At 41.9% G+C, this 46,153-nt stretch carries 42 protein-coding genes and 3 pseudogenes; 25 read left to right on the forward strand and 20 right to left on the reverse strand.

The window, feature by feature from the left end; all coding sequences use genetic code 11:
* Positions 1–325 precede the first annotated feature (325 nt).
* From V7K45_RS29700 to V7K45_RS29710, 3 genes are all read right to left on the reverse strand, one after another.
* Positions 326–1,783, reverse strand: coding sequence for a protein adenylyltransferase SelO (locus V7K45_RS29700; RefSeq protein ID WP_335009077.1), 1,458 nt, complete (start codon positions 1,781–1,783; stop codon positions 326–328).
* A 292-nt stretch (positions 1,784–2,075) separates the two neighbouring features.
* Positions 2,076–2,489, reverse strand: coding sequence for a hypothetical protein (locus V7K45_RS29705; protein WP_335009079.1), 414 nt, complete (start codon positions 2,487–2,489; stop codon positions 2,076–2,078).
* Positions 2,490–2,872: 383 nt separating this feature from the next.
* Positions 2,873–3,448, reverse strand: coding sequence for a GNAT family N-acetyltransferase (locus tag V7K45_RS29710; RefSeq protein WP_335009081.1), 576 nt, complete (start codon positions 3,446–3,448; stop codon positions 2,873–2,875).
* A 601-nt stretch (positions 3,449–4,049) separates the two neighbouring features.
* Here V7K45_RS29710 and bioB point away from each other — a divergent pair.
* A complete protein-coding gene (gene bioB, locus V7K45_RS29715; protein ID WP_292733636.1) occupies positions 4,050–5,057 on the forward strand; it encodes a biotin synthase BioB in 1,008 nt (335 codons plus the stop codon).
* A 61-nt stretch (positions 5,058–5,118) separates the two neighbouring features.
* On the opposite strand, the gene V7K45_RS29720 is transcribed toward bioB, so the two are convergent.
* On the reverse strand, positions 5,119–6,300 hold the full coding sequence (locus V7K45_RS29720) for a class I SAM-dependent methyltransferase (RefSeq protein WP_335009084.1): 1,182 nt from the start codon (positions 6,298–6,300) through the stop codon (positions 5,119–5,121).
* A 320-nt stretch (positions 6,301–6,620) separates the two neighbouring features.
* Positions 6,621–6,902, reverse strand: a pseudogene (locus V7K45_RS29725) (IS4 family transposase); the annotation flags it as partial.
* A gap of 260 nt (positions 6,903–7,162) precedes the next feature.
* Here V7K45_RS29725 and V7K45_RS29730 point away from each other — a divergent pair.
* The 3 genes from V7K45_RS29730 to V7K45_RS29740 all read left to right on the forward strand — a co-directional run bounded on the left by V7K45_RS29730 (position 7,163) and on the right by V7K45_RS29740 (position 10,772).
* A complete protein-coding gene (locus V7K45_RS29730) occupies positions 7,163–8,218 on the forward strand; it encodes an LLM class flavin-dependent oxidoreductase (protein ID WP_335009086.1) in 1,056 nt (351 codons plus the stop codon).
* 510 nt (positions 8,219–8,728) lie between these two features.
* Complete coding sequence (locus V7K45_RS29735) at positions 8,729–10,417, forward strand: FAD-binding protein (RefSeq protein ID WP_335009088.1); 1,689 nt, start codon at positions 8,729–8,731, stop codon at positions 10,415–10,417.
* A 13-nt stretch (positions 10,418–10,430) separates the two neighbouring features.
* Entirely contained in the window at positions 10,431–10,772 is a 342-nt protein-coding gene (locus tag V7K45_RS29740; RefSeq protein WP_335009090.1) for a 4Fe-4S binding protein, read from the forward strand.
* Between the two features lie 35 nt (positions 10,773–10,807).
* On the opposite strand, the gene V7K45_RS29745 is transcribed toward V7K45_RS29740, so the two are convergent.
* A complete protein-coding gene (locus V7K45_RS29745) occupies positions 10,808–11,002 on the reverse strand; it encodes a hypothetical protein (protein WP_335009092.1) in 195 nt (64 codons plus the stop codon).
* Between the two features lie 180 nt (positions 11,003–11,182).
* On the opposite strand from V7K45_RS29745, the gene V7K45_RS29750 reads away from it, so the two are divergent.
* The 8 genes from V7K45_RS29750 to V7K45_RS29785 all read left to right on the forward strand — a co-directional run bounded on the left by V7K45_RS29750 (position 11,183) and on the right by V7K45_RS29785 (position 18,944).
* Positions 11,183–12,241 (forward strand): sulfonate ABC transporter substrate-binding protein, encoded by a 1,059-nt coding sequence (locus V7K45_RS29750; protein ID WP_335009094.1) that lies wholly within the window; start codon positions 11,183–11,185, stop codon positions 12,239–12,241.
* Between the two features lie 25 nt (positions 12,242–12,266).
* Complete coding sequence (locus V7K45_RS29755) at positions 12,267–13,976, forward strand: fumarate reductase/succinate dehydrogenase flavoprotein subunit (protein ID WP_335009096.1); 1,710 nt, start codon at positions 12,267–12,269, stop codon at positions 13,974–13,976.
* A gap of 209 nt (positions 13,977–14,185) precedes the next feature.
* A complete protein-coding gene (locus tag V7K45_RS29760) occupies positions 14,186–14,887 on the forward strand; it encodes a class I SAM-dependent methyltransferase (RefSeq protein WP_335009098.1) in 702 nt (233 codons plus the stop codon).
* Positions 14,888–14,987: 100 nt separating this feature from the next.
* A complete protein-coding gene (locus V7K45_RS29765; protein ID WP_335009100.1) occupies positions 14,988–15,449 on the forward strand; it encodes a GNAT family N-acetyltransferase in 462 nt (153 codons plus the stop codon).
* 174 nt (positions 15,450–15,623) lie between these two features.
* Entirely contained in the window at positions 15,624–15,851 is a 228-nt protein-coding gene (locus tag V7K45_RS29770) for a 4Fe-4S dicluster domain-containing protein (RefSeq protein ID WP_012408944.1), read from the forward strand.
* A 17-nt stretch (positions 15,852–15,868) separates the two neighbouring features.
* The gene (locus V7K45_RS29775) at positions 15,869–16,828 is read left to right on the forward strand and encodes a HEAT repeat domain-containing protein (protein ID WP_335009102.1); all 960 of its coding nucleotides are present in this window, start codon (positions 15,869–15,871) and stop codon (positions 16,826–16,828) included.
* A gap of 98 nt (positions 16,829–16,926) precedes the next feature.
* The gene (locus tag V7K45_RS29780; protein ID WP_335009103.1) at positions 16,927–17,628 is read left to right on the forward strand and encodes an HAD family hydrolase; all 702 of its coding nucleotides are present in this window, start codon (positions 16,927–16,929) and stop codon (positions 17,626–17,628) included.
* A gap of 272 nt (positions 17,629–17,900) precedes the next feature.
* Entirely contained in the window at positions 17,901–18,944 is a 1,044-nt protein-coding gene (locus V7K45_RS29785; RefSeq protein WP_335009105.1) for an Mrp/NBP35 family ATP-binding protein, read from the forward strand.
* Here the strand turns inward: V7K45_RS29785 and V7K45_RS29790 are convergent.
* The 3 genes from V7K45_RS29790 to V7K45_RS29800 form a co-directional block, all read right to left on the reverse strand.
* A complete protein-coding gene (locus tag V7K45_RS29790; RefSeq protein ID WP_335009107.1) occupies positions 18,922–19,503 on the reverse strand; it encodes a beta-class carbonic anhydrase in 582 nt (193 codons plus the stop codon). The genes V7K45_RS29785 and V7K45_RS29790 overlap by 23 nt on opposite strands.
* A gap of 164 nt (positions 19,504–19,667) precedes the next feature.
* Entirely contained in the window at positions 19,668–20,540 is an 873-nt protein-coding gene (locus V7K45_RS29795; protein ID WP_335009109.1) for a CmcJ/NvfI family oxidoreductase, read from the reverse strand.
* 84 nt (positions 20,541–20,624) lie between these two features.
* Positions 20,625–21,296 (reverse strand): glutathione S-transferase family protein, encoded by a 672-nt coding sequence (locus V7K45_RS29800; RefSeq protein WP_335009111.1) that lies wholly within the window; start codon positions 21,294–21,296, stop codon positions 20,625–20,627.
* 300 nt (positions 21,297–21,596) lie between these two features.
* Between V7K45_RS29800 and V7K45_RS29805 the strand changes: the two genes are divergently transcribed.
* Entirely contained in the window at positions 21,597–21,746 is a 150-nt protein-coding gene (locus V7K45_RS29805) for a hypothetical protein (protein ID WP_335009113.1), read from the forward strand.
* 152 nt (positions 21,747–21,898) lie between these two features.
* Positions 21,899–22,448: pseudogene (locus V7K45_RS33130) on the forward strand (transposase).
* A 712-nt stretch (positions 22,449–23,160) separates the two neighbouring features.
* On the opposite strand, the gene V7K45_RS29815 reads toward V7K45_RS33130, so the two are convergent.
* The 4 genes from V7K45_RS29815 to ldpA form a co-directional block, all read right to left on the reverse strand.
* On the reverse strand, positions 23,161–23,484 hold the full coding sequence (locus V7K45_RS29815) for a hypothetical protein (RefSeq protein ID WP_322693331.1): 324 nt from the start codon (positions 23,482–23,484) through the stop codon (positions 23,161–23,163).
* Positions 23,485–23,793: 309 nt separating this feature from the next.
* Positions 23,794–23,973 (reverse strand): high light inducible protein, encoded by a 180-nt coding sequence (locus V7K45_RS29820; RefSeq protein ID WP_335009118.1) that lies wholly within the window; start codon positions 23,971–23,973, stop codon positions 23,794–23,796.
* A 450-nt stretch (positions 23,974–24,423) separates the two neighbouring features.
* Positions 24,424–26,157 carry a R3H domain-containing nucleic acid-binding protein gene (locus V7K45_RS29825; protein WP_322729406.1) on the reverse strand — a complete coding sequence of 578 codons (1,734 nt, stop codon included), beginning with the start codon at positions 26,155–26,157 and terminating at the stop codon, positions 24,424–24,426.
* Between the two features lie 83 nt (positions 26,158–26,240).
* On the reverse strand, positions 26,241–27,401 hold the full coding sequence (gene ldpA, locus V7K45_RS29830; RefSeq protein WP_335009120.1) for a circadian clock protein LdpA: 1,161 nt from the start codon (positions 27,399–27,401) through the stop codon (positions 26,241–26,243).
* A gap of 232 nt (positions 27,402–27,633) precedes the next feature.
* Here ldpA and V7K45_RS29835 point away from each other — a divergent pair, with 232 nt between their 5' ends.
* The 3 genes from V7K45_RS29835 to V7K45_RS29845 all read left to right on the forward strand — a co-directional run bounded on the left by V7K45_RS29835 (position 27,634) and on the right by V7K45_RS29845 (position 33,883).
* Complete coding sequence (locus V7K45_RS29835) at positions 27,634–31,638, forward strand: PAS domain S-box protein (RefSeq protein ID WP_335009122.1); 4,005 nt, start codon at positions 27,634–27,636, stop codon at positions 31,636–31,638.
* Positions 31,635–33,260, forward strand: a complete 1,626-nt coding sequence (locus V7K45_RS29840) for a hybrid sensor histidine kinase/response regulator (protein ID WP_335009124.1) — start codon at positions 31,635–31,637, stop codon at positions 33,258–33,260. Before V7K45_RS29835 ends, V7K45_RS29840 begins: the two co-directional genes overlap by 4 nt.
* A 263-nt stretch (positions 33,261–33,523) precedes the next feature.
* The gene (locus V7K45_RS29845) at positions 33,524–33,883 is read left to right on the forward strand and encodes a VOC family protein (protein WP_335009126.1); all 360 of its coding nucleotides are present in this window, start codon (positions 33,524–33,526) and stop codon (positions 33,881–33,883) included.
* 86 nt (positions 33,884–33,969) lie between these two features.
* On the opposite strand, the gene V7K45_RS29850 is transcribed toward V7K45_RS29845, so the two are convergent.
* From V7K45_RS29850 to V7K45_RS29860, 3 genes are all read right to left on the reverse strand, one after another.
* Positions 33,970–35,163: a Coenzyme F420 hydrogenase/dehydrogenase, beta subunit C-terminal domain gene (locus tag V7K45_RS29850; RefSeq protein ID WP_292734199.1), complete on the reverse strand. Its 1,194-nt coding sequence runs from the start codon at positions 35,161–35,163 to the stop codon at positions 33,970–33,972.
* Between the two features lie 209 nt (positions 35,164–35,372).
* On the reverse strand, positions 35,373–36,347 hold the full coding sequence (locus V7K45_RS29855; protein ID WP_335009128.1) for a DNA polymerase III subunit delta': 975 nt from the start codon (positions 36,345–36,347) through the stop codon (positions 35,373–35,375).
* A gap of 274 nt (positions 36,348–36,621) precedes the next feature.
* Positions 36,622–36,753, reverse strand: coding sequence for a hypothetical protein (locus V7K45_RS29860; RefSeq protein WP_335009130.1), 132 nt, complete (start codon positions 36,751–36,753; stop codon positions 36,622–36,624).
* 111 nt (positions 36,754–36,864) lie between these two features.
* On the opposite strand from V7K45_RS29860, the gene V7K45_RS29865 reads away from it, so the two are divergent.
* On the forward strand, positions 36,865–38,427 hold the full coding sequence (locus tag V7K45_RS29865) for a phytoene desaturase family protein (protein WP_335009132.1): 1,563 nt from the start codon (positions 36,865–36,867) through the stop codon (positions 38,425–38,427).
* A gap of 65 nt (positions 38,428–38,492) precedes the next feature.
* On the opposite strand, the gene V7K45_RS29870 is transcribed toward V7K45_RS29865, so the two are convergent.
* Complete coding sequence (locus V7K45_RS29870) at positions 38,493–38,906, reverse strand: hypothetical protein (protein WP_335009134.1); 414 nt, start codon at positions 38,904–38,906, stop codon at positions 38,493–38,495.
* A 385-nt stretch (positions 38,907–39,291) separates the two neighbouring features.
* Here V7K45_RS29870 and V7K45_RS29875 point away from each other — a divergent pair, with 385 nt between their 5' ends.
* The 7 genes from V7K45_RS29875 (at position 39,292) to V7K45_RS29905 (ending at position 44,321) form a co-directional block, all read left to right on the forward strand.
* A complete protein-coding gene (locus V7K45_RS29875; protein WP_335009136.1) occupies positions 39,292–39,882 on the forward strand; it encodes a PadR family transcriptional regulator in 591 nt (196 codons plus the stop codon).
* A gap of 62 nt (positions 39,883–39,944) precedes the next feature.
* Positions 39,945–40,802 carry a sugar kinase gene (locus tag V7K45_RS29880; RefSeq protein WP_335009138.1) on the forward strand — a complete coding sequence of 286 codons (858 nt, stop codon included), beginning with the start codon at positions 39,945–39,947 and terminating at the stop codon, positions 40,800–40,802.
* Between the two features lie 88 nt (positions 40,803–40,890).
* Positions 40,891–41,751: a 3'(2'),5'-bisphosphate nucleotidase CysQ family protein gene (locus tag V7K45_RS29885; RefSeq protein ID WP_335009140.1), complete on the forward strand. Its 861-nt coding sequence runs from the start codon at positions 40,891–40,893 to the stop codon at positions 41,749–41,751.
* A 405-nt stretch (positions 41,752–42,156) separates the two neighbouring features.
* On the forward strand, positions 42,157–42,471 hold the full coding sequence (locus V7K45_RS29890; protein WP_194047264.1) for an RNA recognition motif domain-containing protein: 315 nt from the start codon (positions 42,157–42,159) through the stop codon (positions 42,469–42,471).
* Between the two features lie 123 nt (positions 42,472–42,594).
* Positions 42,595–42,789 carry a 30S ribosomal protein S21 gene (gene rpsU, locus V7K45_RS29895; protein ID WP_069073011.1) on the forward strand — a complete coding sequence of 65 codons (195 nt, stop codon included), beginning with the start codon at positions 42,595–42,597 and terminating at the stop codon, positions 42,787–42,789.
* Between the two features lie 545 nt (positions 42,790–43,334).
* Positions 43,335–43,472 (forward strand): hypothetical protein, encoded by a 138-nt coding sequence (locus V7K45_RS29900; protein ID WP_335009142.1) that lies wholly within the window; start codon positions 43,335–43,337, stop codon positions 43,470–43,472.
* Between the two features lie 126 nt (positions 43,473–43,598).
* The gene (locus V7K45_RS29905; protein WP_335009144.1) at positions 43,599–44,321 is read left to right on the forward strand and encodes a hypothetical protein; all 723 of its coding nucleotides are present in this window, start codon (positions 43,599–43,601) and stop codon (positions 44,319–44,321) included.
* A 45-nt stretch (positions 44,322–44,366) separates the two neighbouring features.
* Here V7K45_RS29905 and V7K45_RS29910 read toward each other — a convergent pair whose 3' ends face one another.
* The 3 genes and pseudogenes from V7K45_RS29910 to V7K45_RS29920 form a co-directional block, all read right to left on the reverse strand.
* A complete protein-coding gene (locus tag V7K45_RS29910; protein WP_322685843.1) occupies positions 44,367–45,254 on the reverse strand; it encodes a hypothetical protein in 888 nt (295 codons plus the stop codon).
* Positions 45,255–45,302: 48 nt separating this feature from the next.
* Positions 45,303–45,812: a hypothetical protein gene (locus V7K45_RS29915; RefSeq protein ID WP_335009146.1), complete on the reverse strand. Its 510-nt coding sequence runs from the start codon at positions 45,810–45,812 to the stop codon at positions 45,303–45,305.
* A 247-nt stretch (positions 45,813–46,059) separates the two neighbouring features.
* Positions 46,060–46,153: pseudogene (locus V7K45_RS29920) on the reverse strand (photosystem II protein D1); the annotation flags it as partial.

Raw genomic sequence — 46,153 nt, forward strand, 5'->3', positions numbered from 1 at the left:
TGACTCAAATCAACACCACTGTTTTGAGTTTAACCATTGAATTTTACCCACTTGACAAGACTCTAATTTTCTTAACTTGACACCAATGGCATCTTTCCCGCCCTAATTATGCAAATTAAAGCTGGAACAGCTTACCACTCACCAAGCACAAAAAGTCATAATATAGCGGTTCTCAATTGTATGGAATACAGACCTAACCCCCAGCCCCTTCCCTGCTAGCGTTGGGGAGTAAGTCTCAAAGCCTCTCTCCTAAAAGGAGAGAGGTCAGAGTGTATTGCATACAAATGAGAAGTACTATCTTAAAAAGAAAGTAGCTGGAAATTGACTACCTTCTAGACTGAATTGCCTTGATTAAGTCATAAAAAGGTTGCCAATTATCTTCCTGAGCAATTGCTTCCCAAATCGATTCAATCACAGGTCTTAATAATACAGTTTTGGGGTTATTAACAGCTAGAGTTTGAGCAATTATATCAGTGCGATCGCTATCAAAATCATTCAAGATTTTGTGGTATGCTATGCACCAATCATCAAAAATTGCTGATGCGCCCGGTACTGGTACAATATCTGAACTATTCATTACAAAACCTGGTTCATCTCGCCATTTAGATGAAAAAGTGCGAGCCATCTCATAGAAGAATTGGTGATAACCAACTTGGCTCGCTTTCAAGAATTCAATCGTGAGATTTAAGAGTTCTTTAGCTTGTGGATGTTGCAACTCTACAAAACCCAACTTTTTCAACATCAAAGAACTATATTCAGCTTGATAATATTCATCAAACCTAGCTAAACTAGTCTCCATATCGCCTTTATTAATAATCGCCTTTAAAGGTTCCTGGAGCATTTCTAAATTCAGCTTGCAAATAATTGGTTGATTACTGTAACAGTAGCGTCCAGAATAGTCAAAATATGCAGCTATAAAGTATGGGTCATAAGTAGGGATAAATGCATAAGGCCCATAATCAAAGCTTTCTCCCGTAATCGACATATTGTCAGTATTCAGGACTGCATGACAAAAGCCAGCCGCCATCCACTGCGCTACTAGTTGTGCAACCCGTTTAACTAATTCGGCGTAAAACAAGCCATATTTATCTTGTTCAGTACTTAAGTGTCGATAATACTGCTCAATTACGTGGTCTAATAACTTCTTAGTTAAATCTGGACGCTGGAAATAGTGCAGTCGCTCAAAAGTGCCAAACCGAATATGCGAACTGCTCATCCTAACCATCACAGATGAACGGGTAGGTGAAGGTTCATCGCCCCGCCAGAGTGGTAAACCTGTTTCAATCATGCTCAGACAGCGCGAGGTACGTACACCCAAGTAGTGCAGTGCTTCCGCAGCCAGAACTTCCCGCACCCCACCTTTAAGCGTGAGCATACCATCGCCACCACGGGAGTAGGGCGTTCTCCCAGAACCTTTAGTGCCAAAATCGTATAATTCGCCATCATTGGCGCGTACTTGCCCGTAGAGAAAGCCTCTACCATCACCCAACTGTCCGTTATATTCACCAAATTGGTAGCCGTGGTAACGCAGTGCTAACAACGGTTTGCGTCCCTGAAATTGGCCAAAGGCTGCGATGAAATCTTCGTCTTTGACTACTTGGGGGTCTAGACCGAAACGGGGTAATAGTTCATCGTTACGCCAACGCAGGAGGTGTTGAGGAAATTCTGCCGCTGCAACCTCATCGTAGTAGTCGCCACCTAGAGATTCTAAGGCGGTTTCGTAGTTGAGGGTGAGAAAAGGATTGCTAGAATTCTTGTCGTTTGGAGTTTCAGCCAGAGTCATTACGAGCAAAGCTAATTCATTCTTCCTTTAATACTACCTCTGGCTTCAGCATCATCAGCATAGACGCAAAAAGCGATCCATATCTAAAATCTGGCAGGCGCACAAAATAACCAACTGAATTTTGGTTTCTGACTCCTGACTCCTGACTTCTGTTTTGATAAAGTTTTGCATATAAAAAAATAAGACTGGCTCAACCGAAGTTTGGATAAAATCTGCCAGTCTTCTGAAACTTAAACTTACAGCTATTTTCAGGTAAATAGACCATGTGGTAAGGGCGCAAGGGCTTGCGCCCCTACTTAGATGTTGTTTGTGATACCTGTGAAGCTAGAATTTTTTTCACTTGCAGGTTATAAGCTTGCAAAATTGATTGAACCTGTTTCTGTTGATCTGGATTCAGATCCAAAGATTTTAACACTATTCTGATTCTCTGACGGGATTGCAGTGCTGCTTTAAATTTAGTATCTTGGGACGGGTTTAATAGAGCCTCAATATCCTTGTCTCTTTGCTGGCGAGCCGCTTGGATTTGTAGACGCTGTTGCTGTGTGAGTTTGATAGGCTGGTGTGATGCAGCACTAGTCTGAGTTTTTAAGGCTGGTGTAGTGCTGGGATTTGGGCCTGGTGCTGCTAAAACAACTCCGTTTAAGACGGTAGCAAAAGCGAAGATAGTAGAAAAGACAGATAAGCGCTTTATAGAATTAATGAGCATTTTAAAAAACTCCTCAACTGTTTAAGAAAATTGGACACATCGGCTAAAGCTAACTTTAGTAACTCAGCTAGTTAGCGAACAAATATTACTATTGCATTTGCCTGTGGAGTTGTTGTGTATTTATGATGAATTTACTATGAATTTGTAGAGGTTACAACTGATATATTAAATTCATTCTCATATAGATATGATAGTATTGCGAATAGCTGTAAGAGGGGTATTGCTCAAATATTCCAAATGAGTATTTGAGTGTAATTTAAGAACGACTTATTTGTATAAATTGACTAAGAAGGTTAATAATTATGAATTATAAATAAACTGATTTAAAAGCAGTTTTAATAGATAAGTTAAATAAATAATATTGACAATAATCCTCAGCTTGTTTAAATTTTAGGTTCTTTCCAATAAGGATTTGTAAGACTTGTCAAAATATGATCTTCCCATTGCCCATTAATTAATAAATAGTCTCTAGCGTATCCTTCAACGACAAAACCGAGTCTTTTGAGTACATTACCACTGCGCCGATTGTGAGGCATATAATTAGCCATAATGCGGTGAAAATTTAACTCTTCAAATAGATATTGAGTTGCAGATTTTAAACCCTCTGTCATATATCCTTTACCTTGTTGATTTTCAGCAAGGCTATATCCCACATAGCAAAAATGAGCGGCTCCTCGGACAAAATTACTAAAATTGACCGTTCCAATAACTACAGTAGGATTTCTTTTGGGAAAAATAAATAATTTTAACGATTGCCCATTGATAAATTCTAGAAAACTATTCTCTATTTGATATTGCCAATATTCTTCAGTGAAAAAACCATCAGCCCAAAGAGGGTAAAATGGAGTGAGATAAGTTTTGTTACCAATGAAGTATTTGAGAATTTGGGGTATATCTTCATGGATCGCTGCTCGTAATAATAGGCGATCGCTTGCAATTATTGGCAGTTCTGATATCATAAATTACTCAATCGGCGGGATCTCTTCCCAAAACATTCTCTAAATTTTATAAATTCTCTCATAACCTGTGGTTTAGCAGCTAGGGGGAATATAATTCGCACGCCAGTTACATAAGTCTTGCTAATGTCTAAAACTTCTTTATGAGAGGCTACACTTCTCTACGAGACGCTGCGCGAACGATAAAGCTTTCTTACCACGCCAACAGCAAAGCTCAGTACAAGTTCTTAATGCTCAATGCAATACTTCTCGGTTACGCATTTTTAATTCGGAATCGGGTTTTGGGAAAAGGTTACTGGGTTTGGGTTAAAGGTTTTTTCTTTTCCCTTTCCCCTTTTCCCTTTAGCCGAGAAGTATAAATGCCCAATGCCCTTTACAAAAACAAAAGACAGAGTGAGTATTTTTGCTCTTAATCTGCCATTCAACCAAAATCTTGATAAGCTGATGTCTAATATCTAGAGCGGAACGATTGAGAGCCAATGGGTGATAAAGCACAGTCCAGGGTACAACTTCGATAAAATAGCTTTGCCCAAAGGCTGTACCGCAGCAGATTTAAGCAAAAGACAGCTTAAGATTTAACCCAGTCTACAAGAAGGATAGTGATGTGGTGGGAATACGCTACGATTGGCAGGAATTAGAGATTCGGGCGATATACAACACGCCATTGCTAGAGCTTATTTATCAAGCTGCTAGCGTGCATCGCCAATATCATGACCCAACAAAAATACAAGTTTGTAAGCTTATATCTATCAAAACCGGAGGGTGTCCAGAAGATTGTAGCTACTGCGCCCAATCTTCCCGCTATAAAACAGAGGTAAAGGCGCAAGCACTCCTAGAAAAGGAAACGGTAGTTAACATCGCCCAAAAAGCTAAAGAAACTGGTGTTAGTCGCATTTGTATGGGTGCTGCTTGGCGCGAAGTCCGGGATAACTCACAATTTGAGGAAGTCCTGGAAATGGTCAAGGATGTGACTGCAATGGGTTTAGAAGTGTGCTGCACTCTGGGTATGTTGACGGCAAATCAAGCTAGAAAATTGTCAGAAGCAGGACTTTACGCCTACAACCATAACTTAGATACCTCGCAGGAATATTACAGCACAATTATTACCACGAGAACATATAGCGATCGCTTGAACACAATTGAGAATGTCCGTCAGACAAATGTTACTGTTTGTTCCGGCGGTATCCTGGGCTTAGGCGAAACTGTCGATGACCGGGTTGGGATGTTACAAACTCTGGCAAACTTACATCCCCATCCAGAATCCGTGCCAATTAATATTCTTTCACAAGTACCGGGAACACCCTTAGAAAATCAGCCTGATGTCCCCATTTGGGATATCGTGCGGATGATTGCCACAGCCAGGATTTTAATGCCAGCTTCCGATGTGCGTCTTAGTGCTGGAAGGGCGAGACTTTCTCAAGTTGAGCAAGCTTTCTGCTTTATGGCAGGAGCCAATTCTATCTTTTCTAGCGACGACAACAAGATGTTGACGGTGACAACTCCCTGTCCAGATTACGATACTGACCGAGAAATGCTGAATTTACTTGGTTTGGGAATGCGTCCGCCTTCCCAAAGACAAGAGAAGGTGGCAAGTTCGGCTGTTGTAGGATAAATATCTCATTGTGGGATAGCCGAAAAGCCCATCCCACAATGATATTTTCTACTTTAATTCTTTAAGCAGGTGTCAATAAAATCAACTGCTGTTGCAGGAGCGTTCTTACCCCATCCAATCCCAGTTCTACATTTGTCAATATCTCTGCAACTGTGGAGTTTTGATCGCATCTTTGCATAAACTCAAACTCTGCTACAGACAAATTAACAATTTGGTAATCGTAATTAAAGAAACATTGACTGGGAAATCCCTCAAGACAAGGATTCAGTTCGGGAATCGCTGCCAGTAGGGTCTTATCTTCCGACCAGTCAGCTTTGATTAAGGGAGGACGACCGAGGAAAAACTCGTAATGAGTCACTTCTGGGTCTAATAATTCTATCAGGCGATAAAGCTGGCGATCGCTCAATTCTTTTGCCCGTTCTACTAACTCTGGTGCTTTACCCAAAAGTCTCTCTAAATCCCAGAAACTCGGATTCGAGAAACCAATAAATTCCAATCCCGAAGCATCGATTAATTCAAATAGCGTTTCAATGTTGTAGTCAATTTCTTGAGGATGAACGTACATATCAGCAAAGTATTCATCCTTGTTGTTTTCTAGCGACCAACGTTGTTTATCGTATTTGACAATTCGGTTATTTTCTGGTAGAGAAGCAAATATTTGTCGCCCGACTTGGACACCATCGCGGTAGTCGCCTTTTTTGTCACCTTGAAGAAGTGCGATCGCTTTTTGCATGAGTTGAATTTCCCAACGCCCCAATTCCCCATACACAAAAATGTGCATTAAGCCGCCTGGGGCTAACTTCTTCGCCAAAGCTTGAATACCGCGAATGGGATCGGGAGTATGATGCAAAACGCCAACACAGTTAATTAAATCAAACTCACCCGGTAACTGTTCTACATCAAACAAACTGAGGTGATGAAATTCAACGCGGTTAGCGCCTGAACGCTGACAACGTTCTTTGGCTACAGCTAAAGCGCCAGTACTGAGATCAATTCCCACAACCGAAGCTTGAGGATTGAGGTGAACCAAGTATTCTGTACCCACACCCGTACCGCAACCTGCATCTAAAATCCGAATATCTTGCCTTTGGGGTTTTTGACCTGTGCAGAAGTTATGAGCAGCTAGCCAATTCCAGCGCCAGTTGTAGCCTGGAGGTGGTTCATCCAACAGGGCTTCCGGCGGAAAGGGGTAGGTATTGTAGAGTTTGGCAACAGCAGCACTAACAGTTTGGGAATCGGACATGATGAGGAATAACGCAGCATTTCTGAGTTTAGCGGATAGGGGTGGTTAGAGCAAAGATTACTATTACCTGAGTTCGGGTTAAGCCAGAAGCTAAAAAGCTTATTCTGTCAGGATTGAATAAAACTGGAATTGATCAAAGCAGGGATAAAAGTGGAATCATTTTGTCAATAAGGTTCACAAATGAAACTAATCTCAGCAATATGCCTTATTGACAATAGATGAAAACAGAGCTTTAGACCGGACAACGATAATTCAAGGCTTTTGAGGATTTCTTATCCCGAACTCAGGTTACTATTGCTTATTTCAATACCATTGCCAATTTACGAGGCTTTAAAGCCCGTAGAAACGGCATGAATACGTCCCAAAGAAGTAAGCTTGGCAAAAATCTGATTTAATAAAATAGGCTCAGGCATTTCCGGAAGCATTTTTAAGATTTCATTAACATATCGAAAACCACGGTAGTGAGCCTTAAGGTCAATAATGCCGGAACCGGGATTGTGGTGACGAAAATCAGCGAGAAGATGGTGGGATAAATTAACCATGAAGAATGCTAGATTAGCAGCATTAGTCACAGCAGTTTGTCCCAGGTTCATAAAATCTTCGTGATATTCCTAACATAGTTACTCGGCCGTTCATTGCTAACATAGCCAAGATTATTTGGTTCAACTGCCGCATTGTTGTAGCGTTTATCTGTGGTAGCAGGCATTGTAAGAGTGATAGGATGTCGAACATGGGCAAAATTGTAGTTTTTGAGTTGTCGTTTGGGAAGACAACAACTCTACTACAGAACGCCCTCTCTCTTCATACTCTTGTTTTGGCGAAGGTATTATCTCCTCAGTCCCCATTTAATTTGGAGGCAAAAATGTCAGAACCACGCTATGGTATTTGGGTTCCTGTTGGGGGTAACTTTGGCCCTCTCAATACACCAGATGAACCGATTGATGCTAGTTATGAACGCACGCGATCGCTAGTATTAGAAGCAGAACGTTTAGGATATGTCACCACTTTAGTCGCACAGCACCTTGCCAATCCCCGTAGTCTGGATTTAGAACAGTTGGAAACTTGGACAGCTTGTGCCGCGTTAGCTGAAGCTACGGAAAGTATAGAAATTATTGCCGCGATTAAACCTTTATTATTTCATCCAGCCGTTCTAGCCAAGATGGCCCTGGGAATTGATGCTATAAGTCATGGACGTTTTGCCATAAACCTAATTAGTGCTTGGTTTCGCCCAGAAATGGAGCGTACTAATATCCCCTTCCCTCCCCATGATGAACGTTATCGCTATTCTGGTGAATGGTTGCAGGTTGTTAGAGCTTTGTGGAGCGGTGAGAGGGTGAACTTCGAGGGTGAATATTTCAAAATCCAAGATTTGAGCCTCCGACCCTTCTCTGTTGCTCAACCCTATCCTCGTATCTACCTGGGAGGAGCATCAGATCCAGCACAGATTTTAGCAGCTCAACAAGCTGATGTTTACTTCATCAACGGTCAGCCGATTGAAGATGTCCGTAAAGTAATTAAACAAGTTTTGAGCCGACCACGTTTCTTAGCCCAACCAGTCCGCTTTGGTCTGTCAGCCTTTGTCATTGCCCGGACTACAGACGAAGAAGCGCAAGCAGAACTAGAACGACTCATGGCACTGCAAAAGTTGGAAGAACAATATAAGTTAAGTGTTGCTAAAGGAGTTGATGCAGAAGCCGTCATGTTCCAACTCTTTGCCAAAAACCCTGCTGTTGGCGGCAATGGTGGCACAGCCGCAGGATTGGTTGGCAGCTATGATACAGTTGCAACTCGCGTTGCAGCTTTTGTTGATGCAGGTATCGATCCTTTCATGCTGCAATTTAATCCCTTTGTCCGGGAGATGACACGTTTTGCCCAAGAAGTTATGCCTCGCGTGCAACACTTGCAAAAAGTTGCTTAATTGTTGGCTGAAAGGAGGCAGGGGGCAGAAGGCAGAAGAATTTTAGATTTTAGATTTTAGATTTTGGATTAAACAATCTAAAATCCAAAATCACAAATCCAAAATTGAGGGGGTAGGAGGAAAGAATTTATTTTCCTTGTGTCATTCGGTTTCAAGTACACCAGTTCCAACCGGATAAGAAATTAACTTGCAAGGCTTAATGTTTGAGAAACTAATAATTAGAGTATCATGCTAAGTGTAATTAGCCGTACACACTCTTTGTATATATTGTGCAAACTCTATCTACTGCATAATTTAGTCAGACAAATCAGCGATACCTCCGGTATAGCTACTGCTAACGCAAGTTTATAGACAAAAAAACAGATGAGCAAAACACGCCAGTATATTAGCTCATTGGCGAAGATGGCACCGATGACGAATTACTAGCAAAAAGTGGTGCTTAAAGGTTAGGGAAAATGCAGGCGGGTAGATTTTTGCCTGTAGAAGCCCCTCACACTGGCAAAGAAATATGTGACTGCCAAAAAGGAGGACAAGGAATTGCTAACAGACAATGAACTACACCTATCTGCTGATGTACTGGTAATTGGTGGTGGCCCTGCCGCAGCATGGGCAGCATGGGCAGCCGCATCCCAAGGAGTCAAAGTCATCATTGTTGATAAAGGTTTTCTGGGTACAAGCGGTGCAGCTGCTGCCAGTGGTAACGGTATCATGGCTCCTTCTCCAGAGAATTGGGACAAAGTTTTATCGGAGCGTTATCGCATAGGAAAAAACCTCGCTAACTCACGTTGGATTGAGCGTGTGATCGAAAAAACTTGGCTCAGTTTGCCCTTAGTAGAAGATTGGGGCTATCGTTTCCCCAAGGAAAATGGGGAATCCGTGCGTCAGAGCTATTATGGGCCTGAATATATGCGGGTACTTCGTAAAAACCTCTTGCGTGTTGGTGTGCAAATTTTCGACCAAAGTCCGGCTCTAGAACTTTTATTGGCTGACGATGGCTCAGTCGCTGGGGCAAGAGGTGTGCAGAGGCAACATCATCGTAGCTATACCGTTCGTGCTGGTGCAGTAGTCTTGGCGAATGGCGGTTGTGCATTCTTGAGTAAAGCATTAGGGTGCAATACTAATACCGGTGATGGGCTGCTGATGGCAGTAGAAGCTGGTGGCGAACTCTCTAGTATGGAAGCTTCCAATCACTATGCAATTTCGACCGCTTTTAATGCCACAGTGACGCGGGGTGTTCCCTTTGGCTGGGCTAGTTACACTGATGAAGCAGGTAACGATCTTGGTGGCTATATCAATGGTCGTCGCGATCCATCGTTCCTTCCCAATGCTCTTCTGAAAGGCTCCGTTTATGCTCGTTTGGATCGAGCCACGCCTGAAGTCAAGGCAGTAATTGAAAAGTCTCATTTCATCTCTTTTCTACCGTATAAAAAAGCTGGCATTGATCCCTATACAGAACGAGTGCCTGTAACGCTAATTTTAGAAGGTACAGTCCGTGGTACAGGTGGAATCCGTTTGACGGATGATAGTTGCGGTACAAAAGTTCCTGGTCTCTACGCCGCCGGTGATGCTGCATCACGGGAGTTTCTAGCCGGGTTAGCTTCTGGAGGCGGTGGCCCCAATGCTGCTTGGGCAATCTCTACAGGGCAATGGGCTGGAGTTGGGGCAGCTACCTTTGCGAAAAGTCTGGGCGCTCAAGCAAATGAACGGGTTGCGCGTCCTGCTGGTCAAGTGGGATTGCGATCGCCTATGGCGGGGCGTAGCTCATCGCCTTCACCATCTTCGGAAACATTCGATAGTGAGGCGATCGTGCGCGGCGTACAAGACCAAATGTTCCCGTTAGAGAAGAATTATTTGCGTTCTGAGCAGGGACTTCTGGATTCCCTCGCCAAATTAGAAACCCTGTGGCAGCAAGTACAAGGGAACCCGAAACAAGATACAGTGCGCGATGTGGAATTTTCTCGTCGAGCGGCTGCTCTGACGGCTGTAGCGCGATGGGCATACTTTAGTGCTTTACATCGCACGGAAACACGCAGCGAACATCTTCGTATGGACTATCCCGAAACCGATCCAAATCAGCGTTATTACCAAGCAACTGGTGGCTTAGAAAGACTTTGGGTGAGGCGCGATTGGATTAAGGATGCGATCGCTACACCACCAGCACTAACCACTCAAACCACACCCTCTGTATCAAAGTTGTAATAGGAGCAGAATCATGATCGAGCTTGTCAGCCATAAACTCTGTATCAATTGCAATCTGTGCGTTCAAGTATGCCCTACCAATGTCTTTGACTCCGTACCTAACCAGCCACCTGCGATCGCTCGACAGGAAGACTGTCAAACCTGTTTCATGTGTGAAGCATATTGTCCTGCGGATGCGCTCTATGTTGCACCCGAATCTCATATCAATGTTGCAGTCAATGAGGATGAATTAATTGAAAGTGGCATCATGGGTGAATATCGTCGCATCTTGGGTTGGGGATATGGCAGAAAAAACAATAGTGAATTAGATACTGCTCATAAACTACGCCAACTACCGCGCCCCTATCAAAGTTAATTTCAGTAGGCTTGATTCTTAAGAGAGGGATACAACTAAGGATCAAGCCGAATGGCACTAAGAAAAGCTATAAGCTTTGCTCTAACTGGTTCCCAGCCTGGAGGCTGGGAACCCTTCTCGGAGGCTCCGCCTCCAGTGGCTTGACCAGAGGCAGAGCCTCTTGGAACACATTCCCAGTTTTCAGACTGGGAACGAGATGACACAAGCCTTTCGCCTTTTCTTAGTGTCATTCGGATCAAGCCTTTGCAGTCATGGAGTGCAAGTTTTTGGTCAGGTTAAGTATTTTACCCCTAGACATACTTTTTCGGATCTTGCATTTGCAGCTTATATATGTGAATATTCCATCATAAAATACGGTAAATTGCCTGATTTATCGTAGTATTTATATTGCTTATAGTTTAAATGTACGTATGCTCGCCAAGTATTTACCAAATCGACTGATGAAGATTGTCAGCAGCCTTCTTCAAAATTATGAAATATCTAGAATTGGCATATTTGCCTTATTCTTTACCTGCGGGTTAACTTTGACTCTTGTGATATCTGCGTGTTCTGCCAACAATACAGGTAACTCTGTAGCAACACAGACAGCAAATCAAGGTGTGGTAGTTCGTATCGGCTATCAAAAAGCAGCAACTATTCTCAGCGCTCTCAAAAACCGAGGCAATTTAGCGCAAACTTTAACGACTGCTGGTGCTTCAGTGACATGGGCAGAATTTCCCGCCGGGCCACCCATGCTAGAAGCAATGAACGCAGGTAGTATTGACTTTGGCTATACAGGTGAATCACCACCAATATTTGCCCAAGCCGGAGGTACTCCCTTGCTTTATGTTGCTTACGATCCTTGGAGTCCCAAAGCTGAAGCAATTATTGTACCGAAAGATTCACCAATTAAAACGGTTGCTGACCTGAAAGGGAAAAAATTAGCCTTTGCTAAAGGCTCGAACAGTAACTATCTTGTTGTCAAAGCTGTAGAAGCTGCCGGATTAAAGTATAGTGACATTCAACCAGCACATCTAACACCAGCAGATGCCCGTGCAGCATTTACTGGTGGTAACGTTGATGCTTGGGCAATTTGGGACCCTTACCTAGCAGCAGTTGAACACGACACAAAGGTTAGAAAATTAACAGATGCGACAAATTTAGCACCGAATCGGGGTTACTATCTTGCGCGTCAAGAGTTTGTTAATTCTCATCCAGATTTGTTAAAAACCCTGTTAGATGAAGTCAGCAAAGTAAATGAATGGGCAACAAATAATCCAGAAGAAGTTGCCAAGTTTTTAGAACCAGAGTTAGGGATTCCCGCAGCAGCATTAGAAATTGCCGAAAAACGGCGAAAATATGGCGTTTTACCGCTAACAGATGAAGTAATCACTCAGCAACAAAACATTGCCGATACTTTTTACAAAATCAAGCTAGTTCCCAAGCAAATCCAAGTCAAAGATATTGTTTGGAACGGTAATAAATCTTAGAAGTTTCTCCTACTCGCAAAAGCTTATGGACATCAATACCCAACAAATAAAAACGGATGTACTTGTCATCGGTGGCGGTACGGCCGGAACAATGGCTGGAATTAAAGCCAAACAAGCGAATCCCGATGCAGAGGTGCTGATCTTAGAAAAGGCTAACATCCGACGGAGTGGTGCGATCGCAATGGGTATGGATGGCGTAAATACCGCAGTCATTCCCGGACATTCCACCCCAGAACAATACGTCCGTGAAATCACCCTAGCCAATGATGGGATTGTCAACCAAAAAGCCGTATATCAAACAGGTAAATTAGGTTACGAAGTCATCCAAGAATTAGAAAGTTGGGGTGTGAAATTTCAAAAAGATGCCCAAGGAAACTATGACTTAAAACAAGTGCATCGTGTGGGTAAATATGTCTTACCTATGCCAGAAGGAAAAGACCTCAAAACAATTCTCACTCGCCAAGTTAAACGCCACAAAGTCAAAGTGACAAATCGCGTCATGGCAACCCGCGTCTTAGTCAAAGCAGGACGTGCTATTGGTGCAGTAGGATTTGATGTCAGAAACGGTGATTATATTATCATTCAAGCTAAAGCAGTCATCCTATGTACGGGTGCTTGTGGCAGATTAGGATTACCTGCTTCTGGCTATCTCTACGGCACTTATGAAAATCCTACCAATGCCGGAGATGGCTATTCAATGGCTTATCATGCAGGTGCAGAACTTAGTAATATTGAATGCTTTCAAGTTAATCCTTTAATCAAAGATTACAACGGCCCCGCCTGTGCCTATGTTGCCGGGCCTTTTGGCGCACATACAGCCAACGCCGAGGGAAATCGCTTCATTAGCTGTGACTATTGGAGTGGTCAAATGATGTTGGAAATCTGGAAAGAATTAAATTCTGGAAAAGGGCCAGTCCAATTGAAAATGACCCATCTCGATGAAGATACAATCGCTGAAATTGAATCAATACTGTGGGCGAATGAACGACCGAGTAGAGAACGTTTTCATCAAGGTAGAAATGAAGATTATCGCACTCACGGCGTAGAGATGCACATTTCTGAAATAGGCTTATGTAGCGGTCATAGTGCTTCTGGTGTGTGGGTAAATGAAAATGCTCAAACAACCATTCCAGGTTTATATGCAGCCGGAGATATGGCTAGCGTTCCCCATAATTACATGATTGGGGCATTTGTTTTTGGTCGCATAGCCGGAACTCATGCAATTGAATATATCCAAGATTTGGATTTTATTGAACCAGATACAGATTTTTTAGAAGCTGAAAAAGCCAGAATTTATGCACCTTTAACTCGTCCGAATGGTGTACCTCACACCCAGGTAGAATATAAATTAAGACGCTTAGTTAATGATTATCTGCAACCACCAAAAACAGGTAACAAAATTGATATTGGCTTGAAACATTTTGTGCAATATCAAGAAACATTAGATTTGATGGGCGCTCGTGACCCTCATGAATTGATGCGTAGTCTAGAAGTTCATTTTATTCGCGACTGTGCAGAAATGGCAGCCAGAGCATCATTATATCGTCAAGAAACTCGTTGGGGGCTTTATCATTACCGCTTAGATTATCCAGATAAAAATGATGATGAATGGTTTTGTCATGTCAACTTAAAGAAAGATGAATTAGGGGAAATGGCATTGTTTAAACGTCCTGTAGATCCTTACATTGTAGATGTAAATTTACATCATGAAATTTATGATATAGCAGCGAGATAAAAATGAAATATTTATTTTAGGATTTTGATAATACACAAATGGATTTTTGCTATTACAACAGAAAATATCAAAATTTACCACAAGAAGCAAAACCAAATGTTTATGATAAGTGAACTCTTAAATTTGCTGGAATTGTTTAACTAACATTTTTTTATTTAAAACTAGATTTTAAATAGTTTATTGTAAATTCTTTTGAAGAATTTTCTAATATGTCTATATATAATTCAATTGGTCAACAATACTCAAAAACTCGCGTTCCTGATATCCGTATTGTCAATAAAATAATTGATTTACTGAATTTACCCAAAGGTAGCATTATTGCTGATATTGGTGCTGGTACTGGTGGTTACAGTCTAGCGCTAGCTAATAAAGGATTTTTTGTTAATGCTGTTGAACCTTCTGTAGTTATGCAAAAACAAGCAGTAGAACATCAGCAAATTAAGTGGTTTACTGGCTATGCAGAAAATCTACCTCTACCAGATAAGTCTGTTGATGCTGTTGTAAGTATCCTAGCAATTCATCACTTTTCTCATCTCGAAAAAGCTTTTCAGGAAATGCACAGAATAATTAGAGATGGGGCAATAATTTTGTTAAGTTTTGATATTAGATTAGCTCAAAAGATATGGCTTTATGATTATTTCCCGTTTTTGTGGGAAGATGCGTTACGATTTTTACCACTTAACAAACAGGTTAATTTAATCCAGAGTAATACTAAAAGGCGTGTTGAAGCTATACCCCTTTTGTTACCATACGATTTATCTGATTTATTCGCAGCAGCAGGCTGGAGACGGCCAGAGTTATATCTTCAAGCAGAAGTACGCGCGGGAATATCATCTTTTGCATTAGCTAATCAAGATTTAGTAGAACAAGGAGTAAAGTTACTTGCAGCAGATTTAAGTAGTGGAGAATGAAGCAAAAAATATAGTGATATTCACAATTTGACAGAGATTGATATAGGCTATCGTTTTATCCGTGCAACGCTGGATAACTAGATAATTGTAATTTTAAATTATGAAAAATAAAGTTACTGTAGGTGAGAAAATTAAAATTAGACAAGCTGAGATTAAAGATGTAGAGAGAATTGCTAGTCTTTGCGGACAACTTGAATATTCTGTGACAAATCAACAAATAGAGCAGCGCCTTACTAAAATTAAAAATAACGATGCTCATATTGTGTATGTTGCCACTGTAGAAGATGAATATGTAATTGGTTGGGCGCACGCTCATATTTGTGAATCAATAGTTATTCCAACTCCAGCGATTATTTTGGGATTAGTTGTAGATAAAGATTATCGTCATAGTGGAATTGGACGTTTTTTGATGCAACAAATTGAACAGTGGGCTTCCCTGGCTGGATGTGATAGTGTTCTGTTACGTTCTAATCTTAAACGCAAAGAAGCTCACTTGTTTTATGAGAAAATTGACTATAGCAATATCAAGCAATCATTAACTTTTCAGAAAAAATTCATTTAGTGAAAAATATGTGGTTAGTTAATACATTTGCCATTCACTGTCTGCTTGCTGAACATCTACGATTTAAGCATTTGAATGAACTACATCGTATCCATATAAACAACCTACAATCGTGAGATAATTCATGCAAGCTTACCGTTTAGCAGTTTCAATACAAAATCATGGAGTTATTTTATGGCTTTAATTAATCAGAGAATAGATGTTCCTGTCATCGTTGATGAATCTAAATGTCTAGAAAAATGCACAGCCTGTATTGAAGTTTGTCCCTTAGATGTATTGGCAAAAAATCCAGAAACAGGCAAAGCCTACATGAAATATGATGAGTGTTGGTTTTGTCTACCTTGTGAAAAAGAATGTCCAACCAATGCAATTACTGTGCAAATTCCCTTTCTATTACGTTAACTATCTGGATAAAATTAATGAATGATGACCTCAACCATTGGATAGAAATGTTGCGATCGCCTGACGTAAACGATCGTATAGTAGCTGTCAAAACTTTGCAACATCTCGGCGATGACGAAACAATCGATGCTTTAATTATCGCTTTAAAAGACGAACATATTACTGTTCAAAAAATAGCAATATCTGCCCTTTGGGAAATTGCTAATACTGTTGCCATTCCTGCCTTAATTGAATGCCTCGGTTCAGCAGATACAGATATTCGCACTGAAGCCGCATCAGCATTAAACGAGTTAGTTACACAAGATGAATTGTTACTTTTACTAGATAAACTCCAAAGTAATGATGTAAATATTCAATTAAATATTTTAGTGCTTTTGCGGAAGATACATGATATTCAATCTTTACCCGACATTTTACCATTTTTAGAATCAAAAAATCCTGACTTAAGAGAAGTAGCTATTACGACACTGCGATATATCAATCAACTAGAAAAATGTCCACAAGCTTTAAATTTAATCTTTGATGAGGAAGCAAGTGTACGTCGTGCTGCTGCTTTAACTTTAGAGCATTTACAAGATGCAGAAGTGATTACAATCCTTTGTCAAGCACTTACAAATGATAGTGACTGGCAAGTTCGTCGGAATGCAGCGAAATCTCTGGCTATTCATGCAAATAATCAAGCAATTTCAGCATTAGAAATAGCTTTAAATGATGAACATTGGCAAGTGCGGAAATCAGTAGCACAAGCCTTGCAAAAAATTCCAGATATTCAAGTTATGCCGAGATTAATTCAAGCCTTAACAGATGAATATGCAGATGTCCGCAAAGAAGCTGCGATCGCACTTGGAAATTTAGCTCATCCCGACGTTATTAACCCCCTACAACAAGCCTTAGACGATCCTGATAAGGAGGTGGCTATTCAAGCGCAACGGGCAATTCAAAGGTTACAAAGAGATATTGTTTTTAACGCGGAGTAACGTTAAGTAAGCGCGCAGAGACACAGAGTTTTTTCTGTCCTTATTTTTATAACCTCAGAAAAAACTTTGAATTTAAATTTACCTCTATAGTTCAACATATGATTAAAGCCGTATTTTTTGACCTTGACGATACGCTGATAGATCACAATACAGCAATTAGAAATGCAGCAAGTACATTGTTTAAGAAAATCATTCCCAATAGCGAATATGAGTTAACATTATTTCAAGAGCAATGGATATCTTTAACTCGTAAATGGTACAAACGGTTCTTTGCTAAACAAGTCTCATTTCAAGAATCGGGTAGAAGAAGATTAAAAGAAGCATTCTCGAATTATGGATATCAATTTTCAGATCCTGATGCAGATAATTTATTATCAGAGTATTGGGAAGATTACATCAGTAAATGTCAACTATTTGATGATGTGGTCAAGTGTTTTGCACAATTAGAAAAATACAAGATAGGGGTACTTACAAATGGTCAAGAGGCACAGCAGCTTGAAGTACTTAAACGCTGTGGTATTCTACCTGTTCTGGATGTGGTTGTTACTTCTGAAGCAGCAGGATTTGCCAAGCCTGCACCTCAAATTTTTCAGTATGCTTGTGCCAAACTAGGAGTACAACAAACACAGAGTGTTTATGTAGGGGATAACCTTGAATTAGACGCGATCGCGGCTAGCAATGCTGGTTTAATAGGAATTTGGCTTAACCGCCGCCATAGAAATTTAGGGGCATATCCTCTGATTGTCAAACAAATTAATGGGTTAAATAGACATCTCCGAAAAAGAATTGTTTTGACGTAGCAGTGCTACGTCAAAACAAGGGTTCTGGGTAACGCATATTTAATTTCTGGAGATGTCTTATGATTTATTGAAATTAGGTTTATAGAAGTGGAATCAAGGGAGCCAGGACTTTCCACTCCATATCAGTTAAGTCTAAGTCTGCGCGATAAGGCTTTCGTGCCATAAGTTACTATGTAATTACACCGTATATGAGGTATATTATACTTTCGTTAATTCGTTGCTAATCGCCTCTAGATTTACTTTATAAATAGACTCTGAGAGAGTTGGTAATAATGGTGCAATCAGAAGTTAATTTTTACCAGCAAGAAGTAGTTGAAATGCTTAAACAGGTTATTGAACCAACTTTAAAAAATGACATCGTTAGTTTGGGAATGGTGCGAAATCTCCGCATAGTTGATGACTACGTTTACTTACGTTTATATATTGGTTCTCATCAGCATCAATTACAGCCAGAAATTCAATCTAAATTATCATCTCTATCTTGGTGTAAAAAAACTTATATTCAAGTTTGTACAATTCCCGGTGTTAAAACAACTCTTGCAGTTTCTAGTGGGAAAGGTGGTGTGGGCAAATCTACAACAGCCGTTAATATCGCCGCAGCTTTAAAATTACAAGGTGCAAAAGTAGGATTATTAGATGCTGATGTTTATGGCCCCAATGTCCCTCAAATGTTGGGTTTAGGAAAAGCTGATATTCAAGTGATTAATACTCCTACAGGTGATAAGTTTTTACCTCTAGAAGTTCAGGGAATAAAAATAATATCAGTGGGTTTACTTGCAGAAGCAAATCGTCCGTTGGCATGGCGGGGGCCTGTATTGCATAAAATTATCACGCAATTTTTGCAAGATGTGGAATGGGGAGAATTAGATTATTTATTGATAGATTTACCTCCCGGTACAGGTGATGCTCAAATTACAATTATCCAAGAAAGCCCAATTTGTGGAGTCATTTTAGTGACAACTCCTCAACAAGTAGCTGTTGCAGATGTACGACGTAATATATATATGTTTCGTCAAGTGGGTGTTCCTGTCCTTGGTATCGTTGAAAATATGAGTTATTTAATTTGTGGTGATTGTGGTTCGCGCACACCGATTTTTGGTAGTGGTGGGGGCGAACAATTAGCCGCAGAATTACAAGCCCCTCTGTTGGGACAAATTCCCATCGATCCCCGCATTTGTAGCGGTAGTGATACTGGAAATCCGATTGCGATAAGCGAATATGCTTCACCAGCAAAGGAAGTTTTTACACAAATAGCTACTTCATTAAATACTACTTTTACGTTACACGATAAAACTACACAGCTTGACCAAGCTTAGTAGCTTCAGGAACTTCAATCAATTGCCCTGTTTTAACATCGTAGATATAGCCATAGATCGGAATTTCATTCGGAACTAATGGATGCAAACGAATCCGTTGGACATCTGTATAGACGCTTTTGGCTTGGTCATCAATAGTCAACCAATTGATAAACTTGCCTTCGCCCGATCCCGATCCAGATCCAATATCTGACCAACCTCTTTCATCTAGCTTGGCTGTTTTGAGGCTACTAGAAAGTAAATTACTGATAATTTCATTAGTGAAGGTTTCCATCCCGCAATTAGTGTGATGAATTACAAACCATTCACGCGTACCAAGTAGTTTGTAAGAAATCACTAAAGAGCGAATCGCATCATCGCTAGCACGTCCCCCTGCATTGCGAATTACATGGGCATCTCCTTCAGCTAGTCCAGCAAACTTAGCTGGATTGAGCCGAGCATCCATGCACGTGAGAATTGCAAACCGACGAGATGGGGGTATGGTGAGATTACCTTTATCACCGAATTTATCAGTGTAACTAAGATTAGCTGCCAGAACTTCTTCTACAATTTGGCTCATTTTGAGTTTATGTGGGCGATCGCTTGATTAGCAAACCAAAAGCTAAATTCCTAATTACCCTAGTAGTCTGCCAACCCAAAATTGTTAGGTGAGGACTGGGAAAAGGGGAAAGGTTTTTAATCCCTTCCCCTTTTCCCCTTACCCTTTACCCCATCAAATTCCATCTATGCGGGGTAAAAAACTAATGTTCGGAGTTCGATGCTTTCTCGTGGGGAAGCGTTGGCTGGGCTGGTGGGGTCTTCAAAGGCTGTATGGGCAGCAAAACGGGCGTGTCCGTCTTCTGCGGAGTCGAAACATTTGATAAATACTGCTTCGTCTCTGTGCATTTGCGGGAAGTAGAACCATTTATGTTGGGAGTTATACGTGACTCCGTATGTCTCACCAACCCGATCGCGGTACACAAGATCGCCAGCTACAAGGTCTGTGGGTGCGATACTTTGCGCGTCACACAGTGCTAAGGGTGACTCTTGGATTGGTTGTGCGATCGCTCGCCAAACATTGATGATGGCAAATCGTTGTTTTAAGAACGTATCAATATCATCATCATCTATGCCTCGTGCTGCTAGTTCCAAACGGGCGCGAGTATAGCCAGATTTGGCGGTGAAGTCGTTGTGTACGCGCTTGGCGGGTTCTTTAATATCATTCTCACCTGGCTTTGACTGACCGGCGTTACGCAGGGTGCGATCGAATATTACAACCTTAGTTCCGCCTGTCAACTCTTTTAACAATTGCTCGGCTTCTGGATAGTAGACGCGGCGTACTTCGTCTTCATCGTAAAAGTTGTGGACATTAGTATTATGTCCAGTAAAGGCGAATCCTTCTCGATCTAACGAGATGTTCTCTGAGATAGAGCGAGCATTGTAAATTGGCAGTTTGTACGTCTGATAAGTTGCATTCGTGCGGGGAATCCCGGCTGGCGGTTCGTAAGTATAGTTAACAGGTTTTTCTGCCATTGGAATCAGGTAACTGAGGTTGGCCTCTACGTATGGCAGTTCTTGGGAAATCGGTCTATCTAGAACTTGGTTATTTAAGCTCATAGGTCATCCCATTTTGGATTTTAGTTAATTTTTGGTCAATACTTAACAGTTAACGGTTCACTCCCATTACCATACCTTTGTGTCCTATTTTTGAGATGCACCAACGGGAACAGGTTCACCGAGAACTTTGGCGAATCTTTGCAAATAGAAGTCCACAGGGTTTGCTACTGCTTGGATTGAGGAGCGATCGCTTAACCTGTTCCACCATGTCTGCAAACGAGGTGTTTCTGCTGGTAGTGTGAATTTGCGGAAGTGTTCTAAGAGTGGTAAACGTTCAAACCAAGGATAGAAGCTGATATCTACTAGGCTAAACTGATCTCCTAATAAATAATCACCTTTGCCTAATCCTTCTTGTTCAATATATAGAAGTGCTTCTGTGAACTCTTTTCGTCCTTGTTCCTGTTCTTGGCTATCTTTACCACGCAGAAATTTGTTAAAAGCCGGGACAAGGCGAGTATTAGCGTAGTCTATCCAAATCCGAGCGATCGCTTTACCTGCGGGATCGCGGGGTAACAAAGGTGGTTCTGGAAAAACTTCCTCTAGATATTCATTGATAATGGCGGACTCGTAAATTTCCACATCCCCATGTTTGATAGCCGGAACTTTACCATAGCCTGAAATCTGCGTGTACCCATCTGGTTTATTTTGTAAATCAATTTCTATCGGGGTGAAGTCAATACCTTTTTCCAGTAAGACAACACGAGTCCGTTGAGAGAAGGTAGAGGCTTTGGCAAAGTATAGTTGGATGTTGCTCATGAAATCTTTTCCTTGTAATAATCGTGATATGTAGACTATTCAACCTAAAGCAATAAAACAGAAGCTTTTCATGAGCGATCGCCCACTATGGATGAAAGAAACCATTCTGTTTTCTTAGGAGCTAGATGTGTTGATTGGCAGGTATCTACGTTAGTTTAAATGATATACTACAGTTTATCGGTCGATTTAATGTATTTTAAATAGTATACAGTCTTTATGAAAATATGCATACCTAATTATTAGTGTAACTAAATAAATAGCTTGACATAATCAGGCGTTTGTGGTTCGGGATTCTTTTTGTTGGCTGTGGCGTTTATCGCTTATCGCAATCCTTACTGGACGCATCTGGCAGCTAAACAACTTGGATACGATAAACTTGGGCTTGTTCAATGCGATCGCGCTTGGCTGCGTTCTCAACTGGGTTTAATTGAACGTAAGTTCGACGGTTAGGGAAGCGCAAAAAGCTTGCTATGTTTGGATCTGCTCAAGTAAGTATACAAAAAGGCGATCGCTACAATTGATTGAGAATCGGTGAAAAAGTCACAAAAGAAGGCCGAGACTAAAAATATCTAAGAAAAGTCAAGGTCAGGGCTTAGTCTACCATTGTATCTCGCCTCGACCAGAGTGCAAATTTTCTGCGACGTAGATGATTTCTGTAACCAATGGGAAAATAAGAAGGCAGCAAGTACCACAATTGCCATCGACAATAGGAGAACGGCGCAGCACTTCCCGAATGCATCTATCAGAAGTGATGACAATAGTCATTCCAATGTAGACGACCGAAAACCAGTCCCAGATATGACTAAGGATTAAGAAAGTAAACTGTTTGGTGACAGAGGATAATCTGGTCAAAAGTTATTTGAGGAGTTATATGAGCGAGGCTTGCAATTAGTGACCAAATCGAAAAAGAAAATGAAAAACCGTTTAGTAAAACTGATTGACAAGATTTTATTACGCAAACGGGCAGTCATTGAATCTGTCAAAGACCATCTGAAAAATATATGTCAAATAGAACACTCTCGCCATCGTAGTCCATTTAACTTTTTGGTTAACTTGATGGCTGGTTTAGCTGCTTATACCTATTTGCTTAAAAAACCTTCGATTGATATTTACCCAAAAGATTTGCCTGCACTACCTCCTGCTATTTTTTAGTTCTCTTAAACTCACGCTTTATTAGATATTCTTAGTCTCGGCTTTTTTTGTCATTTTTTTACCGATTTTCTATTAATCGTAGCGATCGCCCTTCTCTTAAAAACTTTTTGGTTTACTGCTAATAGGGATTTTAGTTGATTGCGATGCGAGGCATTGTCTTTGGTGGGCGACCTTCAGCTTTACGTTTCAATCCCTAATAGGGATTTTAGTTGATTGCGATATGTGAATTCGTCTTGTGGCAGTTCAAAAAGCTTCATTTCAATCCCTAATAGGGATTTTAGTTGATTGCGATCTAGATTTGGAAGATAATTTAGGAGATCTCTTGGCAAATTTCAATCCCTAATAGGGATTTTAGTTGATTGCGATCGCAGGCGTCTGAAAGACTTGTGTTATTTGGTTTTCAAGGTTCAATAGTGCGAATGCAAAAATCATAACATAAGGAGTGGAATTGTGCTAAATGTAAATAGCTGAAACTCAGTCTACATAAGGTGCGCGGATGGTTTTAAGATGCTACAGCCCTCAAAACGTTGCATATACGGCAATTCAGCTATTTTTGTATTCCCCCCTTCCCCAACACCTACCCATCCGCGCATTTAGCTAAAAAACTAATCCGATTGGAAAGCTGTTTACTATAGATATCCCACTCAATTAGGTCAACTGGTTTTAAGGTGATGCCTACGCCTACGCAATTCCATTATTCCCAAGACTAAGCTTATTTGGCAACGTCTTCAAAGTCTGTTATCGCACAAGCAAATTCTCTAAAAGCTGTTTTAATCAGAACCTCTTTCGTTCCTCTTTCTAGGGAAGAGTTGCGGATAAGGTCTGTTAATTCTATGAACAACATAGAAAACATAAAACGATCTTGGCGGTCAACTTGTTTCAAGCAAGACGATATAAACTGATAAAGCTCTGTTTTTCTGGGTTTGGTTTGTTCATCCCATATTTGCAAACCAAGCCGAAAAGTTCTCAAGCGGATTTCATTGGTGTTGAAGGACGCGTCTTTGTAGCGGACTGATACGCGTTGGGGTAGTTCCATGAGTTTTAGCTATACATATTCAATGTAAAGTAATTATTCACTTATATTTTGGCTCAACCGGAAAAATCTGATATTTTGCACCAATTGGCAATAGCCGCCAGATATTAGAAACGAATGATTTGCGTGGAATATAGAGAGTTATGTAGGGTAGTAGTTCGCCAAGTTCACTTGGCGGGGTAAAGGGGAAGGGGGAAGGGGGAAAGGGTTTAAATCCCTTACCCTTTTCCCTTTCCCCTTTCCCCAGTCCTCACTTAGTATTTTTGGGTTGGCAGACTAGTAGAGCGGCTGTACTACCCTACGATCGCCAATTTAGAGGATACCCCAGAAATGGAGTAGCCCTTTACCAGAAAAAGCTTCAATCAAAATCGCAGAGACAAAACCAATCATTGCAAGACGACCATTCCAATTTTCACTCTGAGGAGTGAAGCCAAAACGCACAGCATTAGGATCTTCTGAAATAATAGGCGCAGGATTCTTAAAATCCGACATGAGCATAACTCCAAAGTTCAAGTGTTGTAGCAGTTATAACTGTCTGTAAAGTAATGTAACAGATGTTTAAAAAAAAGCAAGATTGAGTGAATTAGGACTTACTCACTCTTTACGAATTCTTTGTCTATAAGACGCTGCGTGATGTTGATGATAACAGCGAATTAGTGCGAGAAAATTGGACTATTAGCTTGAGTATAGATAATGATTTTGGCGATTTTTGATGGTTAAAGCGCTTTTCAAATGCATAAACTTTTCTCGTAAAAGGTTACGCTATACGCATAAGTTATCCCATTACCCAAAAGTTCCCCAAAACCTCACCCTGTCCTATCCTTACTAAGGAGAGGGACAGGTTGAGGTATCTCAGGGGCTATCTATGAGACTAACCGTAAATTACCTTGACAAAGGCTTGTGTGTACATCGTAAGTAAACTCTTTGATAGAGTTATTAAAGTTACGCTGGATAAATCCGTAATCTTCTATTTGGTTCTTCGCCAAAACTATGCGACTTGAGGCGATAATGTTCTACCAACTCATGTTGCATTTTGCGGACTTGGGGAGAACGTGGCAATAACTCGACTGGCTGTCCTTTAGGAATCACAATTTGCTCAACGGCAAGTCTAGCTTCTTCCAAGGCATCCATCTCATCATCGCTACCATTGTGCAAAAACAATTGTAGTTCTCTATCGTCGGCCATCTCTGGGTCGTCGATATTCAGCAACCGCCGCAAACCACGGGTAATTTGGGGAATGGTGCTGGACTTAATCATGTGAATGGGTACATGACGAGCTTTAGCCATTTGGCGTAATTTGGCGTGGTTTTTGACGTGCGATCGCAGTGCTAAAATTGCATCAGCACTATCTATATCTTTTGTCAATACTACGGGCAAAGTTAGCACGCTAATCACCTGTTCCAGTTGGTGACGGCTAACCCCATAAGGGTAAACGTGCAATGGCAAATCTTCACCATTCGGCCCTGGCACTCTTGTAGCAGCATCAAAATCAATGCTTTCAGAATAATTGAAGGATTCATCCAGCAAACGGTCAAACTCACTGCGCCCTGTTACCCGTTCTACAGGCAATTGGGGTAGTGCAACCATTTGTCCAGATGAACGCCAGCCATTAGACGGTCGCGCTGGTGGGAAAGAATCCTCTACTGTTCCTAGCTGTCCACCACGACCATTAACAACAGCTAACTGACGTGTAACTGCAATTTTGCCGTGGTCATCAACAGTTCTGGTTTGTGGAGTAGGCTGACGCCCCCGCAGTAGATTATCTACGGTATCAGCAACACTTTCGTGTACTGTCCAGCGTTGGCGTTCTAACATTTCTACCGCAATTTCAAAGGTAGGCGGGGCTTTCCGCTCCAAAACGGTCTTTTGAGAGCCTCGCCGTCTGGCTTCATCGTCTCCCAACGTCACAGCTTGGATACCCCCAACTAAATCAGCCAGGGTGGGGTTTTTAATCAGGTTTTCGATCTGATTACCGTGAGCAGTACCTACCAACTGTACGCCCCGTTCCGCAATGGTACGAGCCGCTAAAGCTTCCAATTCCGTGCCAATTTCATCAATGACAATGACTTCTGGCATGTGGTTTTCCACTGCCTCAATCATCACCTGATGCTGTTCGTTTGGATGAGCCACTTGCATCCGCCGAGCGCGACCAATGGCGGGGTGGGCAACATCACCATCCCCAGCGATTTCGTTGGAGGTGTCAATAATCACCACTCGCTTATGCAGATCGTCCGCTAAAACACGGGCTATTTCCCGTAAGGCGGTAGTTTTGCCCACGCCTGGACGCCCCAGCATGAGAATCGATTTACCAGTTTCTACCAAGTCGCGGATCATGCCAATGGTTCCGAATACCGCCCGACCAACGCGACAGGTCAAGCCAATAATCTTACCAGTGCGGTTGCGAATGGCGCTGATCCGATGCAAAGTTTGCTCAATTCCTGCCCGATTATCTCCGCCAAAGATTCCGACTCGTTGAATGCAATCATCTATTTGTTCTTGAGTAACGGGTACTTCGCTCAAATACTCAGCTTGATTAGGAAAGCGAGCCTCTGGGCGACGACCCAAATCCAAGACCACTTCTACTAAACTATCTCGTTTGGGATGACTCTCTAGTACTTGTTGCAGGTCTTGGGGCAAAATGTCTAATAACTTTTGGAGATCGTCTGTAATCGTCATGCGTTCTATGGTGACGTTTTTAGAGATAGCGAGGACATTTGCGTGCAGGAGAACCCGCCCTGGGGATTTTTCCGAACGAGCAATTAATGCTCCTGCTGTGACTTGATCTGGGAAACGAGAGAATGGGCAAGTTCTACAGCTTGCCAAAGCAATACTTCATCTTCTTCTAGGCGAACAGTCGCCTTCATATTGGTGTTACTTACCTCCTTATTCTCTAACTGTTCGAGAATTGGTGACAGCAGTACGCGAGCGTAGCTACCGTAGGCGACCCCAGAAATTTTGGATTTTGGATTTTGGATTTTAGATTGTGGATTAGCTTCTTCTAATCTAAAATCTAAAACCGGCAATCTAAAATCGTTGAGTAGTCCCATTGCCTTTAACTTAGCAACGGTATACTTATTTGTGCCGCCTGCTAACTGCACATATCCTGGTAACTTAGCTGCCAAAACTTTTTGCCCTAATTTCACTGCGGCTATTGTGGTGCCATCGCCAATATCACCACTCATCGGACGACCATCGGTTTGCCAAATTAAAGCACCCTTGAGTGGGGCAATCCTGTCGTAGAGCGTTTTTAAGTAGTCAATCATCCCTTCACCATCAGGACAGCTGATGGCTAGTAACTTTAGTTTATCGGCCCACGGTGAAATTGCTTGCCATAATCGCTCAAATTCTGCCAATCGCCCGACTTGTGTATGGATTTCTACGGCATCTACTCCCGTTGACATTACCAATGGCGCGATCGCTCCCGGCGTTGTCACGTATGAAGCTGTATAAATTATACTATAAGGGCAAACTGGGATGCAACGACCGCAGCCATAACATTTTTCGGATACTACTCCTGAAAAGTCTTCTTTGATACTGTCAAACACGATCGCTTGTGCCGGACAAATCCGTTCACAGGGTCTAGGGCAGTCTGTAGGACACTCATGAGGATTAAATTCTGCTTTGCGAAAATGGGGGTCTTCTCCATCGTTTAGGCTGACCATCAAAAAGGGTAAATTGCCTTTGTAGTCAAAGCCTCGCTTTTGGGCATCCTTAGCCAGAGATTTGGCTGCTTGTAGCCCTGACTGCGCTGCTGCAATTACTGCTGGATCAGCTGCAACATCTATGCAGTCAGCGCCCGCCAAAGTATAGGCTAACGTTAAACTTCTGACTGCCGGCAAATGCTGGAAGCTGGCTCCGCAGATCAGCTTGAACCAGTCACCTTGTTTGAGAGATTGTAAAGGTACGAACAGATCAGTCACTATTCTATTATGCGTTTATGCGACTAAAAATAGTAGTCTGCGATCGAGAAAAAGTCCGAATTTGTTGATTTAGGGTTTATCGAATTGGTTATGGGGCATGGGGCATGGGCCAAGGGAAAGGGGTAAGGGGAAAAGGGGAAAGATTAAATTTATTCCTTTTCCCTTTAACCTTTAACCTTTTCCCCTGCTCCCTTGCTCCCCACTCCCGCAGCTGTCTTAGGAGGCCGACAACATGACAACTGTATTTTTTGTAGAAGACTCTACTGAAGATAGAGCTTTGTATCGACGCTTCCTAGAGCGGGATGATCGCTACACTTATGATATTTACGAATTTGAGTCTGGAAATAAGGCGCTACAAGCTTGTCAAGGGAAAATACCAGATGTGATTTTGTTGGACTATCGATTACCAGATTTAGACGGGCTGGAATTTCTCACTCAGCTACAGAGGCAAACTTCTAATAGCGAAATTTCAGTAATTCTACTGACTGGACAGGGAGACGAAACGATCGCAGTCCAAGCGATCAAGAGTGGGGCGCAAGATTATCTAGTCAAAGGAAAACTGACCTCTGACAATTTACGTCGAGCGGTTCATGGGGCGATCGAGCAGATGCAGCTAATGCGGCAGCTAAAACAACAACAGGAACAACAAAAGTTAGTAGGAGCGATCGCTCTTAATATTCGCCAATCGTTGAGGCTTCAAGATATCCTTGCCACGAGTGTTCAAGAAGTCCGCCAGTTACTGGGTGCCGAGCGAGTATTGGTGTATCAATTTACGCCTCAAATGCGAGGTAACATCGTTGCGGAGTCAGTATTACCCCAATGGACACCAATCTTAGGACTGGAGATTGAAGATACCTGTTTTCAGGAAAATCAGGGGGGAGAATATCGCCAAGGAAAAATTTGGGCAGCAACTAACATCTACGAAGCGGGTTTAAGTGACTGCCATATTCAACTTTTGGAACAGTTTCAGGTGAAGGCGAATTTAGTTGTCCCGATTTTGTCAGAAAGCAAGGGGACTCAAGCAGTTGAACTTTGGGGGCTATTTATCGTACATCAATGTTCTGCCCCGCGACAATGGCAGACATTTGAGGTGGAATTGCTCAAGCAACTGACGGTGCAATTAGCAATCGCTATCCAACAAGCCGAACTCTACCACAACCTCCAAACCCTCAACACCGAGTTAGAAGCGAAGGTACAAGAACGCACCGCCAAATTGCACCAGAGCGATCGCCGTTTCCGTGCTATCTTCAATAACACTTTCCAGTTCATAGGACTGCTAACGCCAGCTGGCATTTTACTGGAAGCGAACCAGACGGCGCTAAATTTTGCTGGACTGAAACTAGAAGATGTAATCAATCGCCCTTTTTGGGAAGCATACTGGTGGACAATTTCACCGCAAACTCAAGCAGAATTAAAACAAGCGATCGCTCGTGCAGCTCAAGGGGAGTTTATCCGCTATGAAGTTGATGTTCTCGGTGCAAATAACCGGGTAGCAACAATCGATTTTTCACTCCGTCCGCTTTTAGACGACACAGGTCAAGTTGTTTTGTTGATTCCAGAAGGGCGAGATATTACTGAACTCAAACAGGCTAAAGAAAAACTCCAACAAAGTGAGGCACTGCTAGCCACTACTCAACAAATCGCCCATGTAGGCAGTTGGGAATTGAATTTAGAAACGAAAAAGCGCTCCTGGTCAATGGAAACCTTTCGCATTTCTGGTCTAAATCCCACTCAAGGTGAACCCGACCAAGCGGAATTTCTCCAAATAATTCATCCAGACGATCGCGCCTTGGTCAAGACTCAACTCGAAAAGATGATGTCTACAACGGACTACGCCTCCGCCCAAATAACAACTTTCAATCTTGAGTATCGAATTATCCGACCTGATGGTTCAGTGCGCTACGTTGAGTCGAAAGCAGAGATAGCTTATGACGCTCAAGGACAGCCAGTTAAGCTATTGGGAGCGGTTCTAGATATTACAGAACGCAAACAAACCGAGTTAGAAATCATCCGTAGTCGTGACCTGCTAGAAGCTGTTTATAGCGAGCAAGAAACCGCGCTACGCGAACAAAAACAAGCCGAAGCAGCCTTAGCCAAAAGTGAAGAACAACTGAGACTAACGTTGGAATTTAACCACATCGGTCTTTGGGATTGGAATGTTCAAACAGGCGAAGTTATCTGGAACGACAACCATTATCGTTTGTTAGGTTTAGAGCCAGAAATATCAGCAGCCAGCTATCAATTATGGCGCGATCGCGTGCATCCAGAGGATGTTGACCGAATCGAACAGGCTGTATCAAATGCACTGGCACAACATATTAATTTTCAAGGTGAATATCGAGTGATTTTTCCCGATGGCAGAGTTCACTGGCTGACGGGGAAAGGACGTGGCGTTTACAACGAAGCAGGCGAACCTGTACGTATGCTAGGAGTAATTATTGATATAAATGAACGTAAACAAGCAGAAGCAGCCTTGCAAGAAAGTGAAGCCCGATTCCAGGCATTTATGAACAACAGCCCAGTGCTAGCTTGGATCACTGATACAGATGGGCGTGTACTTTACTTAAATCAAACATACCTGCGGACATTTAAATTACTACCTGAACAGGTGATTGGGCAATCTATTTCTGACCTCTACCCAGATGAAATTGCTCGGCAGCATTTCGATCACATTCGCACAGTTATAGAGACAAATCAGGTAATTGAGGCGATTGAAGTTGCTCCTCGACCAAACGGTTCCCTTGGTGAGTTCTTGGTATACAAATTCCCGATTTTCGGATTGTCAGCCCAAAAGCTAGTGGGTAGAGTGGCGATTGATATCACAGAACGCAAGATTCTAGAGCGAGAACTAGCTCACAAGCAAAAGTTATTGGATACCTTCATCAAGAATGCACCTGTTGGTATAACGATTATGGATCGGGAACTGCGTTATTCATTGATTAATGAAGCATTAGCAGAAATTAATGGCATTCCCGCAGCAGAGCATATTGGCAAGACACCGTGGGAGATTGTCCCTGATATAGCACGGAAGCAAGAGCAAGTCTTTCAACATATTTTAACAACGGGTGAACCGATTTTAGACTTGGAAATCAGTGGAGAAACCCCAAAATTTCCAGGTGTAATCAGGACTTGGCTAGCTTCCTATTTTCCAATTCAGTCTGAAGCCGATCAACCTATTCGCGTAGGCATTGTAATAGTTGAAATCAGCGATCGCAAACGCGCTGAACAAATGTTAGAGTTGCAGGCAGTCATCACCCGCAATATGGCAGAAGGAATTTGCCTAATTCGTGCTACAGATGGTGTGTTTGTCTACGCCAATCCGAAATTCGAGCAGATGTTTGGTTATGAGCCTGGTGAATTAATCGGTCAGCACGTGTCGATTGTTAACTACGGCGATCAACGTCATACACCTGAAGATGTTTATCAGGCGATTTGTGCTGCTATTTTGGAACACGGTGAAGCAATTTATGAAGTCCATAATATAAAAAAAGATGGCACTCCATTCTGGTGTAGCGCTACCGCTTCCGTTTTTGAACATCCTGAGTATGGAAGCGTCCTTGTGGCTATCCAACAAGATATCACTGAGCAAAAGCAAGCAGAGGAAAAAATCAAAGCCTCTCTGAAAGAAAAAGAGGTATTACTCAAAGAAATTCATCATCGTGTTAAGAACAATTTAGGAATTGTCAGCAGTTTGCTGCAAATGCAATGCAGACGAACACAAGATCCTGTAGTGGCAGCTATTTTGCGCGATAGCCAAAACCGTATTGCTTCTATTGCCCTAGTTCATGAAAAACTATACCGTTCTGAAGACCTCGCTGATATTGATTTCGCTCAATACATTCCAGATTTAACAACTCATTTATTTGATTCTTATAATGTCAGTTCTAGCCAGATTCAACTACATATTCAAGTTGATAATGCTAGCCTCGACATAGAAACCGCCATTCCTTGTGGCTTGATTATCAACGAACTGGTTTCTAATGCATTGAAATATGCTTTTATTGGCAATCGTGGAGGCAAAATTGAGGTTAAGTTTTATCAAGAATCCGCATCTACTTTGACACTCATTATTAAAGATAATGGTGTTGGCTTACCTGAAAACTTTGATAGTAAGAAAACTAAAACACTGGGTATAACACTTGTCCAGGGTCTAGTCAAGCAGCTCAGGGGAAAACTTGAAATTGACTCTCAACAGGGTACAGAGTTCAAAATTACTTTTACAAACAGCCGGACATGAACATAATTGACATCTCATCAAATACGCAGACAAAAAAGACAGTTCGAGTCCTTGTTGTTGAAGATGAATATATTCTTGCTATCAATTTACAAGAAACTTTAGAGTCTTTAGGATATGTTGTTTTAGATATTGCCGATTCTGCCGAAGAGGCAATTGCAAAAGCAACTCAATTACGCCCAAACTTGATTTTAATGGATATCAGATTACGGGGTGAAATGGACGGTATCCAGGCTTCAGAGCAAATTTGGCATAATTTGCAAATCCCGATTATCTACGTCACGGGGCACTCTGATAAAAGTACTGTTGAGCGAGCAACGCTGACATCCCCCTTTGGATACATTCTCAAACCTATTAAAGAGAAAGAACTTTATGTTGCCATTCAAACAGCCTTAAATCGCTACGATCGCGAGCAATTTTTGAGTTCTGTACTTCGAGGAATGGGTGATGGGGTAATTGTAGTCGATACTGAATTAAATATTAAATATATCAATCAGGTAGCTGAAGCTCTAACAGGGTGGCAATGGAATGAAGCTAAAGAGAAGATGTTAACTGAAGTTATTAAAATCATTGACGAACAAACTCAGTTGCCGATCGAAAATCCAATTATTGCAGCCCTCCAAAAAGAAACTACTATATATTTAGGCAGTGGCGTTCTACTAGTTGCTAGAAACGGGACAACTATACCAATAGCTGATAGCGCTACTCCCCTGAGAAATAACAGTGGTGTAATTACAGGAGCCGTATTTGTTTTCCGAGATGACACGCAACGACGGTTAACCGAAGAACGCAATCTTGCAGCTGAACGTGCCCAACAACTAGAAATTCGTGTGGCAGAACTTCAACGCCTGAACCAATTAAAAGAGGATTTTCTGGCAACCACTTCTCATGAAATGCGAACGCCTTTGTCAAACATCAAAATGGCAATCTCTGTGCTAGAAAATATTCTCGATCGCCAGGGTATCTTAAATTCAAACACACTTCCCCCATCTGAATCTGTAGCTCGCTACTTAGGTATTTTGCGCGAACAGTGCGAACAAGAACTGGAGTTGGTTGACAATTTGCTGCATCTACGAATGATTGATGCAGATGTCTATCCATTGGAATTAACTTCAGTTCAACTCCAAAACTGGCTACCTCACGTTGCCGAGTATTTTCAAGAACGCGCTAAAGCTAGACAACAGTCTTTGCAAGTTAGTGTTTCTCCAGATTTACCACCTTTAGTTTCCGACTTGGCTAGCCTGACAGAAATTGTTTCAGAATTACTCAACAATGCTTGTAAATACACTCCGCCTGATGGACAGATTGTGTTAAACGTTCAGCTAATTTACATCACCAAAAGTCAGCTCGATGAGGATGCTAAATCTAGTGTATTAAATAATTTTCAAGTTCCTTATTTTCAAATCACAATTAGCAATTCTGGGGTGATAATTCCCAAAAAAGAACAATCTCGAATTTTTGAGCCGTTTTACCGGATTCCTGAAAGCGAACGCTGGCAACAAAGCGGCACAGGATTAGGTTTAACATTGGTTAAGAAGTTAGTAGAATATCTCCAAGGTACGATTGAAGTTACCAGTTCTCAGGGCTGGACAACCTTTACAGTTCAACTGCCTTTAAGTTTGTGATCGGATTTGTCATTTGTCATTACGCGTTGGTTATTAATTCTTCTTAGGGACATCCAAAAATTAAATTATCCATTTTTCAGAGCGAAGACCATAATTGTATTCTTCCTCCTCTGCCTCCTTTGCTTCCTCTGCTCAAGAACAGCTTGCCAAAGCGATTGATTATTTTTTTATTTGGAAGTCCCTTATCCTCCCTCTCCGAAAGAGTTCAAACTACGCCAAAATTTAAATAAACGCGATCGCGTCTTACTAACATCTTACCGACAATGCAGATTACCCAAAGTCTCCATACAGCGATTCTTGTGACTGACTTAGAACGCTCTGAACATTTTTATGGCAAAGTGTTGGGATTATCCAAAATAGATCGTTCCCTAAGCTACCCTGGTGCATGGTATCAAGTCGGCGACTATCAAATTCACCTGATAGTTGCAACCACTGTCCCCACGGAAAACCCAAACGAAAAATGGGGACGTAATCCCCATATCGCCTTCACAGTAGTTGACTTAGACGCCGCCAAACAGGAATTTCTCAATCATAATTATCCCATTCAAGCTAGCGCCTCCGGTCGGGCTGCCCTGTTCACTCAAGACCCAGATGGGAATATTATCGAGTTGAGTCAGCAGTGAAGGGGAGCAGGGGAGCAGGGGAGCAGGGGAGAAGTAGCAGTAAGTCTTTCCCCTCTGCCCCTCTGCCCCTCTGCCCAGTCCCTCTTCTATTCTGGTAATTTATATTGTCCAACAATACGCTTGGCAAACTCTGGAACGTGCGCTTCTAATTTCTCTGGATGATTGCGCTTCACATACAAATAATTCCGAGTAAAGTGAGAATCAATGGAAAATCGCGCATATTCTAGACCCTTGGGGCCGATTTTTTCGATTACCACACCCATCAGTTTTGCTGCCCACATCGGCAGGGTAACGCCTTTATCGTAAGCGGGAATACTTTGTTGTACGGCTTCTTTCCGGTTGCCTTTAGACGTTACTGGTTGAGTGTCTAACTGGTCTTTAACCAAATCTAGCATTTCCTTACCAGTGTCATTTCTAACTACAATCCATTGCCAGCCGAAGGGTGCGCCCATATAGCCAACAACTAAGTCGGCTAGGGAGTTGACGTAATCAAAGCAACTCATACAGGATGGGGCAAAGACATCTTTGAGTTTGTTGGTCTTCAAGCCAAAGAAAGGCACGGTTTCTGATGATCCATCTTCATGTTTGAAGTGAACCCGGAAGTCTTGCATGAATTCGTAATGCACAACTGTGTCAGGCGATCGGCTGGTGGTTTCTAAGAATTTTTGCAGTCCGGCGCGGTTAACGTTATCTACGCAGGGCGTACCTAAAACATACAGCTTTTCTAAACCAAGTTGTTTTTCTACAGCTCGTAATGCCTGGATTTGGCAACCAACCCCAATTACTAATAGCCGTTTCATCCCCGATTTTTCCACCTGTTCTAAGATGGAAAGGTTCGGAGAAAGCGTTGGTTTATTTACCCGTGCTGCTAGTATTTCTTCTGGGGTACGGGCGATGACGGGCATGGGTTGAAAGCGGTCTTCTTTGGTGTTTTGCACGCAGACTACACCTTCAACTAAGCCGCGATTCAGCATTTCAATGGCAATGCTGCTCACAATACCCGTCCATTGTGCGCCTTCGATAGGCTGCTGTTTCTTCGCAGCTATCATGTCTTGATGAACACCAAAGTAGAGTTCATCGGGGTTTTCGAGATGGCGCGATCGCGTGTGTGTTTCTTCTTCAAGTTCGCCTATTTGCTGATTAATAAAAGCGCAAGCTTCCTTGACATAGTGAATATAGTATGTATCGCATAGCCCACACTCGCTACAGAGTTCCTTCGCAGGGCGGCGGCTGGTAGGTTTTAAGGCTCTGGCTTTTTTGTGAGGAGAAACTGAGGTCATATAAACTTTTTGTTTTATCCAGGAATCGCTTTTATTACAATACCTTCACTCGCTATGAACTTGACGATAGAGGATGAAGAAGACATTGTAATATTTTGAAACGCAAAGAGACGCAAAGTAATGCAGAGTTTTGCCTAATTTATTTCGCTACGAATTAATTAAATATTCTACTGAGGCTTTGATGAGGAACTATAGAAATACAATCGCACTCAGCGATAAGTAGGAGAAATAGAATTTGATTTTTGATACACGGATAAAAGCAGACATTCCCAAACTAGCCGTGGTTGGGCGTAAGAAAGTAAGTATTTTCGAGATTCTTCTAGCTGGTTAATGATACTAGGTTGATGCCACTGCTGCCAGTAAAATTGCTGAAGATAATCAACTAACCACAATTGTGCTTCTGTATCTAAATCCTTATCAATTTTTTTGGCTAACTCTAAGGCATTACGGTAGGATTTAGGTGCTTTTTTCAAGTCTTCGAGTAACTCATCGGGAATAGCTTGTAGTTGCTCATAAGATGCGATCGCACTTCCAGCACTACCAGCTGCTATGCTCAATACTGCCTGATTTTGCAAAATTTCCTGATGACCTGTTTGTGTGAGTACAACAGCCAAGGACTGTGCATCTAAGCGATAAAAAGGAATGCGTTGACAGCGTGATACCAAAGTCGGCAACACAGATTCAGGTGTCGGTGCAATTAAAATTAATGTCGCCTGTCCCGGTTCTTCCAAGGTTTTAAGTAAAGCATTGGCTGCGGCTTCTGCCATTGTTTGCGCTTCTTCTAGCACTACCACATTCCTGGGCGCTTCCAAGGGCGGACGACCTAAAAACTCGGTAATTTCCCGAATTTGCTCTAGTCGAATTACAGGTGGTGCTTTACGCTTGAGTCCTTTTTCGGCTGCTTCTGCTGCTGTTAATCGTTGTCCCTGGTATTGGTATGTTGGTTGCACCCACAATAAAGCTGGATGATTGCCTTGACGCAAACGGTTTTGTAAAGATGCAGTAACTCCCATCCCATTAGAAAATAGCAATTCCACAAAACATCTGGCTGCTAAACTCCTGCCTACACCATCTGGCCCCACAAATAAGTAGGCTGGAGGAACCCGGTTTTGTCTGACAGCCTGAGTGAGTAATTCTATAGCTTGCTGTTGTCCGATAACTGGTGCAAATGGATCGTTAGTCATTAGTTAGGAGTTAGGAGTTATTATTTTTTCTTTGCTTGTCTATATAGTTTTAGCTAATCAATACTTTAGTAAGTTTTTGTGAAGAAAAGCAACCATTTCCAAACAATTTTTGATAGTTTCGATAAGGTTAATACATAAAGGATAAAGAGCAAGAGCTTAAAGTCTTAAATTATCGCCTGCTAACTATCTGCAAGCTTCAACAGGGATTTTAAGCTAGGTTTTTTGCGGTTACTTTAAATTAAATCAGTGAACTGTTAAACATCCTTCAGGGCATCTAAATGTTAGTGAAGTTGTTGGCAAAATTGCCGCAGCTAAATATCAGAATATTCGGTGATGGTGCAATTGTTACTATCAGCGATAAAAACTTTTGCACCTTCTCTCGAATGGTTTCTCTAGCTATTTTCATTGAATGAAAACTGCTAGGTGAAGAAGCGCTGAGTATTTTGGCATTTCTACTGGTAAAAAACAGCGATAAAAGAACATAACACCGAAATCAAGATTGCCAAAGGAGACTGAGATGGAAATCTTCGATTATGTGATCCTGGGAGCCGGACTAGGGGGACTTTCGGCAGCAGCTTGTTTAACTAGACAAGGCTATCGGGTAGCAGTTCTAGAACAACATTATTTACCTGGTGGATGTTGTCACACCTTTGATTACGGGGAATATAGTTTTTGTGCTGACGTACATTACATTTCTCAATGTGGTTCTGGTCAGACTATAGGTCAATTTCTCGACTATCTTAATCAAGATGTACCCTTTAATAGCCTCGATCCTGACTGCATCGATAGAGTTATTACACCAGAGGCAGATTTCAAAATTCCTTTGGGATGGGAAAATTTGCGATCGCGTTTACTCTCCACATTTCCAGAAGAAGCTAATGCTATTAACCATTACTGCAATGAAATTCAGCAACTCCACCAAGAAATTCGCAGCCTAGTGCAAGAAGTACACTGGTTCGATCGGAAGCTGTCTGACTGGTTAAAGTTAGCAAAATATTTGAATTTATTTTTGAAGCGCAATTGGACTTTACAAGATTTGTATAACCATATCGGGTTATCACCTAAACTACAAGCATTGTTGGCGGGGCAAAGTGGCGACTATGCACTACCACCAGAAGAAATTGCGCTACTCACGCACACTTCTCTAACTTGGGACTACTCAGAAGGTGCTTATTATCCCAAACATCACTTCAAACACTTTGTTAACACCATTGCAAACGTCATTATCGCAGGTGGAGGTGTAATCAAATACTCAACTCCGGTAAGCCATATTCAAGTTAGCAACCACAATGTCCATAGCGTCATTGCTGATGGTATAAGCTATTGTGCCAACAAAGCTTATATCAGCGACCTCGACCCCAAATTAACAGTGGAGTTGATGCATGATTCTGAAGCTTTGAGTCACAAAGAGCATCAACGTCTAACCAGTTACGAATACTCAGCCAGTGCTTTCAATATCTACTTGGGTTTAGATAGCCGTTTCGATCCTCAACGTTACGGCATCGGTAATTGGAATATTTGGTATTATCCCACAGGCGACCTGAACAGAGAATATCAACAACAATTGGCAGGTGACTTCAGTCATCCGTGGATTTTCCTCTCTTGTCCAACGATGAAATCTAGCGAACCAGGGATGGGGCCAAAAGGACATCACGTTTTAGAGATTGCGACTGTCTGTTCTTATAAACCATTTGAACATCTGCACAAAACCAATCCAAAAGCATATAAAGCCAAAAAGCGAGAAGTTTATCAGCAGATGATGACAAGTGTACGAGATTTGATTCCAGATGTGGACAACTACGCCCGGATGAAAGTTTATGGTACACCTACCACCAGCGAATTTTATCTAGGACAGCCGCAAGGTAATATTTACGGTGCAAAATTAATTCCTAAACAGGTTGGTTTAAATCGTTTGGGATATACGACAGAGTTATCTAACCTGTTTTTCGTCGGAGCAAGTGCCGGATATCCGAGTGTACCAGGTGTGATTGGGAATGGGATGGATGTTGTAGAACTGCTGACAGGACAATCGGTATGGCATAAAGCTGAAATACCTCAGCCTTTGGTGGCAGTTGGTTGATGAGTGCCCAAGTGCTGAGTACGATTCTTACTTTTGTACTCAGCACTGTTTGGGTAACTTAGCAATTAAACCTTAGACGTAAGGAATCTGGATATCTCCGCGTGTGCCAACACAGCGCCAGGTTCGCGCTGGAGAGCGTTGTAATACTTTCTCTCGAAGGTATTACCCGTCTCTAACGGTACAATAAGTGTACGGACATCAGCAATCAATTTTTGGAAATCGTCCAGCAATATCGGTTCATCTGCTTGGAGCATTTCATCGACTTGCACAACCATCTCAGAAATGCGATGTAGCCAAGCAAATTGTTCGTGAGCGATGACTAGCTGAAGAAGTTCTCCACTTGATACTCGTCCACTAATCTGTTCGTAGGCAATGCGTTCTGTCTCCAGCAACATCTTGTGAAGGTGGAGTAATTTGTTTCGTAAATCACGCAGATATTGATGCTGACGTATTCTTTCTGTAAGTGTGTTAGAAGTCAATGTTACTTATCCTCTAGTTACAATAGTCTTCAATGGCTTAAATAATTTCTAAGCATTGAGAATTGGGCCTGAAGGGGCGTATCAGCGTCTCTACGAGAAGCCGTTGCGCGGCCTCTTCAAGAGTTGTATTGGAATTGGGGAAGAGGTGACAGGTAACAGGGATCTGTACCCTGTAACCTTTAACCTATTCCCTTCTTCTTCCCCACGTTCTTGTGAATGGAGTTTTTTATCTATTTGGTTTCCTTGCTAAGAAGCATTATAATGAGCATATCTTTTTATAACCGTTATATCTTATATTTGATTAATCATATATTAGCATAAAATTATAAGAAGTACATAGTGTAGAACCGAGCGAGAAAATATCAATCATGGGAAAACCATCTTCATGTCGCTAGCAAATGTAATTTTAGGTCTTCTTCAGCAGCAAGAAATGACGGGCTACGACCTCAAAACGAGCTGCTTCGATCAATGCATTGCCCATTTATGGCCAGCAGATCAGGCACAAATTTACAGAACTCTCGATAAGCTAGTTGAGCAAGGCTGGATTACCTGTAACATTGAGATTCAACACGATCGCCCCAACCGCAAAGTTTACAGTGTGACGGAACTAGGGAAAGCCGAATTTAGACGATGGCTAGGGATTCATCAGCCTTTACCGACTATCAGAGAACCTTTACTCGTCCAGTTGCATTTTGCAGATCAGTTGTCGAATGAAACCATCATTCATTTACTGGAGCAACAATTGGCGGCTCGAAGCAAAAAGCTGGCTGAATGTGAAACCATCGATTTGCCATCACTCGGTGATGAATCTGCCAACCGCAAGCAGGTGATGCAAAGGCTGGTGCTGGAGTTGGTAGTCCGAAGAGAAGAGACTTATATTGATTGGTTGAAAACAGCAATCGAAGTTGTCAGTCGCCAAGAGCCATACCCATTTACCAAGAAAGAATTCAAGAGGTCACTGAGCGACTTGCCTTGAGCGAAGTCGAAAGGAGTCGAAGTGAGCCAGAATTCAAAATTGAATTTTGAACAAAAGAGCAGATGAATCGTGGATTATTTGTAGGTTTAGTAACTTTAGATTTGATTTACCTTGCTGACTCTGCCCCTAAGAATAATCAGAAGATTGTCGCTACTGACTATACTGTAGCGGCAGGGGGCCCAGCAACAAACGCAGCTGTAACTTTCAATTATTTAGGAAATCAGGCTAAAGTCTTAGGTGTAGTAGGTTCTCACCCAATGACGCAGCTAATTCGAGATGACTTGGCAAATTACAAAGTTGCGATCGCAGACCTTGAGCCTACCACTGATTTAGTACCGCCTGTATCTTCGATTATTGTCACTCAAGCCACAGGTGAACGCGCTGTGGTTTCGATCAATGCTGTGAAAACTCAAGCTAGCAGCGCATCTATCCCGCCAGATATTTTGCAGAATGTCAATATAGTACTGATTGATGGACATCAGATGGTGGTTGGTAATTCCATCGTTCAAATGGCTAAAGCCAATAATATCCCAGTAGCGATCGATGGTGGTAGTTGGAAGCCTGGATTTGAGCAAATTTTACCATTTGTAGATTATGCTATCTGTTCAGCTAATTTTTATCCCCCCAACTGCCAGACTGGAGAAGACGTTTTTAGCTATCTCAGTGGATTTGACATTCCTCACATCGCCATTACCCACGGACAAAAACCAATTGAATACTTGAGTGACACTAAAACTGGTATCGTAGATGTGCCGCAGATTCAAGCGGTTGATACGTTAGGGGCTGGAGATATTTTTCACGGTGCTTTCTGTCATTACATTTTAAGGCAAAGCTTTACAGATGCACTGGCACTGGCAGCTAATATTGCTGCTGATTCCTGTAAATTTTTTGGTACTCGGCGCTGGATGGATTTAAGATAATTCGTAATTCGTAATTCGTAATTAGTTAAACTAAGTATCGCTGTGCGCCCCTAATCACGTTATACATATTTTTAAATAGGCCAAATTAATGAAAGATTTACAAGAAATATTAGCGATCGCTCGCGAGGTAGGTTGGGGCGCAGCAGATATACTGCGATCGTATTACGACGGCACAGCAAAAGAGCCTAACTTAGAAATTCAATATAAGCAGAATGAGCCTGTCACCGTTGCCGATGTAGCTGTGAGTCAATACATTTTGCAGAGGCTACAAGCAACTTTGGGTAACGAAGATTTTGCTTACATTAGCGAAGAAACTTATCAATCGTCAAGTAGTGGTAGACAAGCTTCTGCCCCTTGGGTATGGATAATTGATCCTTTGGATGGCACGCGAGACTTTATTAAAAAAACTGGCGACTATGCAGTTCACATTGCTTTAGTCAAGGAAACACGCCCAGTGCTGGCAGTGGTGGCAGTACCAGAGACTCAAAAGTTATATTACGCTACCAAAGGCGGGGGTACATTTGTAGAAACCTGTGACGGATCTGTTCCTTTACAAGTGTCGTCAGGTAAACGAATTGAGGATTTAACCTTAGTCGTTAGTCGCTCTCACCGCAACCAACGCTTAGATCGCCTGCTACAAAATTTACCCTGTCAAAATCAGAAATCTGTGGGTAGTGTAGGCTGCAAAATCGCCACCATTGTCGAGCAACAGGCAGATATCTATATATCTCTTTCCGGCAAGTCTGCGCCCAAAGACTGGGATATCGCTGCCCCAGAATTGATTTTAACAGAAGCCGGTGGTCAGTTTACTCACTTCGATGGCACGCCGTTGCAGTATAACACTGGTGATATCAATCAATGGGGAGGTTTACTAGCTAGTAATGGTGAATATCACGAAGTACTATGTAACAAAGCAGAGGATATCCTAGCACAGTTTGACCATAGCTAATGTACTTGAGGATAAATATTTTTTAATTTAGATTAATTTGCTTTTAAGACTGTCGATCGTGGTATGATTAATCCCATTAGCGATAATAATCTTTACCCCTTAGTCCACAGCTTAATTTTAAAATACTAAATATATATCTGGGCGATCGCGAGTTAATTACGATTTCCGATTAAAAGTGTAACTTTATATAGTACAAGCAAAAAAAGCCAGTCTTTAGAAAGTCTGCAAACCGTCCTTTAAGGTTTGATTTGTGAATAAAATTCACTATCAGACAATATTCAAAGGCTGAATGCTGTGCTACACTCATGGACATAAAGATTATTTTCGGTTGAGTAACTCGTTTTGATTTCTAAAAACCGTCTCTCCGAATTTAACTCTCTACACTCCCTGAATTCGGAGATTTCTATGTCAATTTACGTCGGAAACCTGTCCTATCAGGTTACAGAAGAGGACCTAAAGCAGGCTTTTGCAGAATACGGAACAGTAAATCGTGTTCAACTACCCACAGATCGGGAAACAGGCCGGCCTCGTGGGTTCGCTTTTGTGGAAATGGAATCAGACACACAAGAACAAGCTGCCATTGATGCACTTGATGGTGCTGAGTGGATGGGACGTGATTTGAAAGTGAACAAAGCTAAACCCCGTGAGGAAAGAAGTAACTCCTCTCGTGGTAGCTGGGGTGGCGGTAATAATGCCCGCCGCAACAATAATCGCTACTAAGTCGATTCCTGAAAATTTCACATTTAGAGTCTCCAGCAGATAAAGCCAAAGGCTCCATTCTGCTGGAATATTTTATTTGGTATGTAGTCCTGAACTATTCATCCACATTAAGGAGGAATGAGAATGACACAAGTAGTTTTAGGGGAGAATGAAGGTATTGAATCAGCCTTGAGAAGATTTAAACGGGAAGTTTCTAAAGCAGGAATTTTCCAAGATATGAGAAAAAAGCGTCACTTTGAGACGCCGATAGAAAAAGAGAAGCGTAAAGCAATTGCTAGGCACAAACAACGTCGTCAACAACGTTCTCGCTTCAATTAAAAGTCCAAGCAAATTTGCCCTTCGATTTGACATCTAGCCAGCATCTCTTCATTGTTGCCATACCTCCGACAAGCCACAAGTAATTAGGCACACATCAATCAATAAACAAACTGTTCGTAGTAGGATTGTACTGTTTTTTCAGCGCTACTAAGTGTATATATTTTCAATTGCGTGAACTAAGTAGGCATAATTAAACATACAATAAAATCCTAGTTTGTAGTGAGCAATTCATCGCTCATAGCAAGGTTGATCGGGACTAAAGTCCTTACTACAAACTTTAATTTCTTTATGCCTAGCTACTTAGGGCAATTAGTAGGGGCGTACAGATGAACATTGGTGTCAACTTAACGTGAAACCGCTCGTCCGCCGGGAATTGAAATTCCCGTCTCATAGCTAAAGTCATCTTCAGATGACTAAAAGATTGCCAAAAATCTCCAGTCTACTTCAGTAGACTTAAGCTATTAGCCCGAAAATTTATTGACGGGTGGGCATGGAAGCCAACAGATAAGCTATTTCCAGCTTAAGTTGACACCTATGACAGATGAATGGCACTAAGAAAAGATACAGCCCTTGCTCTGACTGCTTCCCAGCCTCCAGGCTGGGAAGCAGTCAGAGCAAGCCTTTGGGCTTTACAAGCGTGCCATTCGCGTACAGATAGCTATGCGCCCCTAACTTATCCCTGATTTTACAAAGAAGCGCTATAGTTATATTTACGGAACTTGCAGCAATATAAATGTATTCTTCTTCTGTATCCATAAAGTATTGTAGATATCGTTAATCTGCAATCCCTGGCTCTGGATTTTGAAAAAATGTTACGACTTTATCATTTATTGCTAGGCTCTATTTTGCTGGTGTCAATACCGGTGGGAGCAAAATTTATCTTACCCCAATTTTCTCCACCCAAAGTAGTAAAAGCTCCTACCGTTGCCAAACTTCCCAACTCTAATCAGGGAAATATCTGGCAGACAATTCTGGGAAATGCTGCTGCTCCAACTAACTGGCAAGTTGCTCCCTGTGAAGGAAATGCACCCCTGTTATGTGTCTCCTCTAAAGGAAAACGTTTGGGTACAGTTGAGATTAACATTTACCCACTAGCAAACATTGAGGATTTCCGAAAGAAACTCTTAGCAGCTGGTATTCCAACTGCTTCTTTAGTAGACTACCAAAGTCCCAAATACCAAACCCAGTTATTACCAGTACTTAAGACTTGGGTTGCAGACCACTACGCTGCGTTTGCGAAAGATCGTCAGGGTAAATATGGAAAACAGATTACTTTCTCAGCCTACCCACCGCAACCAGTACCTGTTGGTAAGCTTCAAGGAATCCGCTATGGGTTCGCTGAACTCAATCAACAAGGTGGAGTACAAGAGCAACATATCGGTCATGTTGCCTTTGATGGCACTAAACTTTACGTGATTACCACTGCATTTGACACAGGTACGCAAACAGGTAAGTTTGATAAACTAGAAAACTTGGCTGTTTTTCAACCTTACTTATATGCGATCGCAGCAGATTTGCATTTACCCCAATAGGGATTGGAGATTGGGAAATCTTCCCAGTCTCCACTTCCCATCAACCTAAATCTCAGCCACCGCGCGTTCAATCAAGCGATGTGCTAAAGTTTGCGTGCCAGTGTGTTCATAATAATTTGTTGCTACATCCAGGAATGCTGCGAGGTAGTCCAACTTGTCATCAGCAATATCGGTAAAACTTTGCAAGTTGTGGACAACCTTTTGTGGCGTTAAATTATTGGCGCTAACTAACCCACTCATCCAACCTTTAACTGAGTCAAAGCTTTCGCCGATAAAGTTGAGTTTACTGCCGGCATTGTTACCTGGAATCACATCTTTGATATTTTGGAAAGTCGAGTTTTGTTCTAACTCCTGTGGATTTGTTTGATTCAGGCCAGATATCGCTTTGCTGATAAAATCTGGGCCCAAAGGTATCAAACCATCAACGCAAACTAATGCCACCATGCGGATCAGTGACTCACCACTATACTCTCCTAAAGAGGCGACAAAATCACCAATACTGTCTCCGGGAATGCCGTTAATTTGACAGAAGGCTACCAACTCAGCCACTAATTTTAATGTCAGATCGATGGTTTGGGCTTTATCAGGTTTGGGAGTGACAGAGTTTAAAAAACCCAACAAAGGAATTTTTTCACCGACTTTATTAGCTAAAGCTGCTGCACCAAGCGCTTTATCTGTATTATCAACAGTTTGATATAACCACAAGGCTGTTTGGTATCCTTGGGATTTGTCGTTGAATAGATAAATCGCTCGTTCGCCAATTTGCTGAATTAAATCTTCGTCGTCTTCGCCAGTAACTTTCTTGATAGTATTGACAAAGCCGACGGTGTTTTGCCACTCTCCAGGAGCAACAAAATCGAGAGACTTCAACATAGAAACAGTCAAGCCGCCAGTTGGCAATTGATCGACCAACTCAACAATCGATTTGCTCACAAAAATCTCCTTATTTAGGTTTTATTATCTGAATGTTAGTAGTGCGAATCATTTCAGGTTAGCCAGACCATTAAGATTAAACTTCTCTAGCCAATCTTCGCGATCGCTAGCTTTAAATGATGAATCGCGGGAACTTATTTTTACCTGGTACTTACCTACCAAAATTGCAGTTTGCGTCTTACCAACTTCTATTGCGGGATAACCACCAATTTTTTTAGTGCTTTTCGAGAATTTTGCTGCTGCACTAGGTGTGCTAGTAGTATCAGAAATAGACAGCACCGCTATATCTTTACCGCCTTTTTTCAACTTCGCTTCCGAAAAACCTTTTTTCTCTTGGGTATAGACGCGTTGGTAGCCATCACCAGCTTTGGGGAAAAATTTATTAAATTCACTACCCTGAGTTGCGGTTTTAGCTACTGATTGACCGCTTTTTTGTTGAGTGCTTTCTTTTTGTGCCTGGTCAAAACGTCCAGGTGTTTTTGGACTACAGGCTGTTGTCAGTAGTACCACCGACAGCAACAAAGCGGCTACTACCCTACGCCCACGGTGTAAAATCATTTTTGGCTTCTCCTTGATATTTGAGCTTTAAGGCAATTATCTGCGCTGCTAGCAATTATTACCCGTTCTGACCCGTTATTAACTGTAAAATTTACTTTTTGATAATTATTTCCTAAGTTCTCACCGATAAAGGTCATTTTTGCACTTTAAATTAACGTAGCAATTAACCCAAAGCAAAAACGCCCCCCCTTTCGGGAGAGCGTTTTTTGTTTATAGATAAGCGTGGGGAGCGTATCTCAGATTATGATTAACCGTTGATAGCAGGAGCGGTTAAAGCAACAGGAGCAGAATCGCCAGCAGCCAAATCCAGAGGGAAGTTGTGAGCGTTACGCTCGTGCATT

Origin of the sequence: Nostoc sp., from assembly GCF_036917375.1 — a bacterium.
In the GTDB taxonomy this organism is placed as follows: domain Bacteria; phylum Cyanobacteriota; class Cyanobacteriia; order Cyanobacteriales; family Nostocaceae; genus Nostoc.

Coding starts and splice junctions, on each gene's coding strand:
- V7K45_RS29855 (WP_335009128.1), bottom strand. CDS start 36,347: ATGACTAACGATCCATTTGCACCAGTTATCGGACAACAGCAAGCTATA.
- V7K45_RS29700 (WP_335009077.1), bottom strand. CDS start 1,783: ATGACTCTGGCTGAAACTCCAAACGACAAGAATTCTAGCAATCCTTTT.
- V7K45_RS29780 (WP_335009103.1), top strand. CDS start 16,927: ATGATTAAAGCCGTATTTTTTGACCTTGACGATACGCTGATAGATCAC.
- V7K45_RS29900 (WP_335009142.1), top strand. CDS start 43,335: ATGGCACTAAGAAAAGATACAGCCCTTGCTCTGACTGCTTCCCAGCCT.
- V7K45_RS29915 (WP_335009146.1), bottom strand. CDS start 45,812: ATGATTTTACACCGTGGGCGTAGGGTAGTAGCCGCTTTGTTGCTGTCG.
- V7K45_RS29770 (WP_012408944.1), top strand. CDS start 15,624: ATGGCTTTAATTAATCAGAGAATAGATGTTCCTGTCATCGTTGATGAA.
- V7K45_RS29705 (WP_335009079.1), bottom strand. CDS start 2,489: ATGCTCATTAATTCTATAAAGCGCTTATCTGTCTTTTCTACTATCTTC.
- V7K45_RS29775 (WP_335009102.1), top strand. CDS start 15,869: ATGAATGATGACCTCAACCATTGGATAGAAATGTTGCGATCGCCTGAC.
- V7K45_RS29785 (WP_335009105.1), top strand. CDS start 17,901: ATGGTGCAATCAGAAGTTAATTTTTACCAGCAAGAAGTAGTTGAAATG.
- V7K45_RS29905 (WP_335009144.1), top strand. CDS start 43,599: ATGTTACGACTTTATCATTTATTGCTAGGCTCTATTTTGCTGGTGTCA.
- V7K45_RS29745 (WP_335009092.1), bottom strand. CDS start 11,002: ATGACACTAAGAAAAGGCGAAAGGCTTGTGTCATCTCGTTCCCAGTCT.
- V7K45_RS29820 (WP_335009118.1), bottom strand. CDS start 23,973: ATGTCGGATTTTAAGAATCCTGCGCCTATTATTTCAGAAGATCCTAAT.
- V7K45_RS29720 (WP_335009084.1), bottom strand. CDS start 6,300: ATGTCCGATTCCCAAACTGTTAGTGCTGCTGTTGCCAAACTCTACAAT.
- V7K45_RS29710 (WP_335009081.1), bottom strand. CDS start 3,448: ATGATATCAGAACTGCCAATAATTGCAAGCGATCGCCTATTATTACGA.
- V7K45_RS29790 (WP_335009107.1), bottom strand. CDS start 19,503: ATGAGCCAAATTGTAGAAGAAGTTCTGGCAGCTAATCTTAGTTACACT.
- V7K45_RS29755 (WP_335009096.1), top strand. CDS start 12,267: ATGGACATCAATACCCAACAAATAAAAACGGATGTACTTGTCATCGGT.
- V7K45_RS29860 (WP_335009130.1), bottom strand. CDS start 36,753: ATGAAAATAGCTAGAGAAACCATTCGAGAGAAGGTGCAAAAGTTTTTA.
- V7K45_RS29800 (WP_335009111.1), bottom strand. CDS start 21,296: ATGAGCAACATCCAACTATACTTTGCCAAAGCCTCTACCTTCTCTCAA.
- V7K45_RS29850 (WP_292734199.1), bottom strand. CDS start 35,163: ATGACCTCAGTTTCTCCTCACAAAAAAGCCAGAGCCTTAAAACCTACC.
- V7K45_RS29865 (WP_335009132.1), top strand. CDS start 36,865: ATGGAAATCTTCGATTATGTGATCCTGGGAGCCGGACTAGGGGGACTT.
- V7K45_RS29760 (WP_335009098.1), top strand. CDS start 14,186: ATGTCTATATATAATTCAATTGGTCAACAATACTCAAAAACTCGCGTT.
- V7K45_RS29840 (WP_335009124.1), top strand. CDS start 31,635: ATGAACATAATTGACATCTCATCAAATACGCAGACAAAAAAGACAGTT.
- V7K45_RS29875 (WP_335009136.1), top strand. CDS start 39,292: ATGTCGCTAGCAAATGTAATTTTAGGTCTTCTTCAGCAGCAAGAAATG.
- V7K45_RS29890 (WP_194047264.1), top strand. CDS start 42,157: ATGTCAATTTACGTCGGAAACCTGTCCTATCAGGTTACAGAAGAGGAC.
- V7K45_RS29845 (WP_335009126.1), top strand. CDS start 33,524: ATGCAGATTACCCAAAGTCTCCATACAGCGATTCTTGTGACTGACTTA.
- V7K45_RS29880 (WP_335009138.1), top strand. CDS start 39,945: ATGAATCGTGGATTATTTGTAGGTTTAGTAACTTTAGATTTGATTTAC.
- V7K45_RS29825 (WP_322729406.1), bottom strand. CDS start 26,157: ATGACGATTACAGACGATCTCCAAAAGTTATTAGACATTTTGCCCCAA.
- V7K45_RS29815 (WP_322693331.1), bottom strand. CDS start 23,484: ATGGAACTACCCCAACGCGTATCAGTCCGCTACAAAGACGCGTCCTTC.
- V7K45_RS29765 (WP_335009100.1), top strand. CDS start 14,988: ATGAAAAATAAAGTTACTGTAGGTGAGAAAATTAAAATTAGACAAGCT.
- V7K45_RS29750 (WP_335009094.1), top strand. CDS start 11,183: ATGCTCGCCAAGTATTTACCAAATCGACTGATGAAGATTGTCAGCAGC.
- V7K45_RS29885 (WP_335009140.1), top strand. CDS start 40,891: ATGAAAGATTTACAAGAAATATTAGCGATCGCTCGCGAGGTAGGTTGG.
- rpsU (WP_069073011.1), top strand. CDS start 42,595: ATGACACAAGTAGTTTTAGGGGAGAATGAAGGTATTGAATCAGCCTTG.
- V7K45_RS29730 (WP_335009086.1), top strand. CDS start 7,163: ATGTCAGAACCACGCTATGGTATTTGGGTTCCTGTTGGGGGTAACTTT.
- V7K45_RS29795 (WP_335009109.1), bottom strand. CDS start 20,540: ATGAGCTTAAATAACCAAGTTCTAGATAGACCGATTTCCCAAGAACTG.
- V7K45_RS29740 (WP_335009090.1), top strand. CDS start 10,431: ATGATCGAGCTTGTCAGCCATAAACTCTGTATCAATTGCAATCTGTGC.
- V7K45_RS29835 (WP_335009122.1), top strand. CDS start 27,634: ATGACAACTGTATTTTTTGTAGAAGACTCTACTGAAGATAGAGCTTTG.